This is a genomic window from Paenibacillus polysaccharolyticus, assembly GCF_900102085.1.
Classification (GTDB): Bacteria; Bacillota; Bacilli; order Paenibacillales; family Paenibacillaceae; genus Paenibacillus; species Paenibacillus polysaccharolyticus.
On the sequence record NZ_FMVM01000002.1, the window covers coordinates 1 to 57671 of the forward strand.

The 57671-nt window shown below is 45.5% G+C and carries 56 protein-coding genes (1 of these 56 running past the window's edge); 51 read left to right on the forward strand and 5 right to left on the reverse strand.

What is annotated here, in order from left to right:
* The 11 genes from BLQ13_RS02555 to BLQ13_RS02605 form a co-directional block, all read left to right on the forward strand.
* Positions 1-801 (forward strand): IS110 family RNA-guided transposase (locus BLQ13_RS02555; RefSeq protein WP_090915731.1); only part of this gene is annotated, 801 nt, incomplete at its 5' end.
* 276 nt (positions 802-1077) lie between these two features.
* Positions 1078-1830: a FadR/GntR family transcriptional regulator gene (locus BLQ13_RS02560; protein ID WP_090916460.1), complete on the forward strand. Its 753-nt coding sequence runs from the start codon at positions 1078-1080 to the stop codon at positions 1828-1830.
* Complete coding sequence (locus tag BLQ13_RS02565) at positions 1827-3038, forward strand: M20 metallopeptidase family protein (RefSeq protein WP_090915733.1); 1212 nt, start codon at positions 1827-1829, stop codon at positions 3036-3038. Before BLQ13_RS02560 ends, BLQ13_RS02565 begins: the two co-directional genes overlap by 4 nt.
* Positions 3035-4606 carry an ABC transporter substrate-binding protein gene (locus BLQ13_RS02570; RefSeq protein ID WP_090915736.1) on the forward strand — a complete coding sequence of 524 codons (1572 nt, stop codon included), beginning with the start codon at positions 3035-3037 and terminating at the stop codon, positions 4604-4606. The genes BLQ13_RS02565 and BLQ13_RS02570 overlap by 4 nt, the downstream gene beginning before the upstream one ends.
* Before the next feature lie 104 nt (positions 4607-4710).
* Positions 4711-5628: an ABC transporter permease gene (locus BLQ13_RS02575; protein WP_090915738.1), complete on the forward strand. Its 918-nt coding sequence runs from the start codon at positions 4711-4713 to the stop codon at positions 5626-5628.
* Positions 5629-5643: 15 nt separating this feature from the next.
* Positions 5644-6576: an ABC transporter permease gene (locus BLQ13_RS02580; RefSeq protein WP_090915740.1), complete on the forward strand. Its 933-nt coding sequence runs from the start codon at positions 5644-5646 to the stop codon at positions 6574-6576.
* A gap of 18 nt (positions 6577-6594) precedes the next feature.
* Positions 6595-8706, forward strand: a complete 2112-nt coding sequence (locus BLQ13_RS02585) for a S9 family peptidase (protein WP_090915742.1) — start codon at positions 6595-6597, stop codon at positions 8704-8706.
* 203 nt (positions 8707-8909) lie between these two features.
* The gene (locus tag BLQ13_RS02590; RefSeq protein WP_167375621.1) at positions 8910-9272 is read left to right on the forward strand and encodes an Asp23/Gls24 family envelope stress response protein; all 363 of its coding nucleotides are present in this window, start codon (positions 8910-8912) and stop codon (positions 9270-9272) included.
* A 47-nt stretch (positions 9273-9319) separates the two neighbouring features.
* Positions 9320-9928, forward strand: coding sequence for a GNAT family N-acetyltransferase (locus BLQ13_RS02595; RefSeq protein ID WP_090915747.1), 609 nt, complete (start codon positions 9320-9322; stop codon positions 9926-9928).
* An 86-nt stretch (positions 9929-10014) separates the two neighbouring features.
* A complete protein-coding gene (locus BLQ13_RS02600) occupies positions 10015-10620 on the forward strand; it encodes a pentapeptide repeat-containing protein (protein ID WP_090915749.1) in 606 nt (201 codons plus the stop codon).
* Between the two features lie 120 nt (positions 10621-10740).
* Entirely contained in the window at positions 10741-11307 is a 567-nt protein-coding gene (locus BLQ13_RS02605) for a TetR/AcrR family transcriptional regulator (protein WP_090915751.1), read from the forward strand.
* Between the two features lie 156 nt (positions 11308-11463).
* Here the strand turns inward: BLQ13_RS02605 and dapA are convergent, their stop codons facing one another.
* Positions 11464-12333, reverse strand: a complete 870-nt coding sequence (gene dapA / locus BLQ13_RS02610; RefSeq protein WP_090915753.1) for a 4-hydroxy-tetrahydrodipicolinate synthase — start codon at positions 12331-12333, stop codon at positions 11464-11466.
* Between the two features lie 122 nt (positions 12334-12455).
* Between dapA and BLQ13_RS02615 the strand changes: the two genes are divergently transcribed.
* From BLQ13_RS02615 to BLQ13_RS02645, 7 genes are all read left to right on the forward strand, one after another.
* Complete coding sequence (locus BLQ13_RS02615; RefSeq protein WP_312027612.1) at positions 12456-13361, forward strand: LysR family transcriptional regulator; 906 nt, start codon at positions 12456-12458, stop codon at positions 13359-13361.
* Positions 13362-13678: 317 nt separating this feature from the next.
* The gene (locus tag BLQ13_RS02620) at positions 13679-14833 is read left to right on the forward strand and encodes a glycosyltransferase family 2 protein (protein ID WP_167375622.1); all 1155 of its coding nucleotides are present in this window, start codon (positions 13679-13681) and stop codon (positions 14831-14833) included.
* 55 nt (positions 14834-14888) lie between these two features.
* Positions 14889-16175, forward strand: coding sequence for an aminotransferase class III-fold pyridoxal phosphate-dependent enzyme (locus BLQ13_RS02625; RefSeq protein WP_090915757.1), 1287 nt, complete (start codon positions 14889-14891; stop codon positions 16173-16175).
* A 44-nt stretch (positions 16176-16219) separates the two neighbouring features.
* Positions 16220-17251, forward strand: a complete 1032-nt coding sequence (locus tag BLQ13_RS02630; protein WP_090915759.1) for a zinc-dependent alcohol dehydrogenase — start codon at positions 16220-16222, stop codon at positions 17249-17251.
* Between the two features lie 33 nt (positions 17252-17284).
* Positions 17285-18529, forward strand: coding sequence for an MFS transporter (locus tag BLQ13_RS02635; protein WP_090915760.1), 1245 nt, complete (start codon positions 17285-17287; stop codon positions 18527-18529).
* Between the two features lie 267 nt (positions 18530-18796).
* Positions 18797-19390 (forward strand): DUF1349 domain-containing protein, encoded by a 594-nt coding sequence (locus BLQ13_RS02640; RefSeq protein WP_208606742.1) that lies wholly within the window; start codon positions 18797-18799, stop codon positions 19388-19390.
* Positions 19391-19430: 40 nt separating this feature from the next.
* The gene (locus tag BLQ13_RS02645; protein ID WP_090915761.1) at positions 19431-20072 is read left to right on the forward strand and encodes an HAD family hydrolase; all 642 of its coding nucleotides are present in this window, start codon (positions 19431-19433) and stop codon (positions 20070-20072) included.
* A 4-nt stretch (positions 20073-20076) separates the two neighbouring features.
* On the opposite strand, the gene BLQ13_RS02650 is transcribed toward BLQ13_RS02645, so the two are convergent.
* Positions 20077-20892 (reverse strand): helix-turn-helix domain-containing protein, encoded by an 816-nt coding sequence (locus BLQ13_RS02650; RefSeq protein ID WP_167375623.1) that lies wholly within the window; start codon positions 20890-20892, stop codon positions 20077-20079.
* Positions 20893-21126: 234 nt separating this feature from the next.
* On the opposite strand from BLQ13_RS02650, the gene BLQ13_RS02655 reads away from it, so the two are divergent.
* The 19 genes from BLQ13_RS02655 (at position 21127) to BLQ13_RS02745 (ending at position 41689) form a co-directional block, all read left to right on the forward strand.
* Complete coding sequence (locus BLQ13_RS02655) at positions 21127-22260, forward strand: NAD(P)/FAD-dependent oxidoreductase (protein ID WP_090915763.1); 1134 nt, start codon at positions 21127-21129, stop codon at positions 22258-22260.
* Positions 22261-22284: 24 nt separating this feature from the next.
* On the forward strand, positions 22285-22533 hold the full coding sequence (locus BLQ13_RS02660; protein WP_090915764.1) for a hypothetical protein: 249 nt from the start codon (positions 22285-22287) through the stop codon (positions 22531-22533).
* Positions 22534-22579: 46 nt separating this feature from the next.
* Entirely contained in the window at positions 22580-23122 is a 543-nt protein-coding gene (locus BLQ13_RS02665) for a GNAT family N-acetyltransferase (protein WP_090915765.1), read from the forward strand.
* Positions 23123-23227: 105 nt separating this feature from the next.
* Complete coding sequence (locus BLQ13_RS02670) at positions 23228-23905, forward strand: response regulator transcription factor (RefSeq protein ID WP_090915766.1); 678 nt, start codon at positions 23228-23230, stop codon at positions 23903-23905.
* Positions 23898-25268, forward strand: a complete 1371-nt coding sequence (locus tag BLQ13_RS02675) for a sensor histidine kinase (protein ID WP_090915767.1) — start codon at positions 23898-23900, stop codon at positions 25266-25268. The genes BLQ13_RS02670 and BLQ13_RS02675 overlap by 8 nt, the downstream gene beginning before the upstream one ends.
* Positions 25269-25479: 211 nt before the next feature.
* Positions 25480-27609, forward strand: a complete 2130-nt coding sequence (locus BLQ13_RS02680; protein WP_090915768.1) for a serine hydrolase domain-containing protein — start codon at positions 25480-25482, stop codon at positions 27607-27609.
* A 174-nt stretch (positions 27610-27783) separates the two neighbouring features.
* Positions 27784-29502 (forward strand): ABC transporter ATP-binding protein, encoded by a 1719-nt coding sequence (locus tag BLQ13_RS02685; RefSeq protein ID WP_090915769.1) that lies wholly within the window; start codon positions 27784-27786, stop codon positions 29500-29502.
* A gap of 177 nt (positions 29503-29679) precedes the next feature.
* On the forward strand, positions 29680-30141 hold the full coding sequence (locus BLQ13_RS02690; RefSeq protein ID WP_167375624.1) for a MarR family winged helix-turn-helix transcriptional regulator: 462 nt from the start codon (positions 29680-29682) through the stop codon (positions 30139-30141).
* The gene (locus BLQ13_RS02695; RefSeq protein WP_090915770.1) at positions 30138-31241 is read left to right on the forward strand and encodes a threonine aldolase family protein; all 1104 of its coding nucleotides are present in this window, start codon (positions 30138-30140) and stop codon (positions 31239-31241) included. The genes BLQ13_RS02690 and BLQ13_RS02695 overlap by 4 nt, the downstream gene beginning before the upstream one ends.
* An 849-nt stretch (positions 31242-32090) precedes the next feature.
* Positions 32091-32900: a class I SAM-dependent methyltransferase gene (locus BLQ13_RS02700; RefSeq protein ID WP_244159191.1), complete on the forward strand. Its 810-nt coding sequence runs from the start codon at positions 32091-32093 to the stop codon at positions 32898-32900.
* A gap of 54 nt (positions 32901-32954) precedes the next feature.
* Positions 32955-33584 carry a pentapeptide repeat-containing protein gene (locus BLQ13_RS02705; protein ID WP_090915771.1) on the forward strand — a complete coding sequence of 210 codons (630 nt, stop codon included), beginning with the start codon at positions 32955-32957 and terminating at the stop codon, positions 33582-33584.
* Between the two features lie 105 nt (positions 33585-33689).
* Entirely contained in the window at positions 33690-35237 is a 1548-nt protein-coding gene (locus BLQ13_RS02710; RefSeq protein WP_090915772.1) for a DEAD/DEAH box helicase, read from the forward strand.
* Between the two features lie 106 nt (positions 35238-35343).
* A complete protein-coding gene (locus BLQ13_RS02715) occupies positions 35344-35697 on the forward strand; it encodes an MmcQ/YjbR family DNA-binding protein (protein WP_090916471.1) in 354 nt (117 codons plus the stop codon).
* A gap of 68 nt (positions 35698-35765) precedes the next feature.
* Complete coding sequence (locus BLQ13_RS02720) at positions 35766-36668, forward strand: alpha/beta hydrolase (protein WP_090915773.1); 903 nt, start codon at positions 35766-35768, stop codon at positions 36666-36668.
* A 184-nt stretch (positions 36669-36852) separates the two neighbouring features.
* Positions 36853-38010, forward strand: coding sequence for a type III polyketide synthase (locus BLQ13_RS02725; RefSeq protein WP_090915774.1), 1158 nt, complete (start codon positions 36853-36855; stop codon positions 38008-38010).
* Complete coding sequence (locus tag BLQ13_RS02730; RefSeq protein WP_090915775.1) at positions 37997-38725, forward strand: SAM-dependent methyltransferase; 729 nt, start codon at positions 37997-37999, stop codon at positions 38723-38725. Before BLQ13_RS02725 ends, BLQ13_RS02730 begins: the two co-directional genes overlap by 14 nt.
* Positions 38722-39861, forward strand: coding sequence for an NAD(P)/FAD-dependent oxidoreductase (locus BLQ13_RS02735; protein WP_090915776.1), 1140 nt, complete (start codon positions 38722-38724; stop codon positions 39859-39861). Before BLQ13_RS02730 ends, BLQ13_RS02735 begins: the two co-directional genes overlap by 4 nt.
* 178 nt (positions 39862-40039) lie before the next feature.
* Complete coding sequence (locus BLQ13_RS02740; protein WP_090915777.1) at positions 40040-41227, forward strand: aminotransferase-like domain-containing protein; 1188 nt, start codon at positions 40040-40042, stop codon at positions 41225-41227.
* Between the two features lie 102 nt (positions 41228-41329).
* A complete protein-coding gene (locus tag BLQ13_RS02745; protein ID WP_244159192.1) occupies positions 41330-41689 on the forward strand; it encodes a TetR/AcrR family transcriptional regulator in 360 nt (119 codons plus the stop codon).
* 157 nt (positions 41690-41846) lie between these two features.
* On the opposite strand, the gene BLQ13_RS02750 is transcribed toward BLQ13_RS02745, so the two are convergent.
* On the reverse strand, positions 41847-42272 hold the full coding sequence (locus tag BLQ13_RS02750; RefSeq protein WP_090915778.1) for a MaoC family dehydratase: 426 nt from the start codon (positions 42270-42272) through the stop codon (positions 41847-41849).
* A 196-nt stretch (positions 42273-42468) separates the two neighbouring features.
* On the opposite strand from BLQ13_RS02750, the gene BLQ13_RS02755 reads away from it, so the two are divergent.
* From BLQ13_RS02755 to BLQ13_RS02790, 8 genes are all read left to right on the forward strand, one after another.
* Positions 42469-43344: an AraC family transcriptional regulator gene (locus tag BLQ13_RS02755; protein ID WP_090915779.1), complete on the forward strand. Its 876-nt coding sequence runs from the start codon at positions 42469-42471 to the stop codon at positions 43342-43344.
* An 86-nt stretch (positions 43345-43430) separates the two neighbouring features.
* Positions 43431-44708: an ABC transporter substrate-binding protein gene (locus BLQ13_RS02760; RefSeq protein WP_090915780.1), complete on the forward strand. Its 1278-nt coding sequence runs from the start codon at positions 43431-43433 to the stop codon at positions 44706-44708.
* Between the two features lie 229 nt (positions 44709-44937).
* Complete coding sequence (locus BLQ13_RS02765; protein WP_090915781.1) at positions 44938-45828, forward strand: carbohydrate ABC transporter permease; 891 nt, start codon at positions 44938-44940, stop codon at positions 45826-45828.
* A gap of 15 nt (positions 45829-45843) precedes the next feature.
* The gene (locus tag BLQ13_RS02770) at positions 45844-46725 is read left to right on the forward strand and encodes a carbohydrate ABC transporter permease (RefSeq protein ID WP_090915782.1); all 882 of its coding nucleotides are present in this window, start codon (positions 45844-45846) and stop codon (positions 46723-46725) included.
* 161 nt (positions 46726-46886) lie between these two features.
* Entirely contained in the window at positions 46887-48677 is a 1791-nt protein-coding gene (locus BLQ13_RS02775; RefSeq protein WP_244159193.1) for a spore germination protein, read from the forward strand.
* Between the two features lie 43 nt (positions 48678-48720).
* Entirely contained in the window at positions 48721-49836 is a 1116-nt protein-coding gene (locus tag BLQ13_RS02780; protein WP_090915783.1) for a GerAB/ArcD/ProY family transporter, read from the forward strand.
* 4 nt (positions 49837-49840) lie between these two features.
* A complete protein-coding gene (locus BLQ13_RS02785) occupies positions 49841-51031 on the forward strand; it encodes a Ger(x)C family spore germination protein (protein WP_167375625.1) in 1191 nt (396 codons plus the stop codon).
* Positions 51032-51101: 70 nt separating this feature from the next.
* Positions 51102-51320 (forward strand): hypothetical protein, encoded by a 219-nt coding sequence (locus BLQ13_RS02790; protein ID WP_090915785.1) that lies wholly within the window; start codon positions 51102-51104, stop codon positions 51318-51320.
* A gap of 122 nt (positions 51321-51442) precedes the next feature.
* On the opposite strand, the gene BLQ13_RS02795 is transcribed toward BLQ13_RS02790, so the two are convergent.
* On the reverse strand, positions 51443-52726 hold the full coding sequence (locus BLQ13_RS02795) for a stalk domain-containing protein (protein ID WP_090915786.1): 1284 nt from the start codon (positions 52724-52726) through the stop codon (positions 51443-51445).
* A 178-nt stretch (positions 52727-52904) separates the two neighbouring features.
* Between BLQ13_RS02795 and BLQ13_RS02800 the strand changes: the two genes are divergently transcribed.
* Together BLQ13_RS02800 and BLQ13_RS02805 are read left to right on the forward strand one after the other, a co-directional pair.
* Positions 52905-53273, forward strand: a complete 369-nt coding sequence (locus tag BLQ13_RS02800) for a hypothetical protein (protein WP_090915787.1) — start codon at positions 52905-52907, stop codon at positions 53271-53273.
* Between the two features lie 19 nt (positions 53274-53292).
* A complete protein-coding gene (locus BLQ13_RS02805) occupies positions 53293-54525 on the forward strand; it encodes a sialidase family protein (protein WP_090915788.1) in 1233 nt (410 codons plus the stop codon).
* Between the two features lie 99 nt (positions 54526-54624).
* On the opposite strand, the gene BLQ13_RS02810 is transcribed toward BLQ13_RS02805, so the two are convergent.
* Positions 54625-55050 (reverse strand): hypothetical protein, encoded by a 426-nt coding sequence (locus tag BLQ13_RS02810; protein ID WP_090915789.1) that lies wholly within the window; start codon positions 55048-55050, stop codon positions 54625-54627.
* 210 nt (positions 55051-55260) lie between these two features.
* On the opposite strand from BLQ13_RS02810, the gene BLQ13_RS02815 reads away from it, so the two are divergent.
* From BLQ13_RS02815 to BLQ13_RS02830, 4 genes are all read left to right on the forward strand, one after another.
* Positions 55261-55569: a hypothetical protein gene (locus tag BLQ13_RS02815; RefSeq protein ID WP_090915790.1), complete on the forward strand. Its 309-nt coding sequence runs from the start codon at positions 55261-55263 to the stop codon at positions 55567-55569.
* Positions 55570-55782: 213 nt separating this feature from the next.
* The gene (locus BLQ13_RS02820) at positions 55783-56355 is read left to right on the forward strand and encodes an esterase/lipase family protein (protein ID WP_090916475.1); all 573 of its coding nucleotides are present in this window, start codon (positions 55783-55785) and stop codon (positions 56353-56355) included.
* 300 nt (positions 56356-56655) lie between these two features.
* Positions 56656-57396: a LytR/AlgR family response regulator transcription factor gene (locus BLQ13_RS02825; protein ID WP_090915791.1), complete on the forward strand. Its 741-nt coding sequence runs from the start codon at positions 56656-56658 to the stop codon at positions 57394-57396.
* Between the two features lies 1 nt (position 57397).
* Positions 57398-57671, forward strand: partial view of a sensor histidine kinase gene (locus tag BLQ13_RS02830; RefSeq protein WP_090915792.1) — the 5' portion only. The gene runs 1025 nt beyond the window's last position; only the first 274 of its 1299 coding nucleotides appear in the window; its start codon is at positions 57398-57400; its stop codon lies beyond the right edge, outside the window.

Sequence of the window (57671 nt, forward strand, 5' to 3'; positions counted from 1 at the left end):
GATGAGATGTTTACAGAACTACAGCATTTGACTCGGCAGCATGAGTTTGTCACGGGAATCTTTGTGCAGGCGAAGCTGAACAGCAGAGCCTTGCTGGAGCAAGTCTTTCCGGCGTATGAGCAGATATTTTACAATGTGTTTTCAACAACATCATTGACCGTGCTGTCTCATTGTTTGGAGGGAAGTGTGACGAATTGGAATGAAGTCATTCAGGGTAATTTGGGACGATCCCATTCCAAGCAATGGGCCCATGAAAAAGCGAGAAAACTGGAGGAAGTACTGAATGAGTGGAGAGAAATTCGGCGTAGCCCTGCTCAAAGCAAGGCACTGCTTGGAATGATCTCTTTATTGCTCGCGATGATTCGGCAACTGGAGGAACTCGAAAAACAAATGGAGGAACTCGCAGAAAATCTGCCTGAAGTGGAACTAATGAGAAGTATTCCGGGAATTGGAACGAAACTGGCCGCAGCCATTGTAGCTGAACTAGGTGATGTGAAACAGTTTAGAGATGCGAAGCAACTTGTAGCGTTTGCGGGCCTTGACCCCGGGATTTTCAGTTCAGGAAAGTTCACAGCGACAAGTACACGAATCACGAAACGAGGCTCTAAAAGGCTCAGACGTTCGCTATATTTAGCGGTGCAATGTGGAATGCGAAAGAATGCGAATGCAAGAATCCGCTCGTACTACGAGAAAAAAAGAAAAGAGGGCAAGCCCTACAAGGTGGCCGTGATCGCCTGCGCAAACAAGCTGTTGCATCACATTTTCGCCATCTTGCAGAAGGGCCAGCCCTACCAAGTATAATCCATATTTAACCAAAACCTCCATAGCAGTGGAGGTTATTTGCATTGGTCGAAAAAAGTATAACATGAAAAGAAAACTCATCCAAGCTGAAATGCTTGACAAACATTAGCTGGTTTTTTCTTTATAGATAGAGTTTAATTTCGATGTGGAGAGAGTGATCTATATGGGGGATTAAAATAAATGTTGGATTTTAGCAAAAAAAGTATTGCATATCAGTTTAGTCGGAATTATATTAATGGTATAAGGTCTAGACCATATACAGATCGGAGTGATCAGATGTCTAATCCATTCTCCTTTCATTTCGAAAAAGTATCGACTAAAAAGGTTAGTGAATTTATTCGGGAACAACTGGAAGAAGCCATTATTCTAAAAGAGTTGATGAGTGAGGAGCAGCTTCCCGCTGAACGGGATTTAGCCGAGATGTTTGATGTAAGCCGTATTACGGTTCGCGAAGCGCTCTCAGCACTGGAAGATAAAGGACTGATAGAAAAAAGAGTTGGAGCCAAAGGTGGAACTTTTGTTCTGCCACTCACGACCAATTCGCATAAACGGACAAGAGAAGAGATCAAACAAGGCTGGGCTCAGATGCTCAAGGTGTTTGATTACCGGACCATTATTGAGCCGGAGGCGGCTTTTCTGGCTGCTGAGCGGATCACCGCAGGCGAACTGGAACAGTTGTATAACTATATGGAGCAAAGTATCGAGCCGGATTGCACACGGGAATGGTTCAGGGCACTGGATGTGAAATTCCATCTAACCATAGCCAAAGCATCACGAAATCCATACTGTGAAACAGCCGTCAGACAAATTCGAACGAAGATTAACCCGGCGCTCGATCTGATGCCTTACGATGACCGAATTCGTTCCGTAAACTACGAAGTACATATGGAGATTCTTGAAGCACTTAAGTCAAGAGACAGCGTAAGGTCACGGGATACGATGAAAAGGCATATCGAATTCTCGGCTGATGCCATCTATGCGCGCTTGGTGTCGGAATCCGAGCAACAGGAAAGGAATGAGATCCAATGAAGCAATCTGAATTAATACAACTGGCTCAGCCGCTACAAGCGAAGTTAAGTGCCTGGCGCAGAGACCTGCACCGCCATCCGGAGATTGGTTATGAGGAGCATCGCACCTCTGCTATTGTGGCCGAACATCTGGAAAGCCTTGGACTTGAGGTTACTCGTCATGTTGGGAAGACAGGTGTAACTGGCCTGCTTCGCGGAGAAACAGATGGCCCTACCTTTGCACTTCGAGCAGATATGGATGCATTGCCGATTGAAGATCAAAAATCAGTGGAATATCGCTCAACGGTGAAGGGCAAGGCACACCTCTGTGGTCATGACGCACACACATCGATTCTGATGGGTGCTGCTGAACTACTCACAGGGCTTGGCAGACCGAAATCCGGTAATATTAAATTCATCTTTCAACCTGCGGAAGAGGGACTAGCCGGTGCAAGAGCCATGATTCAGGACGGCGTGCTGGAGAATCCAAAGGTGGATGCCATTGCTGGCTTGCATATGACACCCGGTCAGGATACGGGAACAGTTGGGGTGAGCCAGGGAGTTGCCTTTGCTTCGGCTGATCCGCTCGTCATCAAGATTGTGGGTCAGGGAGGTCACGCGGCTCGTCCGCATGAAGGTATTGATGCGATCGCCGTATCCGCTCAGGTGATTACTGCGCTACAAAACATCGCCAGCCGTATGGTGGACCCGCTTGAACCTGTAGTGGTCACGATTGGTAAAATCACCGGAGGTTATATGGGTACCGCTATAGCACCTGAAGTCGAGATGATTGGCACAGTCCGCACATTATCTCCTGCAGTGCGTGAACGGATGCCATCTCTGATCAAACAAGTCGTGAACGGTGTCTGCAGTTCTTTCGGAGCGGCATGTGAAGTCACCTATGGTGACGGTTATCCGGTTGTTGTGAATGACCTTGGCATGGTTGATCTGCTCACAGAGGTCTGTGAAGAGGTGAATGCGCAGAAGGGGTGGAGTTACATCAAACCGTCGACAGGCGGGGAAGACTTTGCTTTTTATTGCGAACATGTGCCTGGTGTGTTTTTCCGGTTAGGATCGGGAAATGAAGAGGAGCGTACACGGTATCCGCTTCATCATCCGAGATTTGATCTTGACGAAACGGTCATGCCTTACGGCGTAGGCTTGTTGTCAGCAATTGCACTTGAATTTTTGGCAAGGAATACAACTTCCAAGGGGGAAGAATCACAATGAAAAAGAGACAATGGACAGGCTTGTGGATTACTTTGCTGGCAATCGTGATGGTGTTAAGTGCTTGTGGTGGGGGCAGTAAAGGTACGACGAACAATGCAACCTCTGAAGGAAGCGGAAGCGAAAGTGCAGCTGCCAGTAGCACGTTAACAATTGCGGCGGCAACGGATATCGAAAGCTTTGATCCACACAACAATAACAATACCGCGAGTGAAGCTGTGCTTGTAAATGTATTTGATTATTTAATCAAAAACGACAGTCAGCAGAAAAAAGTTCCTGCGCTCGCTACTTCATGGGAGCAAGTGAACGATACAACGTGGAGATTCAAGCTGCGTGAAGGTGTAACGTTCCACAATGGCGACCCGTTCACTTCCGCTGATGTGAAGTACACGCTGGAGAGAGTCGCTAAAGATAATACGCTGAAGCAAAATAGTTATTTCAAAAACATCGTTGAAGTCAAAGCGGTGGATGAGCATACGGTAGACATCATTACCGATGGTCCAGACCCGTTGTTGCTCAATCGCTTGTCCAAAATGGGCGCTGGCATCCTGCCTTCCAAATATATTGCAGACAAGGGCATGGACACGTTCCTGAAAGAGCCGGTGGGTACTGGCGCATACAAGTTCAGCAAATGGACCAAAGACGACCGGATTGAGCTCGTGAAAAATGAAAACTATTTCGGCGGTGAGCCGAAGTGGAATGAAGTGGTATTCCGTGTCATCCCTGAGGCTTCCACACGTGTATCTGAATTGCTTGCTGGCGGAGTTGACGTTGCGTCATCCATCCCATCAACAGATATTGCACGTATTGAAGGCGAAGCAGACAAAAAAATTGTGAAAGCACCTATTCAGCGTGTTCTGCAACTGATCTTCCGTCAAACGGAAGGCAGCATTACAGCTGATCCAAAAGTTCGTGAAGCCATTGATCTGGCGATTGATAAACAAGGGATCGTAGACAGCATTGCCGGGGGAGCAGGGATCGTTACACGTACATCTGTAACACCTGGAAACTTCGGAGCTGACCCGTCACTGTATAAGACATCATTGTATGATTTGGAAAAAGCAAAGCAACTGCTAAAAGAGGCAGGCTACGCTGAAGGCACGGCCGAGATGACCATCTCCGTATCTTCTCAGTACAAGGAACAAGCTGAGGTTGTTGCAGCCATGCTGGATCAGGCCGGATTCAAAATCAATCTGGACGTGCTTGAGCCGAGTGCATTCAGCGAGCGTTATAGCTCCAAATCATTTAAAGAAATTTTCATGATCGGAATCGGTAACTCCCTGTTTGACGCGTCCAACAACTATAACCGCTATATGGTGGAAGAAGCCAAAGGGGAATCGGACTACAACAATCCGGAAGTGGAGAAGTTGCTGCAATCTGCGCTTGTAAACATGAATCCTGAGTCTCGTGAGAAAGAATATCAGCAAGTACAACAGATTTTCTCAGAAGAGCGCCCTGCCGTATATTTGTATCAGATGGAAGGCGTCTATGGAACCAATGACAAAGTGAACTTTGCACCACGCAGTGATGAGATGTTCTATGCGGATGAGATTACACCTGTTGCAAAGTAACAGAGGCTAATACCACCTGTCATTGCATGAGTAAGCCGTGAACGGCAGGGACTGGATGAACAAGTTCCTGCCGTTCTTTTTTGGAAAGAGGAGGTGAGCCGGGAGTGGGAAAATACGTATTCAAATCTTTACTGCAGGTCATTCCGGTGCTGTTTATTGTCTCATTAATTGTTTTTATTCTGGTTCGGGTCACGGGTGATCCTGTGGCTCTGATGTTACCTGAGACCGCTACAGCAGAGGACAGGGCTGTGTTGACGCAGGCACTGGGCCTCGATCAGCCTTTATACGCGCAGTATATGAAATTTCTCGGTAATGCCATTCAGGGAGATTTTGGTCAATCCTTTCGTTACGGTCAGCCTGCACTTGAGCTTGTGTTAGAGCGATTGCCTGCAAGCTTTGAACTTGCCGCGGCTGCCATGTTATTTGCAGTATTGATGGCTGTTCCGCTGGGAGTGATCTCGGCAGTGAAAAGAAATACATTTACCGATCTTCTCATTTCAGGTATTTCGGTGATTGGCAAAGCGATGCCAAACTTCTGGATGGGCATTATGCTCATTCTGTTATTCTCCGTTGTGCTGGGCGTTTTACCGGTTTCGGGTCGCGGAGGTTTATCCCATCTGATTCTGCCCGCTTTTACGCTGGGGGTGGGACTTGCTGCACAGATGACACGGCTAATCCGATCCAGCATGCTGGAGATTCTGAATCAAGATTACATTCGCACAGCACGCAGTAAAGGACTGGGACGAATGACAGTGATCGCGAGGCACGCGTTCCGTAACGGTTTAATTCCGGTTGTGACCATTATGAGTCTGCAGTTTACCAGTCTGATCGGAGGTACTTTGATTACAGAAACCGTATTTTCCTGGCCAGGCTTGGGTCAACTGTTAGTTGTGGCCGTAAATACACATGATATGGCGATTGTGCAAGCAGCCGTGTTTGTGATTGCATTCATTGTAGTGGTTGTTAATATTCTCACGGATGTGTCCTACAGACTGCTGGATCCACGTATCAAATATGACTAGAAGGGGGTGCGATCTATGAGAGACAACGATGAAACAAATGTTCTGGTTACCGAACCGGACAACAGAAGTTCGCGTACGATTGCCGGAATTCGATCCATCTGGCAACAGCTAATCATCAGCAAGACCGGATTCATCGGTGCAGTGCTCGTATTGGTTGTTGTCCTGATTGCAATAGCCGCACCTCTGCTAACGAGTCATGATCCGTCAGCGGTCAACCCGCTGAACCGTCTCAAACCACCTGCGTGGCTTGAAGGCGGGAAGGCCGAATACTGGCTGGGAACGGACAATCTGGGCAGAGATATGTGGAGCCGTATTGTATATGGCGCACGCGTGTCTTTAATTGTAGGTATGGGCGCCGTCATAGTCTCCGGAATAATCGGAGCCGTTCTGGGTCTGATATCCGGATTCTATGGAAAGTGGCTGGATGCCATTATTATGCGTGTGGGTGATGCATTCATGGCGATACCAACGATTCTGTTCATGTTAGTGGTGATGGCTATTGTGGGTCCAGGGATGACCACGTTGATCTTTGTTATCGGTGTAACCAACTGGGTGCCATTCACCCGTGTAGTTCGTAGTGAAGTGCTTAGTATGAAAGAGCGGGATTTTGTATTTGCCGCCAGATCGATTGGTGCCAAAAATGGACGGCTGATTATCAAGCATATTTTGCCTAACGTATTGTCGTCGTTTATTGTCATCTGCGGTATGAATGTAGGAACAACAATCATCATGGAAGCGTCGCTGAGTTTTCTGGGACTTGGAATAAAACCACCGGATGTATCGTGGGGCGGCATGTTAAGTGACGGACGGCAGTATGTAGCCACGAGCTGGTGGGTTGCTACATTTCCGGGACTAGCTATTACGTTTACTGTGCTGGGTGTTATTTTCCTCGGCGATTGGTTGCGGGATGTGCTTGATCCTCGAACAGAGTCAGCTCAGAAATCATAACGGAAGGGAGTTATGGATATGAAAAAAAGCCAGATTACGCCGGAGGATCTCTATCACTACCGCTGGATCAGTCAGCCAGTGATCAGTGCAAATGGACAAGTAGCCTACGTTGAACAAACGATTGATCGGGCGAAGAACGAATATAACACACAAATTCGGGGGATTTCGCTGGATGGGACAGAAGATGTAGCGCTGACGGATGGAACGAAGGATTCCTCTCCTGCATGGTCACCAGACGGCAACAAGTTGACGTTTATTCGATCGACTCAGGCTGGAAAAGGACTTTGGTCTGTTCATACGGAATGTACAGAACCATCCATGCTCATATCTCCTGAACGTAAAATCATGAGTTACGTCTGGTCTCCCGACGGGAAGTATATTGCGTTTACGAGTAAAGCTCAGATGAATTCAGCTCAATTATCAACCGATGAGTCGGCGAAAGACGCTAACGATGAAGCAACACGGCAACCAGAAGCAACATTGCGGGGAAAAGTCTACGAGCGCACTACGCCGAAAGCTGAGGGATCAGGTTGGTGGGATGGTCAGTACAGCCATTTGTTTCTTTACGAGATCAAGAGTGGACTAATCAAGCAGATAACCTCCGGGTTATGGAACATCACTACCCCCGTCTGGTCACCGGACAGCCTGAAACTTGCATTTATCTCCAAACAAGTAGAAGAAGCAGGATCAGATCCGGATTTGCTTCATCATACGGACGTGTATATGACCAGCATTGAAGCAAACTCAGGAAAAGTTGAAGAACCTTTCAAAGTTACGGATTCCAGTCTCCAGATCACCCAATTTTCTTTTACAGCCGATGGAAAACAACTAATTCTGATTGCAAGCGATCGTAAATACGGAAGTGGAAGTCATCATCAGCTGTTTACACTTCCCGTGAATCGGGGGATACCCAGGCTATTCGCACCTGAGCTAGATATGCACATCGGTAATGCTGCACTGGGGGATATGAAGTCGGCAAGCGCCTCTCCTTCGCCAATCATTAGTCGTTCATCTTCTCAACCGGGAGTATATGTACTAGGCACACATCACGGTAATGTCGATGTATACCGAATTCAGTCCGATGGAAACTGCGAAATGATCACAACTGCAGGAGAAAAAGATGTTTATCAGTATACGATCTCTGCAGATGAAGAGACTTTGGTTGTAGCTGCGCTCACGGATAAGCATCCAGGAGAGTTGTACACCGTCGGCATGAAAAGCGGTAAAATGGTCAGACTCACTCATCGTAATGATGAATTTATGGGGGAACGAATGGTTAACGTACCGGCAAGAGTGGAATTCACCTCATCGGACGGTTGGCGGATTCAAGGCTGGCTAGCGATGCCTGATTTAACGAAAGATGCAGATTGGACTGAAGCTACGGGTGCAACGGCTCCATCGTCCGGAATTCAGATTGAAGATGAACTGCAATCTGATCGTAAGTTACCTTTGATTTTACAGATTCATGGTGGACCTCATGCGATGTATACCGGAGCATTCAGTCATGAGATGCAGACACTTCTCGCAGAAGGTTATGCTGTATTATGGGTTAATCCTAGAGGTAGCATAGGTTATGGCCAGGAGTTCGCCAGAGCTTGTCGTGGAGACTTCGCTGGCGGTGATTATCGGGATCTGATGGAAGCGGTAGACGAAGTGTTAGCTGCACATCCGATCATAGATGAATCACGTTTGGGTGTTGCTGGCGGTAGTTATGGCGGGGTCATGACCAACTGGATTGTCGCTCACTCAAACCGTTTCAAAGCAGCAGTGACACAACGCTGTATCTCCAACTGGTTATCCATGTACGGCACAAGCGACATCGGGATTTCTTACGTGGAGGGTGTTATTGGGGGGAATCCTGCGGAGAATGCTGCATATCTCTGGTCTCGATCGCCGCTTGCTCATGCGCACAACATCAAAACTCCGTTGCTTATCATGCACGGGGAACAGGATTATCGAACACCGATAGCTCAGGCGGAGGAATTGTACACGACATTGAAGCGTTATGGAAAAACAACCAAGCTGATCCGCTACCCGGGTTCTAATCATTCACTGCTCAAAAGTGGCAAACCTTCTCTTCGAGTCGATAGCTTCGAACAGGTGAATGCCTGGTTTAACGAGTACTTGTAGCTCATCAAATGCAGAATGAATTCGGGAGTTAGCCTTTCAGCGAATCTTTTTATAGAATGAACACCTAATATAGAGAAGCCAAAAAACCGCAATTGATGCGGTTTTTTTTTTGCTTTATGCAGAAATAGTTGAATTCAGTTCTTGAATGATATATATTTTGATTAAATGATAGTATTTACTATCAAAAAATGGAGGCGATTCATATGATGAATCATCAAACGTTAGGTCAGATCCAAATATCCGATGAAGTCATCTCTAAAATGGTCGGTAAAATAACAGGTGCTACCCGTGAAATTTCTTCCATGTCGGCTGGATTGGTTGAAAGTATTGGCAAAATATGGAGCGGTCGTAGCGGGCATAACGGTATTGTCATTCGCAGAGTAGACAATAGCGTGGAGATTAACGTGAAAATCATTGTTCATTACGGTAGTAAAGTACACGAGGTTTGCAGAGAGTTACAGCAAAAGGTCATTGACCAGGTTGAACATCTTACTGGGATATCCATTCAAGCGGTGAACGTTTTTGTAGATGGCATGACATCCGAAGCATATCCGTCCAAATCTTAAGATCGAAGAGAAGAGAGCTTACTAAGCATACATGAGGAGTGATCACCATGAGCCAAATATCTATTTATAAAGCAAATCCGCAAACCGCCGTCGGAGGAAAACTAACGGAGATGGCGCTTGATTACATGAAATATTCATTGGCGGGTTCCAGGGAGCCCGCAGTTATAGATAAGACCTTCCAGAAGCTCTGGAAGTCCCGAAATAATCGGTTTAGTCACGAGTACGCTTACGAAGCGGTTCGGGAGGGGAAAACACTCGGCATGATCATGTGTTATCCAACGACACTGATGAATAAGCTGGCATGGCCGACGTTTTCACAGCTGTTTGACATACACAAATGGAAGCTGATCGGATACAACCTGCGTAACTGGAAGGAGTTTTATACGATGGTGACGTTAAAAGAGGCAGAGAACGATGAATATCACATCGGAATTATTGCCGCTCTACCAGAAAGCAGGGGGCTTGGGATCGGGACAGAATTGATCCGTCATGCGGAGAAACAGGCGCTTCTGCAAGGATTTGCAAAGTCTTCCTTAACCGTCAAACAGGAGAATGCAGGTGCCATCAAGCTCTATGAACGTCTGGGGTACAACAAAGTGGGAGTGATTAGTAAACCTGCTGTATCCATGTATCGAATGTCGAAAGCACTTCACTGAATGAAGTGATCTCATATGGTATAGTAGAATGAGTTGTTATTTAAAATGACTACGACGTTAACACGATACCAAATGAGGTGTAATCCATGTATCAATATAAGGATCAGGAATATGAGGGCGTTCACTTTGAGGGGCGGGATTTGCGTTACGGCGAGCTAATTAGCTGTGTGTTCAAGCATTGCACGTTCATGAATGCCTCCATGGAAGAAGTCGAAACAAGCCATTGCCGTTTTATTGAATGTGATTTCAAAGGGGCATCCATGAATGGTTCCATACATACGGAGTCTGCATTTGAGAATTGCCTGTTTGGGGGTGCCAACCTGTTTGCTTCCAAATTTACAGCTTGCAAGATGACGGGATCGGATTTTTCCGGTGCCCAGATGGACGGCATTACACTTGTCAAAGGAGATTGGTCTTATACCAATCTGAGATATACGCGACTTGGGAGACAGGATTTGCGAGGGATTCGTTTTTTTGAAGCGGATCTGGCTGAATCCGATTTAAGCAAAGCGGATTTGCGTGATTGTGACCTCACGAGAGTATCCATGAGTAAGGTAAAGCTACAGGGTGCGGATTTGCGGGGGGCAATCTTGGATGGCATTGATCTGAAATCACTAGATTTAAAGGGTGTACGTATGGATCGCGAACAGGCGGTTCTGATTGCACGCTCCTATGGAGCGAAAGTAGACTAGCTTGACCTCTGATTTGAAATGGACATCATCACTTTTGACTAATCAGAAAAAGAACCAAAGTCACGTACCTATGACCAAAATAAAAAGTAATAGTCTATTCGTTCCGAGGTGCCGTTAGAGATGAAAAATGAGAAGTTAACATTTAAGCAAAATCGAATGCTTGCCATTCTGGATGAAGCCACAAAATTACTGATCGAGAAGCCCAATGCGTCGATGAACGACATTGCTGAAGCCGCGAACATCGGAATTGCCACATTACATCGATATGTGGAGAGCCGTGAGCAACTGATGATTCACTTGGCGATGCGTGCAATTGATGTTGTTAACGAGACGTTGCAACACGTCAAGCTCGATGAGGAGCGGGTTGAACACTATATCCCGGAGCTGATTGAAGCGCTAATTCCACTTGGGGATAAGATATATTTTCTGGCTCACGATGCAACCGTCAATTATAATGCCGAGATTGAAGGGGCCGATCAGAAGCTGAGACAACCGGTGCTTCATGCCATTGGTATACTTCAAGAAAAAGGCTTTTTTCGTTCGGATGTGGACAAAACGTGGATTGTAGATGTTCTGTATTCAATTCTTTTCTTGACGTGGCAACAAGTGATCCATGGCAATATCGCCAGAAATGCTGCGCCTGCACTTGTTGTGGACACGTTCTATCACGGTTTTGTTACGAGATGAGCTGAAAAAGAAGCAGGATATCAAGCATTTTTACGTTGTTGCTTCTATGGAGTGTTAAACAAGTGCACAGCAAAAGCCGCAGATGAAACTGCGGCTTTTTATATTTCGACCTATGGCTATCTGTGGCTATGTTCTATAGAGGTGTTCCACTTAATTTTACAGTGCAATCTTTGCTTTTAATTGTTCAGATGCTGGCATGAGAGGCAGGCGCAGCTGTGCAGAAGCGATAATGCCTTGCTGCGCAAGCAGATGTTTCAGCATGGCAGGCGCAGGCTCTTCGAAGAGATTCTTAATGAACGGAAGCAACTGCGTATAGAGACGGTAGGCATCTTCTTTTTCATCAGCCACAAAACGGTTATACACTTCCAGGAACCGCTCTGGATTAATACTAGCCGATGCCATCATGCCGCCGGCTGCACCTCTCGTTAACATATCGAAGAAGAAGGTATCATCTCCACACAAAATGGGCTTCGAGCCGCAACGTACCAGTTCGGTCATAAGATCGAGGTTATTTGTGCTATCCTTAAGACCAATAACACCATCGATGTTCATAATTTTTTTCATCATATCTATGGAAACTCTAACCCCTGTACGGGCTGGAATTTCGTATACCATCACGGGTATGCCCACGCTGGCTGCCATGCGGAAGTGCTCGTAAATGCCCTCTTCCGTGGGTCTGTTATAGTATGGAGTAACGACAAGAACAGCATCGGCTCCGAGTGCGGCAGCTTTCTTGGTTCTTGCCACCGTTGAAGCGGTATCATTGGTTCCAGTTCCAACCATAATGGGTACGGAGGAGTTGATGCTGCTCAGAGTTTCCTTCGCGGCCTTCACAAGCTGTTCTACTTCATCCCATGTCACGGTAGGTGACTCTCCAGTCGTACCATTAATCACCAAGCCATGAATGCCACTGTTAGCCATAACTTTGATGTAGTTTTGGAACGAAGGAAGATCAAGTTCGCGTTCTTTGGTAAAAGGTGTGATTACAGGTATATAAATACCTTGAATCTGTTGTTCGGTTAACATCGTATTACCCCCAAATGTATGTTGGAATTCCATTTCATTCACTTTACCATGGGAAAAGGTATCATAGTTAGCTATAATAGATGATAGGTGTTATCAATAATTTCGATGATGTGAGGGAATAAATGATGGATTTGAATTATTTTCAAACCTTTCGTGAGGTGGCATTGAGGCAGAGCTTTACCAAAGCGGCCGAAGAGCTTGGTTACGCCCAGTCAAGTGTGACAACCCAGATTCAAAAGCTGGAGAAAATTTATCAGGTCAAACTATTCGAACGTTTTAATAACAATAAAATCCGGCTTACTTCGGCTGGAGAAGAGCTGTTTAAGTTGTCTGGACAGCTTCTGGAGATATTTGAACATTCTCAGGAGAAGCTGACCAAACAGGGCGGCGGATCACTTACCATTGCTACGATGGACTCGCTTGCTTCTTATTATCTGCCGGTGCCCATTCAAACGACACGTAAACAATATCCCGAGCTAGGCATTCGGCTACAGACCGATCGGGAAGATCTGATTCTACAAAAAGTCAGAGAAGGGGAGGCAGACGTGGGTCTTATTCTGGCCAATGCTTCACCGGAATCCGGATTACAATGGATTACGATTCGCGAGGAACCGCTGGTGCTTATCGTGAATTCAGACCATCCACTTACAGCTAAATCCGAGGTAACATTGAGTGATTTAGCCGATGAAGAATGGATCATGCCGGAGGATTCGTGCAATTACAGGCAGTTGCTGGAGAAAGTGCTTAGAACCAACGCTATTCCCTACAAAGTGGGACTTGAGCTGGGAAGTCCTGAGGCCATTAAACGAAGTATTATGGCTGGGCCGGGCATCTCGCTTTTACCTCGTATGATTGCCATGGATGAGATCCAACGACAGAAGCTCTCGGTATTACCACTGGTTCATACGGACTTTACACTGGAAATTCAGCTTGTTATTCATGCCCGCAAATGGATATCGCATGCACTGCAACAATTCATCACGAATCTGGGTGCCAAAGAGTCCGATTGGTTGCCTGCAAAGGCATAAAGTTAAGCAATTATTGGCGTATTTAATAAATGAAGAGCAACTTCTAAAAACTCTTGATCGGTTTCTCGCATTAGATGCGAGGGGCCCATCGAGAGTTTTTTTGATTTATGAAGAGATTCAGATATTGATAGTGTTCAGAATTTAAGATTTAAAACTTCCAAAAAATGATATAAATTTCTATTAGATTCAAATCATTACCAAATTAAGACAAAGTTAGAGTGGAGGAGGACGACAGAGAACAAGTAGTTATATCTTGCACATATTCATAATCTTAACCAACGGGTTCCAACAAAATTAACTTCATGAGGAGGAATTATATGCTTTACACGATTATTGTACCGGTCAATCAGGACTATAACATTCTGAACCTGTTTACAGACTCGCTGCTTCGAACAGTCGTCCCATCAACACAAATTATTTTTATCAACGATGGATCTGGCTCTGTCGTCTTCCAGCACCTGGATAAACTCAAACAAGAGGTTGGAGAAGGTGTGACCATTGATATTCTTCAGCATGACTTTCCGCTTGGCTGCGCCGTATCCATTAACAGCGCCCTGAATCTTGCTAAGGGAGAATATATCTTTTTCCTCGACTCCGACACGATATTGCAGCCTCATTGGCAAACGATGATGAAGGAGACACTCGACACGGATATTACGATCGGTATGATCGGAGGCGTACTGTTGTATCCGCAGACTGGCGGTGTGCAGCATTGTGGTATCGCCTTTGCTGTCTCGATTGGACGCCATCTTTTTCTGAACGCATCCCCGGATGATATCCCGAAGGAGACATTCTCCGTGCAGCTTGTTGTATTTGCGATGTTTGGCATGAAACGGGAAGTTTATGAGACGATTGGCGGCCTGGATGAAAAGTTTTTCAACGGATATGAAGATTTTGATTATCAGATGCGCGCCAGAGAAGCGGGTTATGATACGGTTATTAATCCTAACATTCAAGCCTATCACTGGGAACGAAGCAGCGGTATTCATCGCAATTTTAACCGCAAGAACAATCTGGCACGATTTTGGAAAAAGTGGGGAAGTCAGATCGAAGCCGATGTATGGCCCTTCGTATTCAGTCATCTAAAGGAGCAATTGCATCATCAACGCGAATATGAGCATCTGCCAATGATCGGTATAGATCTTGCCGAGGTTCGAAGTGATGCGGACACGTTCTGGAGCAAGCTTGACGAGGCAGGTATCGCGCCCCTTGCCGACGTGCGAGACTACTCCAACCGCTTTAACTCAAATGGAGCCATATGGCTACCCCAAGTATTAGGCAAGGAGTTAATTCATAGCGAAAATCGGTTGCTGTTTCTGGTGGACAACTTCACTCGATTGTTGGAGAACCGCTATTGGATCGAAATGAGGCATGCACATAGAGCCAAGGATCTAATTATTGACCTCTACGGTAACGTAATTACGATGGATCGCATCTATGATGGATGTTGGCCGGGCACGAAAGTGCGATAACTTAATCATTCAGGTTGTGATACACCACTATTAAGCCATAGGGAGGTACTTCAAAGTGAGCGATGAAAAAAGCACGCTGGATCGTGCCGCAAGATTTACTCAAAATCTGGAGTGGCTGCAGAAGGTTGAAAAGGTTATTCCGAGCGGGTGCAGTACACTAGCCAAAGCGCCAGAACGCTTATTTCCGGGACATACTCCGGTCTGCTGTGCGGAAGCATATCATTCCCGATTCACGGATATTGACGGTAATGAATGGCTGGATTGTGAGATGGCCATGGGCACGGTTCCTTGGGGGCATGCCAGACGAGAAATTCAGCTTACGGTCATTCATCAGTTAAAAAAAGGGACAGGCTTTTCACTTCCAGCGGATATTGAACTGGAGTGTGCCGAGTTAATTCTGGAGCGGTTCGAGGGACGTTATCCATCCCTGCGCTTCACCAAGAGCGGTGCAGACGCAGTAAGTGGAGCGGTGCGGCTGGCCCGTGCGGGAAGTGGTAAAAGCAAGGTCATTGCAACAGCTTACCACGGGTGGCATGATTGGTCCGCATATGGTTATTACGGCAGTCAGACCAAAGAACGCGGCATTCCGGTGGATATTGAGCGTTCCACGATTTGGGTGAATAAGGCTTCCTATACTAACATTCGGGAACACACTTCATCTATGGATGATATCGCTTGTATTGTCTTGTGCCCCAACGAGTGGAATAAAGAAGAACTGGAGAAGGTAGTGAATTTATGCCGCACTCTGGACATCATTATTATCTTCGACGAGGTTACTTCGGGAATACGAATGGGCAAACAGGCGACTGCAGGAGAGTATGACATCTGGCCGGACTTGCTCTGCATTTCCAAGGGCATGGCCAACGGACTTCCGCTTGCGGCAGTAATGGGGCCAGAGCATCTCATGTCCCTTGCAGGACAGGTGAGATTCAGCAATGCGCATTCCAGCGAGACCACAGCACTTGCGGCGGCTATTGCTTGCGAAAGGTTAATTAAAAATGCCAAAGTCTGGCCCACTTGGCGTGAACCCGCTACACGGATCATGAAACGACTGGAATCGGAACTTGTGCTGCTTGGTCTTACGGAACAATTAGCCTTAAAGGGAACCTACGCGAGCTTTTACATTCAGTCCCTAGATGAGCAAAATTTTCAGACGGACCCGTTCCGCGAATTTATGGTGAAGAAGATGGCTCATTACGGCATTTTCACCAAAGGTTACTTTATTTTCTCGGATACGCATACGCGGGAGGAATTGATTTGGGTGGAGGATGCACTGCTTCAGATCTTGTCGGACTGGAAAGAAATGCAGAAGCTTGAACATCTGAAATATGCCAATCTGTAAGGAAAGTAACACGAAAATTTATGATATGACCAGGAGGATATCTCATGAAAGCACTCGTATATCAAGATTTGAAACAGGTGGAGCTACAAGAGATTGAGGAGCCCGTCATTCAAAGACCGAATCAGGTCAAAGTGAAAATCTATGGATCAGGGATCTGTGGAACAGATTTGAACATTGTTAAAGGTAAAGTCCCGGCAAACAAAGGAACCGTTATCGGTCACGAGGGCGTAGGAACTGTGGTCGAGGTGGGAGATGAAGTAAGGGGTATTCGCGTAGGAGATCGGGTTCTCGTGGACCCGACGCAATCTTGCGGACACTGCTCGTATTGCCGTGAAGGCTTGTTCATTTACTGTGAAAATTTCGATGACTACCAAGTAGGAATGACCACACACGGAACGTTTGCCGAATACTTTGTGGGAGATGAAAAATATATCTATCCGATTCCCGATTCCATGAGCTGGGAAGCGGCCATGATGATTGAACCTCTGGGTTGTGTGTTGCAAACATTCATGAAAGCAGGCGTGAAGCCAAGTGATTCTGTACTCGTGCTGGGGTCAGGCGCCATTGGTTCGCTGTGTCAGCTGGTGAGCAAACGACTGGCAAGACTTACGGTGGGTACTGAGATTGATCCTTATCGCAAACAATTCGCAGAAGGGGTCGCTGATTATGTCTACTATCCGCAGGATCTAACACTGGACAAAGTATATGAGATCAACAATAACAAAAAGTTTGATATCGTTGTCGATGCTGTAGGGAATCAGCTTCATGTCGGGTTTGAGATGATTGCTAAAGGCGGCCGGATCATTCCGATGGGGTATGACGACAGTTACGAAGTGACTTTTAAATCAACCCATGTCATTAACGATGGACTCAGTATTATTGGTGCGGTAGCTGTACACTCCATGATCAGCACGGCGTTGAAATTCGCGCAAAGCATTCCTGAGCTAGGGCAGATGGTAACAGCCAAAGAATTTTTGACGGACTATGAGCAGGCTTTCAATGGCACCATCGGTTATGACCTGCGAAGCGGGGAGAAGTTGCCGATGAATTCGGTGAAGACCGCATTGATTCTGTAATAATGTAGAGCAGAGAGAAAGAAGGGATATGGAGTGAAGCTGCTTCGGGATTTGCCGAGAAATCCGCGGTATTCCATTTTACTAGAACCGGTGTGGGCCATTCCGGGAACGATTGTTTTGTTTTACGCTCCTTTGTATATGAAAGAGGCCGGTTTGTCCGACATTGAGATAGGCATCATTAATTCGGTGAATCTGTATTTTGCCTTCATTTTTCAACTATTTGCAGGGTCAGTGACTAATAAGCTGGGACGTAAACGAACGACACTGATCTTTGATTTACTCGCCTGGAGTGTACCCATGTTCATCTGGGCATTTTCACAAAATTTCTGGCTGTTTCTCATGGCTTATTTGCTTAATGCGACATCAAAGTTTGTCACGGTGTCTTTCAATTGTCTGATCATTGAAGACGTAGAAGAACATAAACGATCCAAGGTGTTCGCCATGCTGAATATGATTATTACCGGTGCGGGAGTGCTTACACCGATTGCGGGAGTTGTGATTGCAGACTTTGGCATCGCGCCTACGCTAGCAAGCATTTATTTTGTGGGCGGGCTGCTGATGACAGCGATGTTTTTTATTCGTAATCGCTACACGGAAGAGACTGAGGTTGGCAAGGAATTGATGGGCATACACAGCAAAACGCATGTATTTCGCAGCCTCGTCACCAGCCTTCGTCTGTTTGGAAGGTCGTTCTACAAGCGCAGGTTATTTCCGATCATTTTAATTACTGTATTGTCTAATCTGGTTCTGCAGTTAAATTTCTTTCAGGTCATCTATTTTAAGGAGCAGTTAAGCTTTGGTGATCGAGTGATCTCATTTGTTCCCGTCGTGACAGCGGTTACCGTCATGCTGCTCTATCTGGTTATTCTTCCGCGCTTGAAGCAGAGATCGGAAGAGAAGTATGTTAGCTTCTCCATTGTGCTCAGTACCGCGGGTGCTGTGTTATTTCTTCTGATTCCGGCCGGTAATATAGCGATGCTGTTCCTTACCCTTATTGTACTTGCTGCCGGGAACTTCATTCTGCAAACGTACCGTGATTCATTACTGATGAACCGACTGGGCACACATGAGAAGGCGGACATGTTCTCGGCTGTACAGACGGTTATGACGTTAACAGCAATACCTTCCGGGTATCTAACCGGGTTGCTGTATCATTATCATCCGGTCCTTCTGTTCGGCGTTATTCTTGCACTGTATATTTTCTTGATGATTATTATGTTGTTTTTACATGATCCACCGCAACGCCCCCAAGTGATGGGATCTTACAAAAATATGTAGAAGAAGGGCTTTTCTGTATGTTGCCGAATATATAAAACGGTAAAATGCAGTTAATATATATTTTGAGCTATTCATTTACACTTGAACGGAGAGGACAGAAAAAACCTGAAAAAGTGGAACGGTCGCCTTTATCACGGGATTTTAACTTTATTAATAGTAAACAAAAAAATCTGGGGATAACAGCGATTGTAAGGTTATTCTGTCATCGGAGTGGCTTGTGTAAAGTCTTAGTTCAATTTATATAGCACAATCCTTGGGAGGTTTTGAATGATGAATGTAATGACAACGGAAGCAAGGGAGAAAATGAGCTGGATCAATGAGCCGCACAACTGGTCATATACGGATCAAGGTGGACTGATCATAGAGGCACAAGCCGACTCGGATTTTTTCCAAGACCCGGCAGGCAAGCATATTCGAGCGACCGCACCGTTCTTGTCGATGTCCGTGGCTGGTGATTTCGAAATGACTGCACAGCTGACGGTAGAGATGAAGCATCAATATGATTCCGGTTGTTTGATGGTGATGGTCGACGAACGTAACTGGTGCAAACTGTGTTTTGAATATGATGGTAAGGCCGCAACGATCGTATCTGTTGTTACACGCGATGGTTCATCCGATGATTGTAACTCGACAGAGGTGCCTGTGTCAGATCCTTACCTGCGTATACGAAAAGTGGAGGGATGTCTGTCCTTCTTTTACTCTCCCGATGGGGAAGAATGGAAGTTAATTCGATACTTTGGCATGCCGATGGATGGAGAGCTTCGAGCTGGAGTTGTTGCTCAGTCACCGACCGGCACGGGTTGCACTTGTCACTTTTTATCCGTAAGCATGACCCAGCCGGATTTGACTGCACGCTTCTGATCCGTTTCTCCAGCGATGGCTGAGAGAGAGGAATAGAACAATGGTACAGAAGTTAAAAGCATTTATATTTGATTTTGACGGCCTGATTGTCGATACAGAAACGCCTTGGTATTATGCTTTTCGTGATATTTATGAAGAGCATGGTGTGGAGCTGGGACTTGAGCTTTGGTCTAAAAACGTAGGCACCTCCTTCGAGGAATTTCATCCGTATCGATATCTGGAGCAGATGTTGCAAAAAGAGATCAATCATGAGCAAGTCCGCTTGCTCTCTGAACAGAAGTACGAAGCATATTTGGGACAAGCAGGCATACTCCCGGGCGTACTTGAATTGCTGGACGCTGCTCGGGAGAAGGGAATTCGGCTTGCGGTTGCTTCGAGCTCCACTCGTGATTGGGTACACGGGTACTTGCAAAAGCTTGGGTTGTTTGATTATTTTGAAGTCATTCATACCTCGGATGATGTGAAGCGAGTGAAGCCTGACCCGGAGCTGTACCTGCTGACGCTGCAGAAACTTGGTGTGGAGGCAGATGAGGCGATTGTTTTTGAGGATTCTCCCAATGGACTAAAGGCAGCAAATGCCGCAGGTATCCGTTGTTATATCGTGCCGAACGAGGTAACACGTGGTTTGGAATTCACCATGCATGAACGGAGGTTATCCTCGCTGGCCGAGATGAAGATATGATTTTTTATCTCTGAAACTTTTTGCGCAGTTCAATGGGTGAGATGCCTTCATATTTTTTGAACACGGAACCGAAATAACTGGCACTGTTAAAACCGACGGCTTTTGCAATCTCATGTGCGGTGATATCCTCTTGCTGCACAAGCATCTCCTTGGCCTTAAGCAAGCGATAGCGAACCAGGTAATCGAGTGGAGTCATATGGAACTCTTTTTTAAAGATGCGGTTCAGATGTTGCTCGGTCACATTCATCTGATCCGCGAGTAGGGAGAGGGAGAGATCTTGTTGATAGTTTTCTTTGATAAAAGCAACAAGCTCTGTCAGACGCAGCCGAGCCTCAGAGCGCTCAACCTTGCTGTAGCGTTCACTCTCAATGGTTAAACGAACCAAAAGAGTATAGAGCAGTGTAGAACCATGCCAGATATAATCCTTGTGACGGGACTGTAGCGCCAGTGTGATCTCACGTAACAGGAGGCCAAGTATGCCTTCCGGTTTGAAGGCGCTCAGTTCCCCGATCTGCAAGGAGTGCAGGAAACGCGGCAAAATGTAGCCATTAAACGACAAACAATCAAACTGTAATGTGTTACTTGAATTGTTATAACGGTAGGGAACTTCAGGAAACATGATAAGCGCTGTTCCTTTCCGAACAGAAAGCTCGAGATTTTTGGCAGCGATTCTCCCTGTTCCGCCGATGCATTGTACAATGGTGTAATCCCGTGAATGGTCGCTCCAATCCATTAATTCATTAACGGTCAGCCGGTTTTGCCCAGTAATCATGAGAGGCATATCGGGCACTAGCAGATTTCCCATGTTAGGTTTCAGCATCGTTGAATAATTCCTCTTTTCGTTAAAAGGTCTTGTGCAGGTAGCATGATTAGACATGAAAGAAACCTGAATAGAATTATATTACATAAATGTAATTATTTTAAATGTGTCAACATCTTAGCTTTGTATTTTACCGAAAACGGTATCCGCGGTATCCAGGTGCCACAGCTTGCCAACAGAATGGCAAAAAGGGTACGCTATATAGATGAATGGACGAAGGAAAGGAATACTCGTATGAAAAAAGTCATCGTAGTCGGAGCGGGAATACTAGGAGCATCAACAGCGTATCATTTAGCAAAATCAGGAGCAGAAGTGCTTCTTATCGATCGGAAAGATGCAGGGCAGGCCACGGATGCGGCTGCTGGTATCATCTGTCCTTGGTTGTCTCAGCGTCGGAATCAGGATTGGTATCAGCTAGCCAAGGCAGGTGCTCGTTATTACCCTGAGCTTATAACTGAATTAGAACGTACCGGGGAAACCGAGACGGGGTATGCGCAGACAGGCGCACTCAGCATACATACGGATCAGGAGAAGATTAACAAAATGGCGGAGCGTGCCAAGTTGCGCAGAGAAGATGCGCCTGAGATTGGTACAATCACATGTCTGGATGAAAATGAAACCCGTGAACGGTTCCCTTTACTTGGGGGAGGTTATTCATCTGTACACATCAGCGGTGCTGCGCGTGTGGATGGAAGAGCGCTGCGTGATGCATTGATCCGCTCTGCACAGCGGCACGGCGCTCGTCTGATTGAGGGAGAAGCCAGAGTGCTCTATGAGAATGAGCAAGTAACTGGTGTTGAAGTGCAATCGAAGCATTATGTCGCGGATCGTGTGGTTGTGTGTGCAGGTGCGTGGGCGAATGAGTTAATGAAACCACTGGGGATTCTTTTTAACGTCCATTATCAGAAGGGTCAGATTGTGCATTTGCGTACTTCTAATCAGCAAAATACAGAAGAGTGGCCTGTCATTATACCGCCTACTGATCAGTATTTACTTGCGTTTGCAGATCAGAAAATAGTTATTGGCGCCACACATGAAAATGATGTTCACGGTTACGATACACGAATTACTGCTGGAGGCATGCAAGAAGTGTTGAACAAAGGACTAGAACTGGCACCTGAGCTTGCAAACAGCACACTTGATGAGGTTCGTATAGGTTTTCGCCCATTCACCCCAGGATTTTTGCCTGTTATGGGACATGTCCCGGGATGGTCAGGTCTGATCACAGCTAATGGATTGGGTGCTTCTGGTCTAACCATGGGGCCTTATATTGGTAGTCAGCTTGCCAAATTGGCGTTAGACATGGCACCGGATATCAATATAGATGTGTATGATGTAAGTAAAGCGATCGAGTCGAACGCAGAATAACAGCTACATGAATGAGGTGAGCAAATGACGTATTCACAGCGTTTATCCGGCGGAGCAAGCCTGTCGGAAGTATTGTATCTGGAACAGCAGATTGATCAAATAAAAGAAGAACGCGTTGTAGCTGTTGAAAAACTTAAGCAGTATGAGCAAGTCGCAGAGAACGAGCAGACAAAGGATTCTCAGAAACAGATTGCTGACGCGAAAGAACATCTGAATATGATGTCAACTTGGCTTGAAGAGCTGGAGAATACATTGGATGAACTAGTGGATTAGGTTGTTTTCAGATGACTTGAACTGAACTTCTAAGGAGTAACTTGAGATGAAATATGAGGCGGAACGAATTTATATCAGAGCTTGGACGTTAGAAGATGCTACGTTGCTTCAGGAGTTTCAAATGGGCAATAGAGAAGAAATAGAGAGGACTTCGGCTGGTCATCGAGATGAAGCATTTTATAGTCTGGATGGACAGACCCGTCTGATTGAGACATGGCTTGAGCTGAGAAAAGAAGGAAAACGACATTCTTTTGGCATTTTTCTTAAAGATACCGATGAACTGGTGGGCGAAATCTCATTATTTCAAATTGAATTGAATGGTGCGGCAAAATGGGTCATTGGTTATGCAACAGATCGGCAACATCACGGTAAAGGGTATATGAGCGAGGCGTTGAAACGTGTGCTTCAATATGCCAAACATGAGATGAGCATTACACATGTTGAAGCTGGTGCTGTTCCAGACAACATAGGCTCCATTCGTGTGCTTTTGAAAGCAGGCTTCCAGGAAAGTGGCACACACGATGTACCCATTCAAGGGGTGATGAAAAAACATACGATGTTCACGATATCTCTGACGGATGTGGAATAAGCAAAGAGGATCAAATGAGATTGCAAAGATTGAGGATTCACTAAATTAACGAACTGGCGATATAAATGCATAACAATTCGTATAATGTTGCCGAAGGAGAAGCATATGGCTACCATATTAGTTGCAGACGATGATGCGAATATTCGTGAGCTGGTCTGCTTGTTTTTGCGAAATGACGGATTCGACACCGTAGAGGCTGTGGACGGCCATCAGGCGCTCACGTTATACAAGGAACGTCACATTGATCTGGTGGTGCTGGATATTATGATGCCAGTGATGGACGGGTGGGCGTTGTGCAGAGAATTGAGACAGTTGAACGCAGACCTACCCTTACTTATGTTGACAGCTAGAGGTGAGACATGGGAAAAGGTGAAAGGTTTCGAACTAGGAACAGATGATTATTTAACGAAACCATTTGACCCGTTGGAGTTAACTGTACGTGTGAAAGCTCTGCTAAAACGGTACAAGATTGGCTCCACTCATATGATTCAATTTGGAGACGTCACACTGGATCGTCAAAGTTACAAAGTTATCCTGGGTACAGAGTCGTTAACTTTGCCACTCAAGGAATTTGAATTGTTATACAAGCTGGCCGGAACACCGGGGCAGGTATATACAAGAGAGCAATTGATCGATCAAATCTGGGGGCTGGATTACACAGGGGATGATCGGACAGTGGACGTACATATCAAACGTTTGCGTGAACGGTTTGCGACGACGCCTGATTTTCAGATTGAAACGGTTCGTGGTTTAGGATATCGGTTAGAGGTCAAGCATGATTAAGTCTTTGTATATCCGGGTTGTTGTGACTTTTCTCATTTCTGTGATTGCCGGGACCGTGATTGCTTTCCTCTTGTCCACCTGGATTTTTGAAGATCAACTCAATGAGAATTCACATATCAACATACGCAATTTCGGTCAGGATGTTGTACAGATATACAAAACGCTGCCACTCTCCGAAGCGGATGCATTCGTCAACAACATGAAGCAGCTCGATTTGTACTATATTCGGATGTATGAGCCGTCAGGACAATTCCAAACGTACGGAAAGGCTATAGATCATAAACCTATTTCAGTTACGGAAGAGCAGCTTCAGAAAGTACTGGGAGGAGCCGTAGTGGAGGCGACTCCGAATGGTCTTGGTACAGTTCTACTGGGATTGCCAGTCCAGACTGCTGGCGGGACTCGAGCTATGTTTCTGGAGACGCTGTCGCCGCCTGCTGCCGCTGCTGTGATTCAATGGGGTACAATCTTTGCCACCTCATCTCTGGCCGCCGGAAGTCTGATCATTCTGATTGCTTCCATGTTTTTGGTTAGACCCATCAAAAAATTAACCCAGGCAACCAAACGTATCGCAGCAGGTGATTTCAATGTAAAACTGAATATTAAGCAATCTAGTGAACTGGGCACGCTCGCTCGTAGTTTCGAAGATATGATGAAGGATCTACAGCAACTGGAGCAGATGAGAAGAGAGTTTGTAGCCAACGTCTCACACGAGGTACAATCACCGCTTACTTCCATATCAGGGTATGCCCAAGCATTGAAAAATGTAGAGTTACCAGATCAGGAACGAGGACGGTATCTCGATATTATCATTTCAGAGGCGAAACGCATGTCTAAAATGAGTGATAATTTGCTTAAGCTCAGTATGCTGGAATCACAATCTCATCAGTTGCAACTCGCCACGCGTGATCTTGATGAACAGATCCGAAGGGTTATCGTTGCATTACAGCCCCAATGGTCCGCTCGGGATATTCGTTTTGAGCTGGATTTACAGAAGGTTCAAGTCATCGCAGATCACGATCAGTTGAATCAGGTATGGACGAATATTCTCAGCAATGCGATTAAGTTTTCAGAGAATAAAGGCGCAATTCACGTCAGGATGGAACGGGATGTTAGGACTGTAACAGCATATATAACGGATGAGGGAATTGGTATTCCTCTCGAAGATCAAAAGCGTGTATTTGAGCGCTTCTTCAAGGCCGATCGTTCCCATAGTCGGAAATATGATGGTAGCGGGATGGGGCTTGCGATCGTGAAACAGATTATTTCGTTACATAAAGGGGATATCGCGGTGGAGAGTAAAATGGGCCAAGGAACAACATTTATAGTAAGCTTGCCAATTAGTCCACCGACGGCAGGATAGTCAAGTATGCTGGGTGATTTCTCTTAAGGTCATTCAATGCTCCCATTCTACCTTTGCTACGTTCATGTACAAGTTCGCTTGTATGTGACGTAGCTTTTTTGGTTTGTTCATGTTCCGTTCATATAGACTTCATGAAGAGTACATCTGAATCAATTAAGCTTGTTTCATATCGAGAGGTGAAGGTCTGACCACAGAACAGGAGGAGATGTGAATGATAACCCAAGATATCAAGATCAACAAGGGCATGATCAAAAAAATAGTTAAGAAACGGACTTCAATTGTTGCGTTGAGTCTGGTGATAATCATGTTAACACCAGGTACTATTATGGCTGCACCTTCTGTCACTAAGAGCAATGACCTGATGTATGAGACTACCAAGAAAACAGTGGTGGAGAAGGCTAGCCTACTTACCGAAACATACGGGGTAACCAGTGTGCAATATGCACTGATGGATCAAGGAGAGATTGTTGTTTCCGGGCAGACAGGCAAAAATGACTCAAAAGGGGAAGTTCCACTCACCTCCGATACCATCTACGGCATAGGGTCGACTAGTAAAATGTTTCTGACAGCTTCTGTAATGAAGCTGGTTGATGAAGGCAAGGTCAATCTGGATAAACCAGTGACGAGTTATATTCCAGAATTTAAGATGGAAGATCAACGTTATAAACAGATTACACCACGCATGTTATTAAATCACTCGGCAGGTCTTTTGGGCACTTCAAGCCACAATGCAACCCTGTACGGGGATAATGATACGCTCTCACATGATACGTTCTTGGATCAACTAGCAACGCAGCATCTAAAGGCAGAGCCAGGTGCATATTCGGTATATTCTAACGATGCGTTTACATTAGCTGAACTTCTGGTTGAGAGAGTCAGTGGGTTGAGCTTTACGGCATATATACACAAACATTTTACAGAGCCCTTGAAAATGGAGCATACGAAAACACCACAGGATGTGGTTAACCCGGCAAATATGGCGGGAATCTATTCACCGCTATATAAAGGTCAGCTCCCTCAAGAGAATTATAATATCATCGCTACCGGAGGCATATATTCCACCGCTAAGGATCTTGTGAAATTTTCGCAAATTTTCACAGGTGAGGTTGAAGGTATTCTTTCTAGTGAATCAGTACATGCCATGGAGCAAAAAGAATACGAGAGAGGCATGTGGCCAGAAGAGAGTGATTCCTCTATCTCTTATGGATTAGGGTGGGATAGTGTGAACTTGTTCCCATTCAATGATTATGGCATCAAGGCGGTTACAAAAGGTGGAGATACGGTGTCATTCCATTCATCCCTCATCGTGCTTCCAGAGCATAATCTGGCTGCAGCCGTTACTTCTTCAGGAGGTTCGAGCGCAATTGACCAATTGATAGCGAGCGAACTGTTACTTAGCGCACTCGAGACTAAAGGCATCATTCAAGAACGCATACCTGAAAAGTCGTTTGGCATGCCTGTAAAGGCGGATATGCCAAAAGAGATGTCTGAGTATGCGGGAATCTATGGTGGCAACACTTCGGTTATGAAGGTGGATGTAGGTTCTACTGGAGAACTGTCGATAACTCCCCAAATGGTTCCGAATAGTCCTGCGGATCAATATATCTATACGTCGGATGGAACGTTTGTTAATAAGGAAGGCACAAAAAAATTAAAATTTGTTAAAGAGTCAAATGGTCATATCTACTTGTGGTCTCGATCCTATCTGTCCATACCTGGCTTAGGGCAACTTGCTTTCTCGGAATATACGGCACAAAAGCTCGAAAACAATGAATTGCCTAAGGATATTCAGGCGGCATGGGATCAGCGTGATGGGCAGCGGTATTATTTGATGAATGAAAAATATACCTCCACGGCATATCTCCATTCTTCAGCAATCATTCCATTGGATACAGGGAATGGCGTTCCCGGGTATATGATCAACCACAAAATTGTTGGAGCCGACCATGCGGTGAACCAACTCCAGATTCCCGGCATGGCTGGTAGGGATGCGAGGGATATCTACTTTTCCAGTAAAAATGGTATAGAGTATATTCATTTTACAGGCTATGAATACGCCAGTGAAGAGATTGTCCAGACACTTTACAGTGGCAAGCAATCTAAGATAACGATCCAGCCAGAAGGTTATAACAGATGGTTCTCCGTGCCGTCAGCTGCCGTAGGTCAGGTTATGACAGTAAAGATGCCTGCAAATGCCGCCTTTGCTGTATATGATCAGACAGGAGTTTGTGTGAATCATACAGTGGTTAGTGGCAAGAATGAGGTTGTTCTACCTGAAAACGGGCGTATTGTATTCGCGGGTGAGACAGGTTCTCGATTTGAAGTTTCATTGAAAAAATAGAAAGTGTATTCGCACGTATTTACAGAATCAACATGTAAAAAGTCTTCTCTATGATATGGGGGAGGCTTTTTAGCTATCGATCAACGAGAATAGGTTTACATGTTTTGGAAGACTGTATAGAATGGTATACACTGTATAACCGAATATGAATGTGGAGAGTGAGTGTGAATCGAAATGCTTCGTCGTTTTTTTTCGTATTACCGACCGTATAAAAAACTGTTTTTGATCGATTTTGGCTGTGCTGTATTTGCGGGTTTGCTGGAGCTGGCATTTCCGCTTGCGGTTAGTAAATTTATCAATGAACTGCTACCAGGCCAAGACTGGCCGCTGATTTTACTGGCGTGTATCGTGCTGTTATCGATCTATGCACTCAATACGGTATTGAACTACGTTGTTACATACTGGGGGCATATGCTGGGCATCAACATCGAAACGAATATGCGGGAGAAAATGTTCGCTCACCTGCAGAAGCTTTCGTTCCGGTTCTTTGATAATCGCAAAACCGGGCATCTGATCGGTCATCTCACGAATGACCTCAATGATATTGGCGAAGTGGCTCACCACGGACCAGAAGATGTGTTTATCGCCGTGATGACGCTGATTGGTTCATTCTGGCTGATGGCCAATATTAACCTGGAACTGGCTTTGCTGACATTTATCATCATTCCGATTATGGCATGGGTGATTATCGTATTCGGCGGTCGGATGACCAAAACGTACCGGAGACTCTTCGGTGACGTCGGTAACTTCAATGCACGTATTGAAGACAACGTAGGCGGGATGCGTGTCGTTCAGTCTTTTGCCAATGAAGATCATGAGAAAAAGCTGTTCGCTGAAGATAATGCTAATTTCCGTCTAACCAAATTGCTCGCGTACAAAACGATGGCGAAAAGCATCTCGGTCAGTTATATGATGATGCGTCTGGTGACCGTGTTTGTGATGATCAGCGGAGCGTGGTTTTACATCGATGGCAGAATCAACATGGGCGATTTCATGGCGTTCCTGCTCTTGTCGAATATTTTCTTCCGCCCGATTGAGAAGATTAATGCCGTGATTGAGAGTTACCCGAAGGGGATCGCGGGGTTCAAACGTTATTTGGAGATCATCGACACCGAGCCTGAGATTGCGGATCGCAAAGAGGCGGTCGAATTGCGTGAGGTGAAGGGAGAGATCCGCTTCGAAAATGTGTCGTTTGGTTATGAATCCAGTCGGCGTATCTTGAATCAGATTAGCTTGTCGGTTCGTCCCGGGGAAACCGTTGCCTTCGTCGGGCCTTCTGGTGCAGGTAAAACGACGATCTGTAGCTTGCTTCCACGCTTTTATGAGGTAGAAGAAGGCCGAATTACGGTTGATGGGACGGATATTCGAGACATTAAGTTGCAATCTCTACGTAAACAGATCGGGATCGTGCAGCAGGATGTATTTCTGTTCTCGGGTACGATCAAGGAAAATATCGCATATGGCGATCTGACCGCAACCGAGGATCAGATCTGGGAGGCGGCTCGCCGTGCTTCACTGGAAGAACTGATTCTGAGCTTGCCTGACGGCATGGACACAATTATTGGAGAGCGTGGAGTCAAGCTATCTGGAGGGCAAAAACAACGTTTGTCCATCGCCCGCATGTTCCTCAAAAATCCGCCGATTCTAATTTTGGATGAAGCGACATCCGCCCTGGATACGGAAACAGAAGCACTCATTCAGCAATCTCTTGCCGAATTGTCGGTAGGTAGAACAACGTTGGTGATTGCTCACCGACTAACCACGATCAAAAATGCAGATCGCATTATTGTGGTGAACACCGATGGCATCGCTGAACAAGGCAATCACGAAGAGCTGGTTGCTGCCGGAGGCATCTACAGCCGCCTGCATCAAGTTCAACACAATCACTCTTAGGCTGGTGTCTCACCAAGTTCTTTAAATTGTTTAAAGTTGCCGCGCAATGCGCGGCTTTTTTGTGTTCTTATAGAGATCCGATGTATGGAGATGTTGAACTGGAAGAATAATGTTGACAATGTCCACAATCCTGATTAATATAATGTTGACAATGTCCACAAAAAGGGAGGTTTCGTAATGAGCTCTCAACATATTCAACCGGAAGTTCTGGCAGACATGCGGCGATTTAACCGTTTTTATACCAATATTCTCGGGGTACTTGATAAACATATTCTCGGGACGGGATATTCTTTTGCCGAAGTACGGGTCATTATTGAGATCGGCATGCGTGGCGAAAGCATTGCGAACAATCTGGTAGACACCCTCACCATTGATCGCAGCTACATGAGCCGCATCGTGAACAAGCTGACAAAGGAAGGACTGCTCATTAAAGTGGATTCCACAGAAGACAGCCGGGTTAGCCTCATTCGGCTGACGGAAAAAGGGCAGGTGCTGTTTGCTGAACTGAATGACCGATCCGATCAGCAGATTATGAAATTAATGCAAAATTTAAACGAAGAAGAGATTCAAGAGGTATATGCCTCTATGATGAACATCCAAGAGAAGCTGAACAAGAAGGCAGGAGAGAGAGCACGATGATACGATTTGAATGTGATTATAACGAAGGTGCGCACGAACGCATTTTGCAGCGATTAATGGAAACCAATATGGAGCAAACGAGTGGTTACGGCACAGATGATCATTGTGAGCGTGCGCGTGTGCTGATCCGGCAGGCCTGCGGTCAAGAAGAGGCAGATGTACATTTTCTCGTCGGAGGTACACAGACCAACACAACGGTAATTGCATCTATTCTTCGTCCACATCAAGGCGTCATTGCCGCGGTATCTGGCCATATTGCTGTTCATGAGACAGGTGCGATCGAGGCGACAGGACACAAGGTGCTGACGGTTCCAAGTCCGGACGGCAAAATTACGGCTGCGCAAGTGAAAGCTGCCTATGATGCACATGCACAGGAATTGTCACCAGAGCACAGTGTGCAACCGGGCATGGTATACATATCCCAACCGACCGAGTATGGCACAATGTATAGCAAAGCTGAACTTGAAGCGCTGTATGCAGTAAGCAAGGCGTGTGGTCTGCCATTTTTTGTGGATGGAGCACGTCTCGGTTATGCTCTTGCATCCAAAGATTGTGATATGACGATGGCCGATCTTGCTCGACTCTGCGATGTATTTTATATTGGCGGAACCAAAATTGGTGCATTGATGGGTGAGGCAATTGTTATTCTCAATGATGCGTTGAAACGCGATTTTCGTTATATTATCAAGCAAAAGGGTGGCTTATTAGCGAAAGGAAGACTGCTAGGTATTCAGTTTGAAACGTTGTTTGAAGATGGTCTGTATCTCGAAATTTCCCGTCATGCCGTAGATGTGGCTTTGAAAATTCATGATACCCTTAAGCAACATGGTGTGCAGTTCTTGTATGATTCTCCAACGAATCAGCAGTTCCCGATTTTGCCGGATTCCTTGTTGGCACAATTGAGCCAAGACTACACATTTACATTTTGGGAAAAGGTTGACCATTCCCGCAGTGCCGTTCGCTTCTGTACCAGTTGGGCCACTCGTCCAGAAAACGTAGAAGCACTAACGCGTGATATTGTATCACTGCTGCAGAAGGATAAAGATCCAGCTGAATTCACTGAAGCGGTTGCGGTGTTAGAGACAGCGGCAATGGTATAAGGGAATTGGTGTAATTGACTGCATCAATAACATCGTAGATCGAGTTGCGAGGTGCCCCAATAAGCAGAGAAACGAGGCAATCGTAAAAAGGTGATGTACTACAGCTGGACTGTGCTTGAACTGAATTTGAATTGCATCGGGACTGACTTATTTGAACGGCAGTTGGATTACGATAGAACAGCTCTAGAAGTGCTCTAAATACGCTTTAGAACTGCAGTTGAATGAAGTGGGTTATCCGAATAAAAATATGCTGTCTCTAAATTAGAGCACCTTTATGAAAGGTATGAAAGAGAGCTGAGTGAGGGTTCAAACGCTAACGATCATGACAGAGCTTATTCGGGGCATTTTAGCGAAGAAATTTTTCTAACGATCACCACAGACGTTATTTTACTCATGATCGCGTTTGTTCAGACTAAAATGCTGGTTTATTATAAAATAAGGCTCCTGGTGATCGTTAGAATTTTATATTGCCTGATTTGAGCCAAATAGCGTTTCTCGTGATCGTTAGAAATTTCCAACTCGCCAGGAATAGTCTACTGTTTTCATCATTTAGCGCCCACTATGCAAACATCTAGGACAGAAAACAAATTGTAGGGATGAGATGTGACTGAGATAGAATTTAAGAGTGTCTAACAGGTGAGATGTGACCTGTAGGGCACTTCTTTTTTAATTTTATATGTAAATGATCCAATCTGGATTTGCTAGTCTAGCAGGGGAGAGAATGTGTTAGGCCTCAGTTGTTAGACATTAGGTTGTTAAATCTTAGTTGGTAGATTAGATTGACAGCATTGTCTGATTGATTTAAGCTATTGTAGACACTTTATGTCTCTAATATGAAGGAGAGATGTTATGAAACCGGAAGAGAACTCCTTTTCAACGAATACTTCAATGCGTGGGAATCAGTCTGCTTTTTCTATAAATGAATCAACTCAAGCGATCCAAGCTCTACAAGCGATGCTTCCTATGCAATCCATGCCTCTCCTAACGATGTTACATCCATCTCCAGGAGAACGGATTCTGGATTTGGGATGTGGGAATGGCATACTGACAGCTAAAATTGCGGCAACCGGAGCGATCACCACCGGAATTGATTTTTCGAAAGAGAGTATTGCGCAGGCTATGGAGAAACATCCCGGACTGGATTTTCAGATCGCAGACGCTGCTCATTATCGGACAAAGGAACGTTATTACGCTGTATTTTCTCATGCTGCATTTCACTGGATGGCTGATGCTCCAGCTGCCTTGAAAACCGTGCAATTAGCGTTAAAGAGAGGAGGACGTCTTGTTACTGAGTTTGCAGGAAGCGGTAATACGGCGATCCTTCTTCATGCGGTTCGGGACGAGTTGCTCACAAGAGGATACACATGGAAAGGGCGGAATCCGTGGTATCACCCTACTGTGGGGGAATTTTCAAGCTTACTGGAGCAACATGGATTCCGAGTGTTATTTATACAACATAATGACACGATGAGGCCGCTGAAACAAGGAGTCCGTCAATGGCTGAGCAGCTTTGCATCGTATCTGTTCCATGATATTGAAGCAGCGGAGCAGGAGATGATTATGGGGATCGTCGAAAAGAAAGTAGAACCGTTGCTTTATCATGATGGGCAGTGGAATCTGGATATCGCCAGATTGCGAGTTGTCGCTGTAAAAGGTTAACGAACGAGAATAGCCCGGCTGGCATAAACCACACAAAAATCCGAGGAGGCTCGCATGAAAATAGAGAAACCCAAGCTGACCTTGCAGTTGCTTGAATCTGAACCGACCTATACTTTGGATTCGAAGACAGAGTACAAGGATAAACTGTTCGAACATATGACACTGGACATGCTGGAGGTGAGCAAAGCATCATTCGAGAACGTGGTGTTCCGGCATGTAACCATTCTGGAGTCATCACTTGAACATTGTGAGTTTACGGATGTGCGGTTCGAGCACTGCGACTTTTCCAATGTGAATCTGCAAAATACGTTTATGTATCGCACGGAGTGGGCCAATTGCAAACTGGTCGGCACGGACTTTTCCGGTAGCAGGTGGCAGAACGTTAGCATTCTGCAGAGTATATGTGACTATAGCAATTTCCGTTTTACCCATCTTAAACAAGTGGAGTACCTCGAATGTAGTATGATCGGTGCAGACTTTGCCTATCTGAAATTACAAAAGATCGCATTCGGTGCATGTAGACTGGATCAGGTGACGTTTACCGGAACACCAATGAAAGGATTGGACCTGAGTGATAGTGAATTTGATGCCCTTTTCCTTACGCTAGAGGATCTGGCCGGGTGCGCAATCGCACCGCATCAAGCAGCAACGTTTGCCGGATTAATGGGACTGATCATCAAATAACGTTCAAAAAGATATACAGAATCGTGATTTAGTGTTATCCTTAACTGTTACGTGTGACATAAAGATTCGTTTTATGTAGAGATGTGCGTAGATGAAGGAGATAACATGACATTTCAGGAATTAAATATTATCCCTCCGATTTTGGAAGGATTGAAAAAAGCAAATTACAGTAAACCTACTCCGATTCAGGAGCAATCCATACCTGCCGTGCTTGCGGGCAGAGATTTACTTGGTTGTGCGCAGACGGGAACAGGTAAGACAGCGGCATTTTCGGTGCCCATTATCCAGTTGTTGAGTCAAGGCAGCAAGCAGAAACAAGGGTCTCCCGGTAAACAGTCAGATCAAAAAGTAAGATCCGTCCGCGCGATTCGCTCACTGATCTTGTCCCCAACAAGGGAGCTAGCCATTCAAATATCCGATAATATTAAAATGTACAGCAGATACACCGACATTCGCTCTGTGGCAATTGTCGGGGGCGTATCTCAAAGAGTACAAGAACGCGCGTTGCAACAAGGAGCAGACATCATCATTGCTACACCTGGACGCCTGATGGATCTGGTGAATCAGAAGCAGATTGATCTGAGCAAAGTAGAGATTCTTGTACTCGATGAAGCTGACCGTATGCTCGATATGGGTTTTATTCACGATGTGAAGCGCATCATCGCCAAGATGCCGAACAAAAAACAGACTTTATTCTTCTCAGCAACCATGCCGCCAGAGATTGTGAAGATGGTGCAAACACTATTGGTGAACCCTGTGAAAGTGGAGATTACCCCGGTATCATCAACGGTAGATCGTATTCAACAGTCTGTATATTTGCTGGAGCAAGGCAAGAAACAGAACATGTTAAATCATATTTTGCAAGATAAATCGATTGCTACTGCACTGGTATTCACTCGGACCAAACGCGGAGCAGATCGGGTCACGCGAGATTTGGCCAAAATTAATGTAACGGCGCAAGCGATTCACGGCAACAAGTCACAGAACGAACGCCAACGGGCGCTGAATAATTTTAAAAGTGGTGTAACTCGTGTGTTGGTCGCAACTGATATTGCCGCGAGAGGTATCGACGTGGAGGAGTTGACTCATGTCATCAACTTCAATCTGCCGAACATCCCTGAGACGTATGTCCACCGTATTGGACGGACAGGCCGAGCTGGGAAAAGCGGGATGGCGATCTCGTTCTGTGAGAAGGATGAACTTCCTTTCCTGAAAGACATTGAGAAAGTTATCAAAAAATCGATTCCCGAAGTGAAGGATCATCCTTACCCGATGACGAACATGCCTGTGTTTGTACCAATGAATCAAACGAATCAAGGTAAACGGACAAAACCAAGTTCCAGAACAGCGGATAGTAGATCTGGATTTAATCGCGCTACTGCGGATAAACCGGCGAAATCCAAAGCCAATCCGGCGCGAAAGCCAAAGTCCGAATGGTTTACCAAACGAGACAAAGCAGCATCCGGCGGTAGAAGCGAAGAGCGTAGCTCGAATGGTTCACGTTCCGGACGTAGCGACAACCCTCAAGCCAAAGTTAAGGGTGCATCGTCATCTGAGAGAGTGCGTAAAGCAGATCATAGTCAAACTGGTAGCCGTTCTACGTATCAGAGCCAACAGCGTCGTAGTAAAACGCGCAATGATAAAGTTAATTAACATACTAGGAACGAAGCCTTCTCCGATCTATTGGAGGAGGTTTTCTTTGTGTAAGGCTTCGATTAAAATGGAAGATAAACGAGTTCAGTTTAGAGGGGGAAATGTTGTGACTAATAGTATTATAAATTATTGTCTTGGCAAAAAAGGTGCTGTGAAGGAATTTCCATTCGGGCCTGAAGCGGCAGTGATTAAGGTAGCCGATAAAATGTTTGCACTTCTGTTTGAAGGCAATGGAGAGAACAGTCGTTTGAATCTGAAATGTGATCCGATCATTGCGGAGAACCTGAGAGAGCAGCATGAGGCTGTTATTCCCGGTTACCACATGAATAAAAAGCACTGGAATACCGTTAAACTGGATGGTTCCCTACCGAATGAGGACATATATGCCATGATTGATCACTCCTATGACTTGATCGTGCAGAAGCTTCCAAAGAGGATTCAGGAGACACTGAGCGAATAGATTTAATGAGACCAGATGCGGTTGTAGCAGTTTTCGGAATACACAAAGATGATGAGGAGTGGATGTGAATGGATCAACAGCATCAGATCGCCATGGTTCAACAAATGCGTCAGCAAAGCTCGGGAAATGATCAGAGTCTCAAACCAAGTCTTACATATGATGTTACTGTAAAAGAATACACGATTCCTACCTCCGCCGGAGAAACCCGGGTGTTGGTGTATGTGCCGAACCGAAAGAAGAACGAACAAGCCGTAACTTGGCCCGTGTTCTTTAACATGCATGGAGGCGGCTTTGTGCTGGGTCAGGCTGACGGGGACGACCCTTGGTGTCGTTTGATTGCAGATCGTGCAGCATGCCTCGTCGTAAACATCGATTATAAGTTAGCACCTGAACACAAATTTCCCACGGCTGTCCATGAGTGTTATGACGTCGTGAAATGGATGCATTCCAATGCAGATCAGTTCTCCGCTAATGCAGCTATGTTTGCTATTGGTGGTCATAGTGCGGGAGGCAATCTGGCAGCATCGGTATGTTTGCTGAATAGGGAACGTGGGGGCGAATTACCAATACTGCTCCAAATTATTGATTATGCTGTGCTGGACGTGGCTACAGAACCCGGGGAGAAACCTGACTTTCCGGAAGCTATCCCAGCCCATGTGGCTAGAACGTTTAATGCAATGTATTTATCAAAACCAGAGGATGCTTCGAACCCCTTAGCTTCTCCGTTGCTTGCCGAATCACTCTCTAATTTGCCTGAGGCTCTGATTATTACTGCGGAGAGAGATTCTCTAGCTGAAGAAGCGCGTGCATATGCCGCGAAGCTGGAAGCAGACGGTGTAAAGGTGACCCACAAAGAGTACGCAGGGGCAGTGCACGGTTTTACACATCATGGCAATGTTGAAATGGCTGAAGATGCTTGGTATTTGATGAGTGACAAGTTGAGGAACGTTTTTAGCCGCGCAGAAGTTTGATATAGAACGATGACGTTGAAGCCGCCTATGGGCGGCTTTTTTGTGTGAAGTTATAAAGTTCGTCAAACGGGGCTTCTGAGTATGTCATCATCTTAATAAAATATATAATTGGGGATTACAACTTTTTCATAAAGGGTAAGAGGTGTTAATTGCAGGTAATCATAACCAAAATCAGGAGGTTCATATGAATCTAAATAATCCTTCGAGTGATATCGCCATTCTTGGCATGGGAACGGCTCTCCCTGTACACAAGGTAGCTCAGCCGTACATTGCGGAGCTTATCGCTTCTTCACTGCTTGATCGACCGGATTTGGCGAGGTTCGCCAAGCGTATTTTCAAATCTTGTGGTGTAGAGACACGGTATACCGTGGAGCCGAGTTATCTTGGCACATTGGAAGAATGCCGTTATATCCCCTTAGGTGAACAGACAGATATTCCAACGACAAGGGAACGCATGGATACATACCAGCGGGAGGCGCTCCCTCTGGCGATTAGGGCAACGCAAGAAGCGATGCAAGACGCACAGATCTCTCCCGAAGCGATAACTCACATAATAACGGTCAGCTGCACCGGGCAGTATCTGCCAGGACTTGATGTGCAATTAATCCAACACTTTGGACTTTCTGCTCGGGTGAACCGATTACCACTTATTTTCCAGGGCTGTGCAGCAGGATTAAAAGCAATCCAGATGGCTCGTGACGTCGTACAGGGTGCTCTAGGCTCGCAAGTGTTGGTTGTTTGCGTGGAATTATGCACGCTTCATTTCCAGCCGGTGCAAGATCGGGAGGCACTATTTGCTGCGTCGTTCTTTGGAGATGCCGCTTCTGCATCCATCGTGGGTACGCCAGAAGCGCAGCACAGAGACTACCTGAGTCTGGGAACCGGCTATTCGGTGTTGCTACCGGATTCGGCGGAGGACATGACGTGGAAAGTGGCCGATTACGGATATGATTTGCATCTGTCGCCACGCATTCCGAAGTTACTTGGCAATCATTTGCAAGAAGAACTGAGTCTTTTGCTGCAAAGTGAACAGCTCCCCGAACTATGGGCAATACATCCGGGCGGACGAGGAATCGTAGATTCTGTTCAGGAAGTGATGAATTTGAAGTCGGAGCAGACGAAGTACAGTCGGGATGTTTTGAGAGATTACGGCAACTTGTCTTCGAATACGATCTTGTTTGTACTGCAAGCGATGCGCATGGATATGAAAAAGCAGGAACAATCATCGACGGAAGGCGTAGCTATGGCTTTTGGTCCCGGACTTACTGCAGAATTAATGAAATTCACGTATGTTCCGGCGTTAACATCGGTCATGGAGGAGCAGGATCATGTCCTTCTTTAGAAGATTAAGCAGTCGTGCCAGAGAAGACGAACTGATGGATGACTTTTCGATGGGTGGAGAAGAACTGCGTGAAGCGTTGCGACATTTACGGCGGTTGAACAAAATATTTGCTGCTCCGGGTCCCACCGTGTCCGGTGTGGAGAAGTTATGGAAATCCGTCGGTAAGCCGGATAACCTAACACTGCTGGACGTTGGTGCGGGCTCAGGCGATGTGAATCAGAAGCTATTACATTGGGCGAAAAAACAAGGGATAGATATGCAAATTACGCTAGTGGATCTGACCGAAGAGGCTTGTGAAGAAGCAAGACAGTTGTTTCAGAGCGAGCCTCGTGTTCGAGTACAGCGTGCCGATCTAACAGCGTTGCCTGATGATTCAGCCGATATTGTTACAGGCTCACAGTTCATTCACCATTTCGAAGGAGAACAGCTTGTGGACATGGTTGGTCATATGCTTCGTGCTTCGAGATATGGCGTGGTTATCAACGATATTCACCGTCATCCGGTGTCTTATAAAGCGGTATGGATTACAACAAGACTTATCTCGCGTAACCGTTATATTCGTCATGACGGACCGTTGTCGGTAGCCAAGGGATTTACAGATCAGGATTGGCAGGAACTCAAGCAGCGGTTGAACCATGACACGATGACCTATGAGTGGAAACCGTTATTCCGATATTCTGTGGTGATTCCGCGAAAGGGAGGCCTCGTAACATGATGAAATCAACCGATGTAATCATTGTTGGAGCTGGCATTGCGGGCAGTAGTTGTGCGATCGAACTGGCCAGGCAAGGTCATCGAACGTTGTTACTCGATCGGCAACAGTTTCCCAGACATAAAACATGTGGGGAGTTCATGTCACCTGAAACAAAGGAGATGCTGGAGCGTCTTGGCATTCATCTGTTGAATCAGGAGAAGAGCCCCAGCAGTATGGATCATGCTCGAATTACGATGCCGGATGGTGGTGAGATTGAAGCACCTTTGCCTGGATTCGCCTATGGAATAAGCCGATATGAGCTGGATCAACTACTGCATCAGCAGGCATATACCGCCGGGGCCGAAATTTTAACGAAAGTGAATATTGCTTCGATCCGGCAACTTGAAAATCAGAGTTATGAAGTCGAGGTGAAGCAGGGCAATGAACGGAGATGTTATCAAGCCAAGGCGGTTATCGGGGCATATGGCAGCAAAAAGTTGAGAGGAACAAGTAGGAAAGAAGGAGTTCGGGACGAGACGATATATGTCGGTGTCAAATCTCATTACAAAGGTATTAACATACCGGCGAGGGTAGAATTATATTTTTGTGATGGTGGTTATGTGGGCATATCTCCGATTGAAAACGACACGGTTAATGTTGCCGCATTGTTAACACTTGATTCTGTACAGGGGAGCGGCAAGTCCGTAACAGAGATTTTGCAGGCAGCCGCGATGACGAATTCAAATCTGGCGGCTCGTTTAGCAGAAGGGGAGGCCATTCAGGGAACCCAAGTGTCTGTTGCGCCTTTGCAACTGTCTAATGTCCCGGAACCGTGGTCCGATTATCCGCATATTGGGGATACGATGATGGTCATTCCACCTCTGTGCGGAGACGGAATGTCCATTGCCCTTCGTTCCTCGATCGTATGCGCGCGGTGGACAGATGCATACCTTAAGGACGAAATCGACTATACCAGATGGCAAAGCGAGTATACTCTGGAAGCGAATCGGGAGTTCGCCCCATTGCTTCGAAGAGCCAGAATGATTCAGAATCTTGCCTTTGCAAAAACCAACCGCTTTTATCCTGCTCTAGCTCGAATGTTTCCTGGGCTTGCGACCTACGTTGTAAAAGCGACGAGACTGTCTGAGATGAAATAAGCTGCCGAGAGCAGCTTTTTGTCGTTACTACAGGTATTCGGAACAAGGATTCACAACATTTTGTATGAAAAAGGAGCAGGACTCTTTGGCAAATTGAAAAATGCTCGTATAATAGAGTCTAATGTATCATTAGAGCTAGAACTCAGATCGATTAGATGCCGAGAGGATGTTAGTAAAGATGAATTATACCTTTTCCAACCGGATTGCATCACTGCAACCGTCCATTATTCGTGAGATTTTGAAAGCTTCTTCAGGTCAAAATGTAATCCCATTCTCAGCGGGCAACCCTGCGCCAGAAACGTTCCCGATTGAAGCGATTCGTACCTTCACCCAGTCGATTCTGGAACAAGACCCGGTTACAGCGCTGCAATATGGCATTACGGAAGGATACGTACCGCTTCGTGCAGCACTCCAGCAACACCTGGAACAGAATTTCAACACAGGTAAGCCGTCCGACCAACTTTTTATCGTGTCAGGGGCACAACAGGGGATTGAGCTTGCGTGTAAAGTGCTGTGTAACGAAGGCGATACGATTATCTGCGAAAGTCCCAGCTTTATCGGTTCTCTGAATTCCTTCCGTGCTTCCGGTGCGAAGCTGGCAGGGGTTCCGATGGAGACGGACGGGATGGACATTGATAAACTGGAGCATGCGCTGCAAACCGAGCCGAATGTTAAGATGATCTATGTTATTCCTAGTTTCCAAAATCCTACAGGTGTAACCACCAGTCTGGAGAAGCGCCAAGCGATCTATGCACTGGCTAAGAAATATGGTGTTATGATTCTGGAGGATAATCCATACGGGGAGCTTCGATTTAAGGGTGAGGATGTGCCAACGATTAAGTCTATGGACGAAGACGGCTTGGTCATCTATGTCGGATCGTTCTCCAAAATTCTGTCGGCCGGACTGCGAGTAGGCTTTGTACAGGCTCCGCATGAAGTCGTGGAGAAGATGGTTGTAGCCAAGCAGGGAGAAGACGTACATACAGCGATGCTTCCGCAGATTCTGGCTCATCGTTTTATGACGGAGTATGATTATGCAGGGCATATCAATCTTATTCGTGATGTCTACCTCCGAAAGGCTACACTGATGATGGACAAGCTACAAGAGCATCTAGGCGATGCTGTGACCTATACTCGCCCAGATGGCGGACTATTCCTATGGTGTGATCTGCCTGCTCATGTACCGATGGTGGATTATGCCAAAACTGCTGCTGCGCAAGGTGTAGCTGTAGTACCAGGAAATGCGTTCCTCGTGAATGAGCAAGATCCGTGCAATGCCATTCGATTGAATTTCTCAACACCGTCAGACGAGCAAATTGCCAAAGGTGTGGAGATCCTTGGACAAGTGTTAAGGAACTCGTTCTAGTAAAAAAAAAATCATGACGAAGCCGCCCATGGGCGGCTTTTTGTATGATCAGATTAGCCAGTCGTTACTATACGGTTCGCATAACAAGGGGGAAAAGAGGCTGTGAGTCTGGTACAGCATTTCATAACCGAATATTTATCTGCACGACAGCAAACATTAAAATCTTGTTCAATGTTGACAGAAGTCCACGTGGCTACTATGGATGACTTATGTGCATTGACACAGATGAACAAAGGAAACTTATACCATCACTTTAAAAATAAAGAGGTACTGTTTCTCCAGCTGCTTACTCAGCATACTGAACAAATGTCACAAAAATGGCTTCGTTTGATGGAGCATACTTCGTCTCCCAGCGAACAGCTGCTTGAAATGGCTGATTTATTCGGAAGAGACTGTGAAAGTCCATTAATCCAGGCGCTTGAAGAGTCTTCCAGAACACTTTCTAGCGAATCCGTTAACTAAGCCAAATCTAAGCGGGGATGAATACGCGGCTCTGCATGTCAAAGCGGTTAAGTTGCTTTTAAAGGGAATTGCTATAGGTTGACCAGGGAGTCGTCACTATTCGGTTGTTTGTAGGGTACAAACATTTTACCGAGTAGACGACTCTTTTTTTAGCCTTTTAATTATCCACCAGTGCACTCAATTCTGCCCGAAATACATTCTGACCCTTTTGGTTATATGTACTGAGCAATACCGTCACCGTGCCATTCCCCGTTCTTCTCGGACGAAGTTCGGTGACTTCAGCGATAACGTGAAGTTCATCCCCTGGATAGACAGGTTTCAAAAATTGAATATGGTTCATACCAGTGCCAGCGATAATATGCTCACCGTACACGCCAACATCGATCCATAGTCGGAACGTGACATTCAGGGTCTGCATACCCGATGCAATCAGATCTCCGAAACGTCCTTTTTTTGCTTTGTCCTCATCCAGATGCATATATTGCGGATCGTAAAGTTCGGCAAAACGAATGATTTCCTCCCTCGTTAAGAGAACCGATCCGGTTTCGTAACGCTGTCCTAGTTTAAAATCGCTGAATTTCATGTTTGACCACTCCGATTTCATTGGATTTACTTAGCATATATTAACATGCTTATGTTCAATCTCCCTAACCATTGAGATCAGAAATTTGGATGTTTGGTCCTATTTTAGATAGAATATGAGAAACGGGGAAGTACATTCAGGCATAAGTATAGAAACATGAGGCAGATGTGTATGGAAAAAAGAGGAGGCAAATGACATGGGCGTACCTACTTTTCTCGAAACAGGTCACATGGCCGAAGGGTTTCCCATTCGGTTAATTTATACAGGTGCAGAATTCAATTATGCGGCACATTGGCATGATGAAGTGGAACTTGTTATCGTGACTGGAAAACATGCACGGATCGGTGTAAATGAGCAAATTTTTGAACTGAACCAAGGGGATATGGTTCTAATCAAGCCGGGGGACGTGCATTATTTTATGCCAGGCACCGGAAGGCTGACGATTTTGCTGTTTCGGCTTGAATTGTTAACCGGGAGCTTTACGAGTGAAGCGGAGATGCAAGAGCTGGGAACACTTTTGAATCAAACGTCCATCATTCCGTCGGGCAGTCAGTCCAACCCGGGTCCTTATATTGATGCGATTGCCGTGGAGAAAACAAATCAGAAACCCGGTTACCGCTGGATTATGGTATCTCGGTTATATGATCTAATCGTCTTGTTACTACGTACCACACCCCCGGCTTCACAAACGGATTCGTCGCCATGCTGGCCTTGCGTATCTTCCAAGAAGTTCGAGTTTCTCGAATCCGTATGCGAGTATTTGGAAGAGCACTATGCCGAGCCGATTAAGCTGGAGCAGGTGGCAGAACATATGAAGTTCAGTAAGTTCCATATCTGCAAACTATTCAAAGAAATCAAGGGCATCACGTTAATGGAATATTTGAATCATTTTCGCATTATTAAGTCGGAGTGGGCGCTTTTGTTTCGTCAGGAATCCATTTTGGAGATTGCGATCAGTCACGGATTCAACAATGTGAACTCCTATAATCGTCTTTTTAAAAAATACAATAACTGCACGCCGTCCGAATTTCGCAAACGTCATCGTTCCAATATCGCAAAATATCAAGGATGATTGACAATATTTGTGGAGAAAGGAACCGCTCAAATTCTTATACTCAAATAAATTGTAAGCGTTTCCTTTTCAGGGAGGGTACTTTTATGAAGAGATGGTTTAAGCGGTTTGTTGTACCGGTCACGCTGCTTGCAAGTTCAGTACTCTTGCTCGTCGGTTGTCAGACAGGTGCATCCAATCAAGCGAAGCAACAGGAGATTACGGTCTGGAGTTTTACGGATGAGGCAGGCTATGCGATTGAGAAATTCGAAGAGAAGTATCCAGATATCAAAGTGAATTTCGTTAATATTCCAGGCAACTTTTACCTGACCAAGCTCAAATCAGCACTTCAGACCAGTTCCAAAGCACCCGACGTGTTTATGATTGAAAATGCAAATATTCGGGAACTTATTGATGTACCATATTTAGAGAATTTATCAGCTGCACCATACAATGCAAACGAGTTAATTAAGGAGCAGTACCCTTTTGTTCAGGCTAATGAGCAGGATAGTGAGGGGAACGTTCGCGCCATTGGATATCAGGGTACACCTGGTGGCATCTATTATCGCCGTGATCTGGCGAAGGAATATCTGGGTACCGATGATCCAGAGAAAGTCAGCGCCCAGATTGATACATGGGAGAAGATTTTTGCTATCGGAGAAAAGGTACAAGAACAAAGTGGCAACAAGGTACATGCACTGGCGAACTGGAACGGGATAGCCAACTCGTACGGTGGCATTCCTTGGGTGAAAGATGGGAAGCTCGTCATTGATCCTACGTATATGAAGGTGCTTGATCTGGTGCGTGAGGCAAGGGAGCGCCGTGTACTTGGTGAGTACGAGGATGGAAGTGCAGGGTATGCAGCGTCCATGCAAAAAGGTGAAGTGATGTTCTATCCTGCGGCGACTTGGGGATTGCAGTTTACATTCAAAGCAAACGCACCCGATACCGAAGGGTTATGGGGTTTGGCACACGGGCCTTCGTCCTTCAGTTCAGGAGGGACTTACATCGCGATGTATAACAAGAGTGATCAGAAGGATGCCGCCTGGAAATTCATTGAATTTTACAACTTTAATCACGAATTTCTGACGGGACTTGCCAAGGAGCAGGATTACTTTACGAGTAACATGGTCGTGAATGACCAGCTTGCAGACTCGCTGACTTCAGCCTATCTGGGTGGACAAAAGCATTTTGAATTTTTCTCAGAGGCCGCCAAGCAGGTTCCGGTGTATGAACGCACTAAATATGACGGTATCATCAGCAATGATATCTATCGAAACTTGCTACAGTTGTATCTGAACGGCGATATTCAGACGAAGGAAGAAGTGGTAAAACGCATCAAACGTGACGTGCGTCTAAGGTTCCCAGAATTAGAGGTAGAGTAAGTTTACTACTCCAGAACCTAGGAAGTTAACTAAGTGTTTACACAAACAACGGAGAGGACAGAAGAAAGCTGGAAAAGCGAAGCGGTCGTTTTTATCACTGGATTTTCTCCTTTAAAAAGGGATCAGAAAAATCCGGGGATAACAGCGATTGAAAGACTCTTCTGTCATCGGAGTGCTTGTGTAACCATCGTAGTTCGCTTTAGGTCAATTATTGATTGGGGGACAGCGTATGTTTGCCAAAACAATTCGAAAAGACCATTACGGGTACTACTTTATCGCTCCTTTTTTTATCGTGTTTGCCATCTTTGGACTGTATCCGATTCTCTACTCGCTATATATCAGTTTCACGAATTTCGATGGGATCACCACGCCTGAGTTCGTCGGGATCGGTAACTATGTCGCGGTGCTTCAAGACCCGCTGTTCTACAAAACATTGTTTAATACACTCTTCATTTGGGGGGTATCGGTAGTACCACAACTGACGGTCTCCCTTGTACTTGCTTTTATTTTGAACGACAAGTTGTTAAAAGGACGGGATATTTTCCGGGCGGTATATTTCTTCCCTAACATCGTTACGGCTGCTTCGCTCGGTTTGCTTGTCAGTCTGATCTTTGATTGGCAGTCGGGTGGACTGAATCATTTTCTCGTGCAGACAGGGTTAATTCAAGACCCGATCAATTGGAAAGATGATCCTTGGTTTATGCGGCTGATCGTGTCATCCATTCTGTTCTTCCAGTACTTTGGTTATTCAATGGTCATCTATCTGGCTGGATTACAAGGGATAGATCCAGCGCTGCAAGAAGCTGCACAAATCGATGGTGCCAAGAAAAAACATATTTTCCTGCACATCATCGTGCCGATGCTCAAACCCATTATATTATTTCAGATTATTACCTCGATCATTGGGGGCATTCAGATTTTTGACCAGCCGTTTACGTTGACCAATGGTACAGGAGGGCCGGACCGTGCGGCAATGACCAGCATCATGTACCTATATAATGTAGCGTTCCAAAGTACACGTTTTGGTTATGGAGCTGCCATTGCATTTTGTCTGTTCATCATTATTATTCTGTTATCGGTTGCATCCTTCATCATGACCAAACGGAAGAGCCGTTCATAGGGAGGGAGAGATTGTATGCAAACTGCTAAAGTTGCCGCGCAGCGAGAGGCCGTAGTTCAACACCATGCGCTTCGTCAGCGGCTGACATTGGGGAAAATCCTCATTTATCTGTTTCTGATCGCCCTCGCTGTATTGTGTGTGATTCCGTTTTACCTGATGCTGATCTATTCTACACATAACAATGCGTCGATTGCTTCAAGCTTTACGTTTCTTCCGGGTGCGTTTCTGATAGACAATTATGTGAATATGGCTTCAAAAATCAACATTTGGCGTGGCTTTGCCAACAGTTTCTTTATCGCTGGCAGTTCTACAGTGTTGTCGCTGTATATCGGTGCTTTAACGGCTTATGGTTTTGCCAAGTTTAACTTCAAAGGACGCACCGGATTGTTTCTGTTTCTGCTCGCCACGATGATGGTTCCGGGTCAACTGGCGCTAATCGGGGTATACCGGTTGTTCAGTACACTTGGCCTGCTGGACAGTTATGCGGCGATTATTTTACCCGCGGCGGCGAATGCCTTTAACGTATTTTTCATCAAACAGTTTATGGAGAGCAGTATTCCGGATGAGATCATTGAGTCGTCAAGAGTAGACGGTGCGAATGAGTTCAGGACGTTTAATCAGATTGTACTGCCCATCCTTGGGCCAGCGATCTCGGCTCTGGGGATTTTCACCTTTATCGGATCATGGAATAACTTTCTGACACCACTCGTACTCTTTTTCTCCTTAGATAAGTATCCGCTACCCGTCTTGGTCGCTCTCGTTCAGGGCTACTACGGTATGGATTACGGATTGTTATATCTGGGAGTAGCGATTTCGATTTTGCCCATTATTGTTGTGTTCGCCGTATTTTCCAAGCAGATTATCGGAAGTGTTGCTTTGGGCGCTGTTAAAGGATAGCTATTGCATATAATCTGCGCAGTGTTAGTGAATGTTAGTTTAGAAGAGAGTCGCTCACGGAGCGGCTCTTTTCGTCGTTCGGATTGCATATTTCTGGTGAAGGAAGCAAATGATATCTTTTACTGAGAATAGTTGACGAATCGGCGGAAAGGGGGGAGCCCATGAGTCAAAACAGTCAAAATACAAATACCAACTCAGGAACAAACTCAAACACGAACTCAAGTACAAATACCAACACAAGCACAAATAATAATACAGACTCCAATTCCAACTCAAGCACCACGGAACAACAGGATTCGAAGCAAGGTACAGAGCGGTCAACCGAACAAAATATGAAACAGGATACAAAAGAGGAACAGAAAGAACAAAAACAAGATCAGCAAGAAAAAGAAAACGACGAAAACAGCGAAAACAGAGAAAAATCAAAACAGAATAAGGATCAAAACGCGAAGAAAAATACGGATCAGGATTCAAACGAGAAAGAGAAAGAGAAGAAGAAAGAGAACAAAGGTAAGGATCAATCGGATCAAGAAGGACAATCGGATCAAGAAAAACAAGAAACGCAGCAGGACTTGCCCTTAACAGGAGATTTGGTTATTGATGAAGAGACATTACGCGCCGTATTTACGGACTGTTCCGATGTGATATTTCATTCATTCGAGACCTCGGGCTTCACCTCCGCACTATGTGTATATTGTGTGGGTTTATGTGATACGGAGCGGCTTGAGCGTCAGGTGCTAACGCCAGTTCAGGAGATTGGCATGGAGGCTGCTCAGGTTCCTCTATCTTCCGTAAAAACCGTTGAAACGTCGAAAGAGGCCGCAGAAGCGATATTGGAAGGAGAAGCACTTCTGTTACTGGAAGGTTCCAATGTCGCAACAACGTATCCGCTGTATAAAGCCGCTAATCGTTCGACAGAAGAGCCTCTAGCTGAATCAACAGTTCGTGGTGCAAGGGATGGCTTCACCGAGTCACTCACAACGAATCTTTCATTGGTTCGTAAACGGCTCAAAACACCTGCACTAAAATTCCGAACACGCACCGTTGGAGAAAGCTCCAATACCAGCATTGCACTTGCGTACGTGGAAGGTATCATTGATGCCTCACTGGTAAAAGAGGTGGAGCAGCGACTGGATCGGTTAAGAGTCCGGGACATTCTGGAAAGTCAGTATATTGAGGAAGATATCATCGATCAGCGATTCTCACCTTTTCCTCAAATGATTGCTACAGAACGTCCGGACGTTGTGGCCTCCAATCTGATGGAGGGGCGATTTGCGATACTGGTGGACGGAACACCATTCACACTGGTCGCTCCTGTAACACTGTTTTCCATGCTGCAGTCGCCTGAAGATTACTATCAATATGTGTTTATGAGCGTATTTCTCCGCTGGCTGCGATACGTATTTTATGTTCTGTCCTTGTTGCTGCCCTCGGCTTATGTCGCGATCACGACCTATCACCAGGAGATGATCCCTACAGTGTTGCTACTCAGTATTGCTAGGGCCAGAGAGGAGATTCCTTTTCCCGCACTTGTAGAGGCACTGATTATGGAAATCGCCTTTGAAGCGCTCCGGGAAGCCGGTGTTCGCCTGCCGAAACAGGTAGGTTCCGCGGTCAGTATCGTTGGCGCACTGATCATTGGACAAGCTGCAACGACGGCTGGGATTGTCTCCGCTCCGATGATTATTATCGTTGCGATCACAGGGATTGCGTCCTTTATGATCCCTCGTTACTCTGCTAGCATATCGACACGGCTGCTTCGTTTTCCCATTATGATTTTGGCTGGAACGCTGGGCTTAATCGGGGTTATGTTGGGCATCATTTTGATTGTCATTCATTTGAGCAGTCTTCGCTCTTTTGGTGCGCCGTATCTGTCTCCGGTTGCACCGACGAATGCCAAAGGGTTGAAGGATCTGTGGTGGCGTCCAGCACCTTGGAACAAGCCGCGATAGGGATTAGATTGCATTAATGTTGTAGGAGAGGGCGGGAAGATTCATGTTAACTGACCAAGGAAGAATATCGGAGACACAGCTGGCGTTCATGATCTTCCCGGCTGTTATTGCCACTGCGATCTTGTCTGTACCTGGAATTACAATGCATTATGCCGGACATGATATGTGGTTATCTCCCATTATTGGATCGGTTACTGGACTTGCCGCCATTGGTGTATCACTTGGACTAGCACGGATGTACCCCGGAAAATCGCTCATTGAATCTAGTGTGCTCGTGGCTGGTCTCGTTCCAGGCAAGCTAGTCGGACTTATTTATATTTTGTTCATGCCTCATCTAACCGGGCTGATTATAAGGGAATATGGTGAGTTTATCGCCAATAATGCACTTCCGCGCACACCGATGTTTGTAATCATGGGCACCATGATGCTTGTTTGTGCGATTAATGTCAGACTTGGCATAGAAGTGGTTGGCAGGACAGCACAGGTTTTTGTAACACTGGTCATGGCTATGCTGGGTCTCGTCTTCGTACTGCTCATTGGGGAATTGCACCCATCAGAATTGTTTCCTTTTATGGAAAATGGGCCGATGCCTGCCGTCAAAGGAGCACTCGCTCCTGCCGCCTGGTTCAGTGAATATATCGTAATTGCCTTTCTTCTGCCGTATGTAAATCGCAAAAAAAGAACCGCTCGTGTGATGCTAGGCTCTTTATTGACAACAACGATAGTGATGACCGTTATTAATGTGGTTTGTCTCTTTTTAACTGGAGATCTGACAGATACGTTTGTTTTCCCGGTGATGATCGCTGCCCGGTACATTACAATTGCAGACTTTCTACAACATATTGAATCCCTCATAATTGCCGTGTGGATCTTTGGTATGTTTGTGAAGGTTTCCGTATTTCTATATATATCTGTGACGTCCACAGCGGAATGGTTCGGTCTGAAGGATTACAAGCCCCTAGTGAGCCCGCTTTCCTTTCTCTGCATGATTTTTTCGTTTTGGGTAGCTTCGAGCAGTTCGGGGTTATCCAGTTTGGTAAGTCCTTCAGCCAATTTGTATACGATCGCCGTTTTGCTTGTTCTTCCAGGGGTGACTTACGGGATAGCTTGGGTGAAAAAGGGGTGGGCTTATGTCCGAAAAAAACGTACGGATGCCTGATCCCATGAAAAAAAGAATAATCTCTGCATGCAATATTTGCTTTCTTATCTGTTTTTGTTGCACATTACTCACGGGATGCTGGGATCGGATTGAGATTAATGATCTCGCGATAGTACTGGCAACCGGAGTGGATTACAAAAATGATCAGATCGAACTGACATCACAGATATTTATTCCTCGTAAAGCTGGGGGAGGAGACAGCACGGGGAGTGGAGGCAGCCCAAGCGGGGTAACACTAACTCGATCGGCTGAAGGTCATACCATTGCAGAGGCTCTGAACCGATTGCAACGGAAAGTGCCGAGAAATATGTTTTGGGGACACTGCGAAGTTGTTGTGATTAGTGAAGACGCTGGAAAACAAGGCATACGTGAATACATCGATTTTTTCCTCCGTTATCCTCAGATCAGGGAACATGCTTACGTGTTTTCGACACCTGAACCAGCCAAGAACATGCTTGCTTTGCTTGATCCGTTGGAACGAAGCTCTGCCGAATCTTTGCGTGAGATGGCCAATATGAAACTAGGTACACGGACAACCATTTTGGAACTCGCTCAATCGATTGAAGGCCCTAGCGAATCTGTCATTTTGTCCCGGATGTTGTCTCTCCCACCTGACGAGGGGCAGGATAAATTAACAACGACTCCGTATATCAGAGGACTAAGTCTCTATAAGGGCGATACGTTTAATCGAAGTGTACACGAACCATTAACCATTGGCATTTTGATGCTCGCTAATGAATTGAACAACATCATCATGCCTGTTAATGTAGAGTCGGAGAGAGGTTCTTTTTCGATCCAGCCGTTAGAAGTGAAGACTATATTAAAGCCGAAGATTTCGGCTGGACGGTGGAGCATGCAGGTGGATGTGCAGACACGGGGAGAGGTGGTTTTAAATACAACAGACGGGAACCTCACAGATCCTGCTGTGTTGAAAAAGCTGGAGGAAACCTGGGCATCACAATTGAAAGAAATGGCTACATCAGCCCTTCGGTTATCCCAGCGAGAGATGCGAACGGATCTGTTTAAGTTCGCGGTGGAGTTCCGCAGATATTATCCGAAACAGTGGAAGAAGCAGGAGAAGAGATGGGAGCAGATCTACTCTGAGCTTGATGTGGACATCCAGATTCATGCGCAGGTTGTACGTACAGGTAAATCTGCCGGGCCTCAGGGCATCCCGGATGAGCAGGGGAGATGAGCGATTAACTGTGGAAGTAATGCCATCACTCATGGGGATACGAGATATGATAGACAGAAGGTGATAAGTTATGAAAATTGCTTCTATGTTAGGTATTCTGTTGTTAGCCGGAACGATCATCTATGTGGAATGGAAACGTAGCGAAGAAAAAAAAGTCCGGATGATTACAACAGGAGTCAGCGCTATCAGTGCGGTCATTGGCATGGTCCTGTTATTTGATCCCCAGTTGCCGGGACCGGGTGTGATCATTAAACTGCTGTTTGGCGGTATAGATAAGGTCATGAAATAAGAAGAGAAGGTGATGAAGTACACAAAAAAGCACGTTCCTTGTACAGTCAGTCAAGGTGCGTGCTTTTTCCTGCTTATTTTGAATTAGATTATGAAGTTCAATATAGCTATGAGAAGGTAGCTTTATTCTTCCTTAATTACCGATGCTTGCACAACAGATTGCATATCAGCGCTGTACGTACGGAATAGGCCAAGCCGCCAGAAGGCTGCACCCTTCAGATCGTAACGCTTGGCAAGTCCGAGCTTGTCCCCGACAGATGAAGGTGTCTCACTATTGATGTTGATGCCAAGCAAAATCTTTTCTTTGGGCACTCCTGCCTTGAGTGCGAGTGCAATTGCCTGATTGACCAGACTGTTCGGCTCTGCAACTTGGGCTCTAGTTCCTGCAGGATTATATTGGTAGGCCATAATGATAAGGTCATCCGCCAGCATAGCCAGTGTTTTGTAATCATACCCTTTGTAGGCGCTATTGAGCGGAGGAACAGCCAGAGAGATGGCGATCTCTTGAGGTAGCGATTCCCTTAGCTGTTTCACATACTGATTCAGCAATTGTTGTTGCTCTACAGCGTCCAGTTTGAAGCCGAGTCCCTCAAAATCAAGCACAACCCCACCAAAGCCATACTCCTGAATGGCTGCTTGAATGCCTTCAATGGATTTTTGCCTTAAAGTGCTGTCACTCAGTACTTTAGTTAGCTCGCCATTTCCATCCAGCGCATACACCATCAAACTGGGCTGGATTTGTTGACTTGCTGCGTCAGCTACAATGGATTTAGGGGTTACTTCACCAGCGGCAGCAGGAACCTGATATTCTTTCCCTTCCAGTGTAAACGTACCATCCCGGTCAATGCGGCTCCATCCAAAAGCAACCGAATTCATAGAAGGTAACAGATCGATTTCGTGGTACGCTTTTACGGCATAGAACGCTCGGAGATGCATTTCACGTTGAGGTGACACCATAGAGACGGTTCGTGTAGCCTGATTCCAGCCTGTACGGACATCGAATTGGCTACTGAATGAACTCAGCGGAATAAGTACACGTCCTTCCCGCTGCACAGGTGCGGCAGGGAGATTCACTTTCTCTCCATTTACAGTAGCTGTCTTGCTTCCAACCTGAAGCACAACTTTCGTTGTTTTTCCTTTGGATGTGTTCACTGCGGTTATGGTCTGTGTTTTGTTGTTCCAGCTAATACCAATGCCGAGTGCTTCTCCGACCGTCCGGAATGGAACATAGGTTACTCCTTTATCAATCCGGGGTGCTGCATCAAAGGTTAAGGGTACATGATCCAATTGAACAGAGATCGCAGGGGCTGCTTGAAGTTTGTGGGATTGAGTTGCAGGTATACTGCCCATCATGGATATTACCATGGCGGCTGCCACAGCGATTTTTCCAGTACGTTGTATAAACATAAATAGGTGTACCTCCAGGCGTTGTGGTTTGGCGTAAATCTACCAAATTAATGAAATTTGGCAAATCTATCATAACAAAATTTTCATATTGTTCCAATACAAGAAAACATAGAATCTGCATAACACAAGCTTAATGGAAAGTATAGTGGAGTATATGGTGTGAAAGGAGTGTGACTCTTTGCCGAACTCTACAGGGTTTATCTACAATCCAACTTCAGGTCCGACACAGTCTACACAAATTATCGTCACTTGCATTAACGACTCACTTAATGCGCCTGTTAATGTTGAACTTGAAGTTTTTAGATGGGACACGGCACAACTGGCACGTGTTCCTATTGGTCATGATTTAGTTGAAATCTTGCCGCAAGCAACAAGGACTTTCATCTATCCGTTAATTAACGCTGCGTTTTTTGAAGTTCAAAGTGATTTCTTTAGCGCAACGAGCACCGTTATTCATGTCTATGGCGTGGATTCTACGGGTCAGATTATACAGCGCATTCTACAATCTGAAATGACGTTAATTGACCGATTCACCAATATCCCTTAAAAGAAAAGAGGTGAAGAAAATGGCCGTTGTAAATATTACTGGTGCTTTGGCGGGAAATCAGTTTGAACCCTCTATTGCAGTAAATATTTTAAATCCTAATATTATGTGTGTTGTTGCTGTAGACACCAGTACGGGACCAACGTTAACAGGATTTTATCGCTCCATCGACGGTGGAACGACATGGTCCACAACGGTTCTTCCGCAACCCGCAGGCTATTCAGGGGCGGAAGCACCAACCATCGACTATACGTTTCCGAGCACTTTTATCGTCACGGTGCATGTGTTTAACGGGATTAATGACGGGACCATTGTAAGCTATACTTCATTTGATGACGGTGCAACTTGGCAGCCGCCTGTCATTGTACAATTAGGATTTGGAACAATCGTGCATAATGATGAACCTTTCATTGCTGTAGATCGCTCTCCTGGCAGTCCATATCGAGGCCATGCGTATGTAGGTTATACACCACTTGCAACAACTTCTTCTGCTATTTTTACTCAAAGATCTGTTGATCAAGGAATCTCGTGGGAACCCCCGGATCGACAATCGAGTCCTCGTGGAATTCATGACCGGGCAGCTTTGGCCGTTGGTTTCTCCGGCGAAGTCTACGCAGGGTATATCATTACAGGGCCAGCCAGCCCTTCGGCATTGATACGCATATCGTATGATGGCGGAATTAATTATCAACCGCCCATAGAACGGCAGTCTACGTTCATATCTTCCGTTGTGCCGGCGCCATCGCCCCTCCCTGTGCCTAACTATAATTTTCGAGTGCAGACCAATCTGAGTTTGGCAGCAGACATATCCATTGGACCGAACAGCGGCACCGTTTATGCCGTATGGAATGACGCTCGCGCGGGGTATACCGATGTTTTGCTTTGTGAATCTCCCGATGGACTTCTTTGGTCAGATCCGATAAGCATTACTAGCGCACCGCCAGGTACACAGAACTTTTTTCCTGCCATCACGGTGTCTCCATTTGCTGGAACCATTCGGGTAATCTATTACTCCAATCAAATTGACGGGTTCCTGCTTGATGTTTTTGTTGCCGAGTCCTTTGATGGCGGAGCAAGCTTCAGTAATCGCCGGCTAACAACGACCTCCTTTAATCCGAATGGTGTTTCTCCAGTGCCAACCGTTCTAATCGGCGACTATATTACAGCAGCTACATATGCTCCGGATAACCTGGCTGCCGTGTGGATGGCTACTACACCTCCGACAGGTAAGCTGGATGTTTATTTCGGAAATTAGCTGGACATATAAAAGCCCCAAACCTGTAGTCTACAATACAGATGTAGATTACAGGTTTGGGGGCGCTAAGCATTACATACGAGACCTTAATCTTAAACATTAATCCGAAACGATAAATCCGTCGAAGCTTTCAGGACCTACCCGGACCGTACCAAGCAGATTGGTACTGATAAAAGCGGTGTAGGTGATTTGCGGAGTTACAGGCGGATTATAATCATTGGCGGAAAAAATGATGACTTCAGGTACAAGCAATCCGTTCAGACCATACGTGTGATTGGCTGAATATATGAGAGGATCTGTTGCAACCGTGCCACGGACAATCGTAATTCGGACTTGGAAGAGAGCGAGTGGAAGCTGAACTGTAATCGTTCCTTTCATAGAAACTCTGGGATTAGGACCTGCCCCAGCAGTTAGTAACCCGATCTGTGCAAATAATGTAGGGGTATTAATGACGGGAATAGGAATGGCAATGGAATTAAATGTAGCTGCATTCAGCGATATCCTTGCATCAAGTAGTTGGGTCATATGATATTCCTCCTTCACATTCAGATAGAATACTATATTCAATGAGGTCACATTCGCATGGACGAGCGCTCAGGACTAGCCAAATTAGGAAAGTTAGATGGAGTATTAAAGCACTTTTGAACGTATGTTTTGACACATCAAGAACGAAATGAGAAAATACGTTTCTATGATATGAAGAAAAAAATAATTTGAAGTTGGAGGCATAACGAGATGAACCAGCGTTTTAAAATAACGAGATCGATGCAGGAAAACAATCCGGAACAACATATTTCTTTGGAAGAGTGCAGCACATATTTTGCTACCAAGCCGGAGTTTACTTACTCCACAGTACTAAATATCGTTGGTGCGGAGAGCACGATGACCATTGAGGGTGACTTTTTTATGTGGGAGCATGAAGGACAACAATACCCATTCCGATTGTATATGGGAGAGTTGTACGTTGCTATTTCGAATGAAGCGATTGTTCCGGTTATGATGGAAGCGGCATCGCAGTTGCATGCGGATATTGTAGAGGGATAGTTGTCTTGTGCTCCGAGTCGTACGATGAGCCAAGCTGAAAGAGGAGAACCTCTATATTTCGACAAAATAATTAGCAGTAAACATCATACTCCATTGGTTAAATGAGACTAAAATACCATTTTATTTACAATTTTTAAATTGTAAAATGTGGGTATCTCATTTCACAGGAGGATGATCTGATTGAAAAGGTTAAGACCACTGCTAATTGTTTTGATGAGTGCGATTTTTGCTTTTGCTTTACCAGGAATTGGGCAGAGTACGACAGCTTCTGCTGCCACTGCGCGGACACCCATTGTTTTTGTTCATGGATTGACAGGCTCAGACAGTAATTTTGCCTTAATCGAAAGGTATCTGCGCGGTGAAGGATGGTCGAATAATGAGCTATTTGCCATTGATCTCCCGAGCAAAGCAGGGAATCAATTGTTAAATTCTGCGGCGATCAGCCGATTTGTGGACGATGTTCTTCGCCAAACGGGACATTCCAAAGTTCATATCGTTGCACATAGCATGGGCGGAGCTAACAGCCTGTATTATATATTGAACCGCGGAGGCATAGATAAGGTGGATAAATTGATTACGCTGGGTGGGGCGAATCGGTTGACAACGAACAGCGCACCAAGCGGCATTAAAGTTACCTCAATCTACTCCACCAGCGACACCATTGTTTCGCCTCTTTTATCCAGACTGGACGGGGCAAACAATATTTCCGTTAGTCTGGTAACTCATATCGGATTGCTCTATAACTCAAGGGTAAATGCATTGATTAAGGCCGCACTCATCGAATAGCTGTGGTTGAAGAACTTATATACTCATCCTATATTAGCGGTATTAACAAGACTGACCACTCCTGGTCAGTCGTTTTTTTGTTCAAGAGTAAGTTGATGCTTACAACCAAGGAAGTGGAAAGATCAAAAAACAACCAAAGGATGGAACAAGGACGCATGATCACGTCGTTGTTCTTTTTACGTTTGCCTGCATTTCAGGGTAGTGTAAATGCTTTTCAATCCATTCTTAACGATCTGAGCGTGATAAGATAGTATATTAGAATGAATAAAAACGGTTTGTGTTCGAGAAAGGCGGGATGAAATGTATCAGGTAGCGATATGTGACGACGATGAGCAGCAACGAGAATTGATGAGACATATGCTGACAGCGTTCTCGCTCAAAACCAATATCGAGTTTCATATCACCATGTTCAGTTCAGGAGAACAACTCCTGGCTCATTATAAGGATCAGAGAGAGACGTTTCACCTGCTTATTCTGGATGTAGAGATGGGTGGGTTGAATGGCATACAGACGGCACAGGAAATCAGAAAACTCAAGATCATGGATGTGCAGATCATGTTTTTGACCAGTTATCCCGAGTATATGGTCCAAAGTTTCGATGTGATGACGTTCCAATATTTGATCAAACCGATTCAAGAGGCTGTGCTGGAAGAGAAGCTGGTCAAACTGCATCAGTATTATCAAGCTATGGATAAAAAGTATCTGGTGATTAAATCGGATTACGATGATTTGATGTTGAAATATGAAGATATTTTATGGATTGAGGTGATTAAAAGCCTCACGGTTAAAAACAAACTAAAGGTAATTACTCGTGATAACTCTTATGAAACGAAAGGTATTCTATCGGCTTATGCTGCAACGCTGACAGAGCATGGTTTTATGCAAATTCACCGATCCGTGCTTATTAATCTAATGCATGTACACAAGTTCACGGGGGCACAAGTCACGATGCTGGATGGAACCTCTCTGCCGATAGGTCGTTCCAAAATCAAAGAAGTCAAGGATACGTATACCAAATATATGATCATGAGGGTTCAATAAAATGAATATTTTGCATCTAGTACCCGTCATTTTGTTGACCCTGCTCATGACCTTTCAAGCCAATTATTACTTTGATGCTGTGCTGGGAAAATCCAGACGTAAACCTCGCAGAACGATTTATTTTGTTGTGTTTGTCCTGCTCAATTTCTTTTATTTGGCTACGCGATTACCTTCTTTTCTTTCGACTTTGCTTGCATTGATTTTTATCTTCACTCTGGCACAATCCTACCGGGTAGAATTAAAACTGAAGATTATGTTTACGGTTATGTATGCAG

Bases quoted from the DNA above. Each gene is read 5' to 3' on its own strand.
- BLQ13_RS02815 (WP_090915790.1), top strand. From the start codon at position 55,261: ATGAACCAGCGTTTTAAAATAACGAGATCGATGCAGGAAAACAATCCG.
- BLQ13_RS02580 (WP_090915740.1), top strand. From the start codon at position 5,644: ATGAGAGACAACGATGAAACAAATGTTCTGGTTACCGAACCGGACAAC.
- BLQ13_RS02705 (WP_090915771.1), top strand. From the start codon at position 32,955: ATGAAAATAGAGAAACCCAAGCTGACCTTGCAGTTGCTTGAATCTGAA.
- BLQ13_RS02755 (WP_090915779.1), top strand. From the start codon at position 42,469: ATGGGCGTACCTACTTTTCTCGAAACAGGTCACATGGCCGAAGGGTTT.
- BLQ13_RS02825 (WP_090915791.1), top strand. From the start codon at position 56,656: ATGTATCAGGTAGCGATATGTGACGACGATGAGCAGCAACGAGAATTG.
- BLQ13_RS02805 (WP_090915788.1), top strand. From the start codon at position 53,293: ATGGCCGTTGTAAATATTACTGGTGCTTTGGCGGGAAATCAGTTTGAA.
- BLQ13_RS02770 (WP_090915782.1), top strand. From the start codon at position 45,844: ATGCAAACTGCTAAAGTTGCCGCGCAGCGAGAGGCCGTAGTTCAACAC.
- BLQ13_RS02585 (WP_090915742.1), top strand. From the start codon at position 6,595: ATGAAAAAAAGCCAGATTACGCCGGAGGATCTCTATCACTACCGCTGG.
- BLQ13_RS02695 (WP_090915770.1), top strand. From the start codon at position 30,138: ATGATACGATTTGAATGTGATTATAACGAAGGTGCGCACGAACGCATT.
- BLQ13_RS02790 (WP_090915785.1), top strand. From the start codon at position 51,102: ATGAAAATTGCTTCTATGTTAGGTATTCTGTTGTTAGCCGGAACGATC.
- BLQ13_RS02560 (WP_090916460.1), top strand. From the start codon at position 1,078: ATGTCTAATCCATTCTCCTTTCATTTCGAAAAAGTATCGACTAAAAAG.
- BLQ13_RS02600 (WP_090915749.1), top strand. From the start codon at position 10,015: ATGTATCAATATAAGGATCAGGAATATGAGGGCGTTCACTTTGAGGGG.
- BLQ13_RS02760 (WP_090915780.1), top strand. From the start codon at position 43,431: ATGAAGAGATGGTTTAAGCGGTTTGTTGTACCGGTCACGCTGCTTGCA.
- BLQ13_RS02650 (WP_167375623.1), bottom strand. From the start codon at position 20,892: ATGCTGAAACCTAACATGGGAAATCTGCTAGTGCCCGATATGCCTCTC.
- BLQ13_RS02735 (WP_090915776.1), top strand. From the start codon at position 38,722: ATGATGAAATCAACCGATGTAATCATTGTTGGAGCTGGCATTGCGGGC.
- BLQ13_RS02740 (WP_090915777.1), top strand. From the start codon at position 40,040: ATGAATTATACCTTTTCCAACCGGATTGCATCACTGCAACCGTCCATT.
- BLQ13_RS02765 (WP_090915781.1), top strand. From the start codon at position 44,938: ATGTTTGCCAAAACAATTCGAAAAGACCATTACGGGTACTACTTTATC.
- BLQ13_RS02640 (WP_208606742.1), top strand. From the start codon at position 18,797: ATGATGAATGTAATGACAACGGAAGCAAGGGAGAAAATGAGCTGGATC.
- BLQ13_RS02565 (WP_090915733.1), top strand. From the start codon at position 1,827: ATGAAGCAATCTGAATTAATACAACTGGCTCAGCCGCTACAAGCGAAG.
- BLQ13_RS02780 (WP_090915783.1), top strand. From the start codon at position 48,721: ATGTTAACTGACCAAGGAAGAATATCGGAGACACAGCTGGCGTTCATG.
- BLQ13_RS02700 (WP_244159191.1), top strand. From the start codon at position 32,091: ATGAAACCGGAAGAGAACTCCTTTTCAACGAATACTTCAATGCGTGGG.
- BLQ13_RS02730 (WP_090915775.1), top strand. From the start codon at position 37,997: ATGTCCTTCTTTAGAAGATTAAGCAGTCGTGCCAGAGAAGACGAACTG.
- BLQ13_RS02615 (WP_312027612.1), top strand. From the start codon at position 12,456: ATGATGGATTTGAATTATTTTCAAACCTTTCGTGAGGTGGCATTGAGG.
- BLQ13_RS02690 (WP_167375624.1), top strand. From the start codon at position 29,680: ATGAGCTCTCAACATATTCAACCGGAAGTTCTGGCAGACATGCGGCGA.
- BLQ13_RS02680 (WP_090915768.1), top strand. From the start codon at position 25,480: ATGATAACCCAAGATATCAAGATCAACAAGGGCATGATCAAAAAAATA.
- BLQ13_RS02645 (WP_090915761.1), top strand. From the start codon at position 19,431: ATGGTACAGAAGTTAAAAGCATTTATATTTGATTTTGACGGCCTGATT.
- BLQ13_RS02685 (WP_090915769.1), top strand. From the start codon at position 27,784: ATGCTTCGTCGTTTTTTTTCGTATTACCGACCGTATAAAAAACTGTTT.
- BLQ13_RS02665 (WP_090915765.1), top strand. From the start codon at position 22,580: ATGAAATATGAGGCGGAACGAATTTATATCAGAGCTTGGACGTTAGAA.
- BLQ13_RS02670 (WP_090915766.1), top strand. From the start codon at position 23,228: ATGGCTACCATATTAGTTGCAGACGATGATGCGAATATTCGTGAGCTG.
- BLQ13_RS02660 (WP_090915764.1), top strand. From the start codon at position 22,285: ATGACGTATTCACAGCGTTTATCCGGCGGAGCAAGCCTGTCGGAAGTA.
- BLQ13_RS02605 (WP_090915751.1), top strand. From the start codon at position 10,741: ATGAAAAATGAGAAGTTAACATTTAAGCAAAATCGAATGCTTGCCATT.
- BLQ13_RS02620 (WP_167375622.1), top strand. From the start codon at position 13,679: ATGCTTTACACGATTATTGTACCGGTCAATCAGGACTATAACATTCTG.
- BLQ13_RS02590 (WP_167375621.1), top strand. From the start codon at position 8,910: ATGATGAATCATCAAACGTTAGGTCAGATCCAAATATCCGATGAAGTC.
- BLQ13_RS02570 (WP_090915736.1), top strand. From the start codon at position 3,035: ATGAAAAAGAGACAATGGACAGGCTTGTGGATTACTTTGCTGGCAATC.
- BLQ13_RS02630 (WP_090915759.1), top strand. From the start codon at position 16,220: ATGAAAGCACTCGTATATCAAGATTTGAAACAGGTGGAGCTACAAGAG.
- BLQ13_RS02750 (WP_090915778.1), bottom strand. From the start codon at position 42,272: ATGAAATTCAGCGATTTTAAACTAGGACAGCGTTACGAAACCGGATCG.
- BLQ13_RS02785 (WP_167375625.1), top strand. From the start codon at position 49,841: ATGAAAAAAAGAATAATCTCTGCATGCAATATTTGCTTTCTTATCTGT.
- BLQ13_RS02655 (WP_090915763.1), top strand. From the start codon at position 21,127: ATGAAAAAAGTCATCGTAGTCGGAGCGGGAATACTAGGAGCATCAACA.
- BLQ13_RS02795 (WP_090915786.1), bottom strand. From the start codon at position 52,726: ATGTTTATACAACGTACTGGAAAAATCGCTGTGGCAGCCGCCATGGTA.
- BLQ13_RS02775 (WP_244159193.1), top strand. From the start codon at position 46,887: ATGAGTCAAAACAGTCAAAATACAAATACCAACTCAGGAACAAACTCA.
- dapA (WP_090915753.1), bottom strand. From the start codon at position 12,333: ATGTTAACCGAACAACAGATTCAAGGTATTTATATACCTGTAATCACA.
- BLQ13_RS02720 (WP_090915773.1), top strand. From the start codon at position 35,766: ATGGATCAACAGCATCAGATCGCCATGGTTCAACAAATGCGTCAGCAA.
- BLQ13_RS02725 (WP_090915774.1), top strand. From the start codon at position 36,853: ATGAATCTAAATAATCCTTCGAGTGATATCGCCATTCTTGGCATGGGA.
- BLQ13_RS02710 (WP_090915772.1), top strand. From the start codon at position 33,690: ATGACATTTCAGGAATTAAATATTATCCCTCCGATTTTGGAAGGATTG.
- BLQ13_RS02810 (WP_090915789.1), bottom strand. From the start codon at position 55,050: ATGACCCAACTACTTGATGCAAGGATATCGCTGAATGCAGCTACATTT.
- BLQ13_RS02595 (WP_090915747.1), top strand. From the start codon at position 9,320: ATGAGCCAAATATCTATTTATAAAGCAAATCCGCAAACCGCCGTCGGA.
- BLQ13_RS02820 (WP_090916475.1), top strand. From the start codon at position 55,783: ATGAGTGCGATTTTTGCTTTTGCTTTACCAGGAATTGGGCAGAGTACG.
- BLQ13_RS02675 (WP_090915767.1), top strand. From the start codon at position 23,898: ATGATTAAGTCTTTGTATATCCGGGTTGTTGTGACTTTTCTCATTTCT.